The sequence below is a fragment of the Franconibacter helveticus LMG 23732 genome (assembly GCF_000463115.2).
GTDB classification, from domain to species: Bacteria; Pseudomonadota; Gammaproteobacteria; order Enterobacterales; family Enterobacteriaceae; genus Franconibacter; species Franconibacter helveticus.
Genome location: NZ_AWFX01000045.1, coordinates 401,824 through 459,494 on the forward strand (window position 1 = coordinate 401,824; position 57,671 = coordinate 459,494).

The 57,671-nt window shown below is 57.9% G+C and carries 49 protein-coding genes and 1 pseudogene (2 of these 50 only partly in view); 11 read left to right on the plus strand and 39 right to left on the minus strand.

Going from position 1 to position 57,671, the window contains the following annotated elements; all coding sequences use genetic code 11:
• The 7 genes from hisS to DW56_RS14340 form a co-directional block, all read right to left on the minus strand.
• On the minus strand, window positions 1-864 hold the 5' portion of the coding sequence (gene hisS / locus DW56_RS14310) for a histidine--tRNA ligase (protein WP_024555258.1). 411 nt of this gene lie to the left of the window's left edge; only the first 864 of its 1,275 coding nucleotides appear in the window; the start codon lies at window positions 862-864; the stop codon falls past the left edge of the window.
• Between the two features lie 112 nt (window positions 865-976).
• Window positions 977-2,095 (minus strand): flavodoxin-dependent (E)-4-hydroxy-3-methylbut-2-enyl-diphosphate synthase, encoded by a 1,119-nt coding sequence (gene ispG, locus DW56_RS14315; RefSeq protein ID WP_024555257.1) that lies wholly within the window; start codon window positions 2,093-2,095, stop codon window positions 977-979.
• Between the two features lie 26 nt (window positions 2,096-2,121).
• Window positions 2,122-3,147 (minus strand): cytoskeleton protein RodZ, encoded by a 1,026-nt coding sequence (gene rodZ, locus DW56_RS14320; protein ID WP_024555256.1) that lies wholly within the window; start codon window positions 3,145-3,147, stop codon window positions 2,122-2,124.
• Between the two features lie 398 nt (window positions 3,148-3,545).
• Window positions 3,546-4,712: a dual-specificity RNA methyltransferase RlmN gene (gene rlmN / locus DW56_RS14325; protein WP_024555255.1), complete on the minus strand. Its 1,167-nt coding sequence runs from the start codon at window positions 4,710-4,712 to the stop codon at window positions 3,546-3,548.
• A gap of 178 nt (window positions 4,713-4,890) precedes the next feature.
• Window positions 4,891-5,322: a nucleoside-diphosphate kinase gene (gene ndk / locus DW56_RS14330; RefSeq protein ID WP_024555254.1), complete on the minus strand. Its 432-nt coding sequence runs from the start codon at window positions 5,320-5,322 to the stop codon at window positions 4,891-4,893.
• Between the two features lie 166 nt (window positions 5,323-5,488).
• Window positions 5,489-7,795 (minus strand): peptidoglycan glycosyltransferase PbpC, encoded by a 2,307-nt coding sequence (pbpC, locus tag DW56_RS14335; protein WP_024555253.1) that lies wholly within the window; start codon window positions 7,793-7,795, stop codon window positions 5,489-5,491.
• A gap of 27 nt (window positions 7,796-7,822) precedes the next feature.
• On the minus strand, window positions 7,823-12,796 hold the full coding sequence (locus DW56_RS14340; RefSeq protein WP_024561967.1) for an alpha-2-macroglobulin family protein: 4,974 nt from the start codon (window positions 12,794-12,796) through the stop codon (window positions 7,823-7,825).
• 321 nt (window positions 12,797-13,117) lie between these two features.
• Here DW56_RS14340 and DW56_RS14345 point away from each other — a divergent pair, with 321 nt between their 5' ends.
• The 4 genes from DW56_RS14345 to DW56_RS14360 all read left to right on the plus strand — a co-directional run bounded on the left by DW56_RS14345 (window position 13,118) and on the right by DW56_RS14360 (window position 17,757).
• A complete protein-coding gene (locus DW56_RS14345; protein WP_024552631.1) occupies window positions 13,118-14,662 on the plus strand; it encodes a PTS transporter subunit EIIC in 1,545 nt (514 codons plus the stop codon).
• A gap of 12 nt (window positions 14,663-14,674) precedes the next feature.
• A complete protein-coding gene (locus DW56_RS14350) occupies window positions 14,675-16,039 on the plus strand; it encodes a 6-phospho-alpha-glucosidase (protein ID WP_024552630.1) in 1,365 nt (454 codons plus the stop codon).
• Window positions 16,040-16,132: 93 nt separating this feature from the next.
• Window positions 16,133-16,981 (plus strand): 3-mercaptopyruvate sulfurtransferase, encoded by an 849-nt coding sequence (gene sseA / locus DW56_RS14355; RefSeq protein WP_024552629.1) that lies wholly within the window; start codon window positions 16,133-16,135, stop codon window positions 16,979-16,981.
• Window positions 16,981-17,757 carry a MurR/RpiR family transcriptional regulator gene (locus DW56_RS14360; protein ID WP_024552628.1) on the plus strand — a complete coding sequence of 259 codons (777 nt, stop codon included), beginning with the start codon at window positions 16,981-16,983 and terminating at the stop codon, window positions 17,755-17,757. Before sseA ends, DW56_RS14360 begins: the two co-directional genes overlap by 1 nt.
• A gap of 32 nt (window positions 17,758-17,789) precedes the next feature.
• On the opposite strand, the gene DW56_RS14365 is transcribed toward DW56_RS14360, so the two are convergent.
• From DW56_RS14365 to trmJ, 12 genes are all read right to left on the minus strand, one after another.
• The gene (locus DW56_RS14365; RefSeq protein WP_024552627.1) at window positions 17,790-19,910 is read right to left on the minus strand and encodes a M48 family metallopeptidase; all 2,121 of its coding nucleotides are present in this window, start codon (window positions 19,908-19,910) and stop codon (window positions 17,790-17,792) included.
• Window positions 19,911-20,338: 428 nt separating this feature from the next.
• Window positions 20,339-21,115, minus strand: coding sequence for an enhanced serine sensitivity protein SseB (sseB, locus tag DW56_RS14370; RefSeq protein ID WP_024552626.1), 777 nt, complete (start codon window positions 21,113-21,115; stop codon window positions 20,339-20,341).
• A 176-nt stretch (window positions 21,116-21,291) separates the two neighbouring features.
• On the minus strand, window positions 21,292-22,581 hold the full coding sequence (gene pepB / locus DW56_RS14375) for an aminopeptidase PepB (RefSeq protein WP_024552625.1): 1,290 nt from the start codon (window positions 22,579-22,581) through the stop codon (window positions 21,292-21,294).
• Between the two features lie 67 nt (window positions 22,582-22,648).
• The gene (gene iscX, locus DW56_RS14380) at window positions 22,649-22,849 is read right to left on the minus strand and encodes a Fe-S cluster assembly protein IscX (RefSeq protein ID WP_024552624.1); all 201 of its coding nucleotides are present in this window, start codon (window positions 22,847-22,849) and stop codon (window positions 22,649-22,651) included.
• Window positions 22,850-22,861: 12 nt separating this feature from the next.
• Window positions 22,862-23,197, minus strand: coding sequence for an ISC system 2Fe-2S type ferredoxin (fdx, locus tag DW56_RS14385; protein WP_024552623.1), 336 nt, complete (start codon window positions 23,195-23,197; stop codon window positions 22,862-22,864).
• A gap of 1 nt (window position 23,198) precedes the next feature.
• Window positions 23,199-25,049 (minus strand): Fe-S protein assembly chaperone HscA, encoded by a 1,851-nt coding sequence (gene hscA / locus DW56_RS14390; protein ID WP_024562243.1) that lies wholly within the window; start codon window positions 25,047-25,049, stop codon window positions 23,199-23,201.
• A 15-nt stretch (window positions 25,050-25,064) separates the two neighbouring features.
• A complete protein-coding gene (gene hscB / locus DW56_RS14395) occupies window positions 25,065-25,580 on the minus strand; it encodes a co-chaperone HscB (RefSeq protein ID WP_024553772.1) in 516 nt (171 codons plus the stop codon).
• A gap of 80 nt (window positions 25,581-25,660) precedes the next feature.
• Complete coding sequence (gene iscA, locus DW56_RS14400) at window positions 25,661-25,984, minus strand: iron-sulfur cluster assembly protein IscA (protein ID WP_024553771.1); 324 nt, start codon at window positions 25,982-25,984, stop codon at window positions 25,661-25,663.
• Between the two features lie 13 nt (window positions 25,985-25,997).
• Window positions 25,998-26,381: a Fe-S cluster assembly scaffold IscU gene (gene iscU, locus DW56_RS14405; RefSeq protein WP_024553770.1), complete on the minus strand. Its 384-nt coding sequence runs from the start codon at window positions 26,379-26,381 to the stop codon at window positions 25,998-26,000.
• Between the two features lie 26 nt (window positions 26,382-26,407).
• Window positions 26,408-27,622 carry a cysteine desulfurase gene (gene iscS / locus DW56_RS14410; protein ID WP_024553769.1) on the minus strand — a complete coding sequence of 405 codons (1,215 nt, stop codon included), beginning with the start codon at window positions 27,620-27,622 and terminating at the stop codon, window positions 26,408-26,410.
• 120 nt (window positions 27,623-27,742) lie between these two features.
• The gene (iscR, locus tag DW56_RS14415) at window positions 27,743-28,231 is read right to left on the minus strand and encodes a Fe-S cluster assembly transcriptional regulator IscR (protein WP_024553768.1); all 489 of its coding nucleotides are present in this window, start codon (window positions 28,229-28,231) and stop codon (window positions 27,743-27,745) included.
• 127 nt (window positions 28,232-28,358) lie between these two features.
• Complete coding sequence (gene trmJ, locus DW56_RS14420; protein WP_024553767.1) at window positions 28,359-29,093, minus strand: tRNA (cytosine(32)/uridine(32)-2'-O)-methyltransferase TrmJ; 735 nt, start codon at window positions 29,091-29,093, stop codon at window positions 28,359-28,361.
• 121 nt (window positions 29,094-29,214) lie between these two features.
• On the opposite strand from trmJ, the gene suhB reads away from it, so the two are divergent.
• Window positions 29,215-30,018, plus strand: a complete 804-nt coding sequence (suhB, locus tag DW56_RS14425) for an inositol-1-monophosphatase (protein ID WP_024553766.1) — start codon at window positions 29,215-29,217, stop codon at window positions 30,016-30,018.
• A gap of 79 nt (window positions 30,019-30,097) precedes the next feature.
• On the opposite strand, the gene DW56_RS14430 is transcribed toward suhB, so the two are convergent.
• Window positions 30,098-31,075 carry a nickel/cobalt transporter gene (locus tag DW56_RS14430; RefSeq protein ID WP_024553765.1) on the minus strand — a complete coding sequence of 326 codons (978 nt, stop codon included), beginning with the start codon at window positions 31,073-31,075 and terminating at the stop codon, window positions 30,098-30,100.
• Entirely contained in the window at window positions 31,066-31,713 is a 648-nt protein-coding gene (locus tag DW56_RS14435; protein ID WP_024553764.1) for a DUF1007 family protein, read from the minus strand. Before DW56_RS14435 ends, DW56_RS14430 begins: the two co-directional genes overlap by 10 nt.
• A 124-nt stretch (window positions 31,714-31,837) precedes the next feature.
• Here DW56_RS14435 and csiE point away from each other — a divergent pair, with 124 nt between their 5' ends.
• Complete coding sequence (gene csiE / locus DW56_RS14440; RefSeq protein ID WP_024553763.1) at window positions 31,838-33,121, plus strand: stationary phase inducible protein CsiE; 1,284 nt, start codon at window positions 31,838-31,840, stop codon at window positions 33,119-33,121.
• Here the strand turns inward: csiE and DW56_RS14445 are convergent.
• Window positions 33,118-34,257, minus strand: coding sequence for a 3-phenylpropionate MFS transporter (locus tag DW56_RS14445; RefSeq protein WP_024553762.1), 1,140 nt, complete (start codon window positions 34,255-34,257; stop codon window positions 33,118-33,120). The genes csiE and DW56_RS14445 overlap by 4 nt on opposite strands.
• A gap of 203 nt (window positions 34,258-34,460) precedes the next feature.
• Between DW56_RS14445 and DW56_RS14450 the strand changes: the two genes are divergently transcribed.
• On the plus strand, window positions 34,461-35,081 hold the full coding sequence (locus DW56_RS14450) for a DUF2238 domain-containing protein (protein ID WP_024553761.1): 621 nt from the start codon (window positions 34,461-34,463) through the stop codon (window positions 35,079-35,081).
• 33 nt (window positions 35,082-35,114) lie between these two features.
• Here DW56_RS14450 and DW56_RS14455 read toward each other — a convergent pair whose 3' ends face one another.
• The 5 genes and pseudogenes from DW56_RS14455 to glyA form a co-directional block, all read right to left on the minus strand.
• Window positions 35,115-35,675 carry a DsbA family protein gene (locus tag DW56_RS14455; RefSeq protein WP_024553760.1) on the minus strand — a complete coding sequence of 187 codons (561 nt, stop codon included), beginning with the start codon at window positions 35,673-35,675 and terminating at the stop codon, window positions 35,115-35,117.
• Window positions 35,676-35,820: 145 nt separating this feature from the next.
• A pseudogene (locus DW56_RS14460) lies at window positions 35,821-37,471 on the minus strand (methyl-accepting chemotaxis protein).
• Between the two features lie 85 nt (window positions 37,472-37,556).
• Complete coding sequence (locus DW56_RS14465; RefSeq protein ID WP_024553759.1) at window positions 37,557-37,958, minus strand: carboxymuconolactone decarboxylase family protein; 402 nt, start codon at window positions 37,956-37,958, stop codon at window positions 37,557-37,559.
• Between the two features lie 57 nt (window positions 37,959-38,015).
• Window positions 38,016-38,378: a MerR family transcriptional regulator gene (locus DW56_RS14470; RefSeq protein WP_024562242.1), complete on the minus strand. Its 363-nt coding sequence runs from the start codon at window positions 38,376-38,378 to the stop codon at window positions 38,016-38,018.
• 60 nt (window positions 38,379-38,438) lie between these two features.
• The gene (gene glyA, locus DW56_RS14475; protein ID WP_024562241.1) at window positions 38,439-39,692 is read right to left on the minus strand and encodes a serine hydroxymethyltransferase; all 1,254 of its coding nucleotides are present in this window, start codon (window positions 39,690-39,692) and stop codon (window positions 38,439-38,441) included.
• Between the two features lie 325 nt (window positions 39,693-40,017).
• Between glyA and hmpA the strand changes: the two genes are divergently transcribed.
• On the plus strand, window positions 40,018-41,208 hold the full coding sequence (hmpA, locus tag DW56_RS14480) for an NO-inducible flavohemoprotein (RefSeq protein WP_024554907.1): 1,191 nt from the start codon (window positions 40,018-40,020) through the stop codon (window positions 41,206-41,208).
• 77 nt (window positions 41,209-41,285) lie between these two features.
• Here the strand turns inward: hmpA and glnB are convergent, their stop codons facing one another.
• The 5 genes from glnB to purL all read right to left on the minus strand — a co-directional run bounded on the left by glnB (window position 41,286) and on the right by purL (window position 49,719).
• Window positions 41,286-41,624, minus strand: a complete 339-nt coding sequence (gene glnB, locus DW56_RS14485; RefSeq protein ID WP_002438074.1) for a nitrogen regulatory protein P-II — start codon at window positions 41,622-41,624, stop codon at window positions 41,286-41,288.
• 97 nt (window positions 41,625-41,721) lie between these two features.
• Window positions 41,722-43,059 (minus strand): two-component system response regulator GlrR, encoded by a 1,338-nt coding sequence (gene glrR, locus DW56_RS14490; RefSeq protein WP_024554906.1) that lies wholly within the window; start codon window positions 43,057-43,059, stop codon window positions 41,722-41,724.
• A complete protein-coding gene (qseG, locus tag DW56_RS14495) occupies window positions 43,056-43,832 on the minus strand; it encodes a two-component system QseEF-associated lipoprotein QseG (protein ID WP_024554905.1) in 777 nt (258 codons plus the stop codon). The genes glrR and qseG overlap by 4 nt, the downstream gene beginning before the upstream one ends.
• Window positions 43,829-45,265, minus strand: coding sequence for a sensor histidine kinase (locus DW56_RS14500; RefSeq protein ID WP_024562240.1), 1,437 nt, complete (start codon window positions 45,263-45,265; stop codon window positions 43,829-43,831). The genes qseG and DW56_RS14500 overlap by 4 nt, the downstream gene beginning before the upstream one ends.
• A 566-nt stretch (window positions 45,266-45,831) precedes the next feature.
• Complete coding sequence (gene purL / locus DW56_RS14505) at window positions 45,832-49,719, minus strand: phosphoribosylformylglycinamidine synthase (RefSeq protein WP_024554903.1); 3,888 nt, start codon at window positions 49,717-49,719, stop codon at window positions 45,832-45,834.
• A 268-nt stretch (window positions 49,720-49,987) separates the two neighbouring features.
• On the opposite strand from purL, the gene mltF reads away from it, so the two are divergent.
• Entirely contained in the window at window positions 49,988-51,577 is a 1,590-nt protein-coding gene (mltF, locus tag DW56_RS14510) for a membrane-bound lytic murein transglycosylase MltF (protein ID WP_024554902.1), read from the plus strand.
• Here mltF and tadA read toward each other — a convergent pair.
• The 4 genes from tadA to murQ all read right to left on the minus strand — a co-directional run bounded on the left by tadA (window position 51,468) and on the right by murQ (window position 54,949).
• Complete coding sequence (gene tadA, locus DW56_RS21760; RefSeq protein ID WP_024562295.1) at window positions 51,468-51,971, minus strand: tRNA adenosine(34) deaminase TadA; 504 nt, start codon at window positions 51,969-51,971, stop codon at window positions 51,468-51,470. The genes mltF and tadA overlap by 110 nt on opposite strands.
• 65 nt (window positions 51,972-52,036) lie before the next feature.
• Window positions 52,037-52,672, minus strand: a complete 636-nt coding sequence (yfhb, locus tag DW56_RS14520) for a phosphatidylglycerophosphatase C (protein ID WP_024553720.1) — start codon at window positions 52,670-52,672, stop codon at window positions 52,037-52,039.
• A gap of 3 nt (window positions 52,673-52,675) precedes the next feature.
• Window positions 52,676-54,043 (minus strand): PTS transporter subunit EIIC, encoded by a 1,368-nt coding sequence (locus tag DW56_RS14525; protein WP_024553719.1) that lies wholly within the window; start codon window positions 54,041-54,043, stop codon window positions 52,676-52,678.
• Window positions 54,044-54,055: 12 nt separating this feature from the next.
• Complete coding sequence (gene murQ, locus DW56_RS14530) at window positions 54,056-54,949, minus strand: N-acetylmuramic acid 6-phosphate etherase (RefSeq protein ID WP_024553718.1); 894 nt, start codon at window positions 54,947-54,949, stop codon at window positions 54,056-54,058.
• A gap of 120 nt (window positions 54,950-55,069) precedes the next feature.
• Here murQ and DW56_RS14535 point away from each other — a divergent pair, with 120 nt between their 5' ends.
• Together DW56_RS14535 and DW56_RS14540 are read left to right on the plus strand one after the other, a co-directional pair.
• Complete coding sequence (locus tag DW56_RS14535; RefSeq protein ID WP_024553717.1) at window positions 55,070-55,918, plus strand: MurR/RpiR family transcriptional regulator; 849 nt, start codon at window positions 55,070-55,072, stop codon at window positions 55,916-55,918.
• 56 nt (window positions 55,919-55,974) lie between these two features.
• Window positions 55,975-56,235 (plus strand): YfhL family 4Fe-4S dicluster ferredoxin, encoded by a 261-nt coding sequence (locus DW56_RS14540; protein ID WP_024553716.1) that lies wholly within the window; start codon window positions 55,975-55,977, stop codon window positions 56,233-56,235.
• Here the strand turns inward: DW56_RS14540 and acpS are convergent.
• The 3 genes from acpS to recO all read right to left on the minus strand — a co-directional run.
• Entirely contained in the window at window positions 56,232-56,612 is a 381-nt protein-coding gene (gene acpS, locus DW56_RS14545) for a holo-ACP synthase (RefSeq protein WP_024553715.1), read from the minus strand. The genes DW56_RS14540 and acpS overlap by 4 nt on opposite strands.
• Window positions 56,612-57,343 carry a pyridoxine 5'-phosphate synthase gene (gene pdxJ, locus DW56_RS14550; protein WP_024553714.1) on the minus strand — a complete coding sequence of 244 codons (732 nt, stop codon included), beginning with the start codon at window positions 57,341-57,343 and terminating at the stop codon, window positions 56,612-56,614. Before pdxJ ends, acpS begins: the two co-directional genes overlap by 1 nt.
• A 75-nt stretch (window positions 57,344-57,418) precedes the next feature.
• On the minus strand, window positions 57,419-57,671 hold the final stretch of the coding sequence (gene recO / locus DW56_RS14555; RefSeq protein ID WP_024553713.1) for a DNA repair protein RecO. The gene runs 485 nt beyond the window's last position; 253 of the gene's 738 nt are visible here — the last part of the coding sequence; its start codon lies off the right edge, out of view; it ends in the stop codon at window positions 57,419-57,421.

Genomic DNA, 57,671 nt, shown 5'->3' on the forward strand with positions numbered 1-57,671 from the left:
GTAACGGCCGCCCGCGCAAACGGTGCCCTGCGAACCAAGACTGGTGGTCACCCATTCAAATACGGTGCGGTTGTAGTAATCCAGGCCGCGCACCAGACGCTGGTTAACGGTATACCCGATGCCCGCCGCATCCAGATAAGCGCACAGGCCAGCGAAATGCTCGCGGGACTCCTCATCCAGATAGTCGCCAAGCTTCGGCGCATCATTCAGCAGCGTCTGCACGTCCGGATTTTTAGAATCCAGCACGCGCAGCGGGTTGCTGTACATACGGCGCTTGCAGTCTTCGTCGAGCTTATCAACATGCTGTTCAAGGAAAGCCACCAGCGCGTCGCGATAGCTGGCGCGCGCGTCGAGCGAACCAATAGAATTGAGTTCCAGAGAAACGTGGTCGGCGATACCCAGCGCGCGCCACCAGCGGGCGGTCAGCATGATCAATTCCGCGTCGATATCGGGCCCTTGCAGGCCAAACACTTCCACGCCCAGCTGATGGAACTGGCGATAGCGGCCTTTTTGCGGGCGCTCGTGGCGGAACATGGGGCCGATATACCACAAGCGCTGTTCCTGATTGTACAGAAGACCGTGTTCAATACCGGCGCGCACGCAGCCCGCGGTGCCTTCAGGACGCAGGGTCAGGCTATCGCCGTTGCGGTCCTCAAAGGTGTACATCTCTTTTTCAACCACGTCGGTAACTTCACCGATAGCGCGTTTGAATAACGGGGTCTGCTCTACAATCGGCAAACGAATTTCGCTGTAACCGTAGCTGCCGAGCACCTGTTTGAGTGTGCTTTCAATGCGCTGCCAGATGGCGGTTTCGCCCGGCAGGTAATCGTTCATGCCGCGAATGGCTTGAATGTTTTTTGCCACGTTTATTCTCTTATTGAATACAAAAAATGAACCCGAATCAGGCCCGCTGCAAAATCGCGACGCGCCATGCGGGTTCAATCATACACGGGAAGCCAGACGCTTCCCAGTTGCCTTATTTTTCCAGCTGCTGAACGCTGATGCGCTGGCTCTCATCGAGCATAGCGGCTTTAGCGCGGATCTTCGCTTCAAGCTGGCTTATCATCTCTTCATTGTCGAGACGATCTTTGCGCACGCCTTCTTCATAAAAACCGCTCTTCTTATTGCCGCCGGTTACGCCAAGCGTGGAAACCAGCGCTTCGCCCGGTCCGTTCACCACACAGCCAATAATAGAAACATCCATTGGCGTAATGATATCTTCCAGGCGCTGCTCCAGCGCGTTCACGGTGCCGATAACGTCAAACTCCTGGCGCGAGCAGGTCGGGCAGGCGATGAAGTTAATGCCGCGGGAACGGATACGCAGGGATTTAAGAATATCGAAGCCGACTTTGATCTCTTCTACCGGATCGGCCGCAAGCGAGATGCGCAGCGTATCGCCGATCCCTTCAGAGAGCAGTAATCCAAGGCCGATCGCCGATTTCACAGCGCCTGCGCGGGCGCCGCCTGCTTCAGTGATCCCAAGATGTAAAGGCTGCTCGATCTGCTTAGCTAACAGGCGATAAGACTCTACGGCCAGGAACACATCAGAGGCTTTTACACTCACTTTGAACTGATCAAAGTTCAGGCGATCGAGATGATCGACATGACGCATGGCGGATTCCAGCAGGGCCTGCGGCGTGGGTTCGCCATATTTTTCCTGAAGATCCTTTTCCAGCGATCCGGCGTTGACGCCGATACGGATAGGAATATTTTTATCGCGCGCGCAGTCTACTACCGTGCGGATGCGCTCTTCATTGCCGATATTGCCGGGGTTGATACGCAGGCAATCCACACCATACTCCGCCACTTTCAGGGCGATACGGTAGTCGAAGTGAATATCAGCCACCAGCGGCACGCTGACCTGCTGCTTGATAAGCCTGAACGCCTCGGCGGCGTCCATCGTCGGGACCGATACGCGTACGATATCGGCGCCAACACGCTCAAGCGCTTTGATCTGATTGACCGTCGCCTCCACATCTGTGGTACGGGTATTGGTCATCGACTGAACGGCGATGGGGGCGCCATCGCCGACAGGCACATTGCCTACATAAATACGTTTGGACTTTCTGCGTTGAATCGGCGCTGCGTTATGCATGAAATTTCTCCCTCACTGCCCGTCTGTTACTGCGTTACTGATTGTTCGGCATTGAGGGTCAGACGAGCAACCTGGTTAGTTCTGATAAAACGGCTTAAATCAACAGGTTTTCCCTGATACTGAATCTGAACCGCGGATGGCGCGCCAATTTTCAGCTTGTAAGGCGCTTGGCCTGAAAGGTTGAGGTTAGCATCCTTACGTTGCAAACCGCTGAACAATTTCTTACCGGTTGCGTCAGTGACCTCAAGCCAGCAATCGGCGGTGAAGTTCATGACCAGCGCGTTAGCCTCTGCCGCAGGCGCGGTAACGGCCTGGTCTACCGGCAGTTGACCGTTCGCAGCCGCAGGCTGCTGCGCTGCGGTTGTGGTGTCAACATTCGCCTGGCTCGGCGATACGACCGCAGGCTGCTGCGGCTGTACCGGAACGGTAGCTGGGGTGTTATTTTGCGCGGTAGCGTCCGGCGCTGGCGCAGAAGAAGGGGTGGTTTCTGCCGGCAGGTCGGCAGGCGGCGTGGCCTGCGCTGTGGATTGATCCTGGGCGCCTGAAGCCTCGCCCGTATTCAGCGGAACGGCCTGACCGCCGCTGGCATTCAGCTCAGCGCTTGACTGGTCGGCCATAGTGGTAATCTCTTCCTGTTGCGCTTTGTGGTTTTGCCACCACCAGGCGCCAGTCAGGCCGACGACCACAAACAGGATGAGCCATGTGAAGCTCATCAGCCAGCCGTCACGTTTTTTGCGTCTTTTGCCCAGCGCGTAAGTCTGCATTGGCGCGACTTTCGCCGTTTTAACCGGTACCTGCTTCGCCATCATCGGCAGCAGTTCTTCTTCCGGAATATGCACCAGACGCGCATAAGAACGGATGTAGCCACGCAGGAAAGTCGATGCCAGATCGGCAGGCGCTTTATCCTCTTCGATATCGCGAACCGTCGACAGCTTCAGGCAAAGGCGTTCCGCCACTACCTGCTGGCTAAGTCCGAGTTGTTCACGGGCCAGACGAAGACGTTCGCCCGTGGTATGTGCTGCATTTTGTTCGTGAGTGGCTTCAGTATTCATTAGCTACAACTGCTGGTACTGTTTTAATTAAGAAACCAGGCACCGGCCGGCAACTCTACGGTTTCCTGTATTGCCCGCCCGTACCGCGAAAACTGCCTTTGCTCATTGAAGCCGTCGTGCTGCCAGTCTTAACGCAAGCCCAGGGCCTTTTCGCCGCTAAACTCGCCATCTTGTTAACGCACGCGCTTCTGGTCAGTTAACCATAGCCAGCTTTTTATGCCCTGTCTGTTTTATGAACAGATAACAGCCAGAATTGGCAAAGCTAAACTGTTGTTGCGACGCTACATACTGCCTCAAAGCGAGAAGAAACGCACCGTAATTATTTACAACTTACGCTTCTTTATTATGCAGACGACACGCCGCGATAATACTCCCCGGCGTGCCGCCATGACTGCCTGTCAGACTGCTTTAACAGCGATAGGTTCACCCTGCATACGCTTACGCATAGTGCGTTTAGTACGGTCAATCACATCGCCCGCCAGCTGGCCGCAAGCGGCGTCGATATCATCGCCGCGCGTTTTACGCACGATAGTGGTAAAACCATAGCTCATCAGCACCTTACAGAAGCGATCGATACGGCTGTTGGAGCTACGCCCATAAGGGGCGCCCGGGAAGGGGTTCCACGGAATAAGGTTGATTTTGCATGGCGTATCTTTCAGCAATTCTGCCAGTTGATGCGCATGTTCCGTCCCATCGTTAACGTGATCGAGCATGACATACTCGATGGTCACGCGGCCCTGGTTCGCATTGGATTTTTCCAGATAACGACGCACTGCCGCCAGGAAAGTCTCAATATTGTATTTTTTATTGATGGGGACGATTTCATCGCGAATTTCGTCGTTAGGCGCGTGCAGCGAAATAGCCAGCGCCACATCAATCATATCGCCAAGTTTGTCCAGCGCCGGGACCACGCCCGAAGTAGAGAGCGTTACGCGGCGTTTCGACAGGCCGAAGCCGAAATCATCCAGCATAATTTCCATGGCTGGCACCACGTTGGTGAGGTTAAGCAACGGCTCACCCATGCCCATCATCACAACGTTAGTGATAGGACGCTGACCGGTCACTTTCGCTGCGCCAATAATTTTTGCCGCGCGCCACACCTGGCCAATAATTTCCGAAACGCGCAGGTTACGGTTAAAACCCTGCTGCGCCGTAGAGCAAAATTTACACTCCAGCGCGCAACCAACCTGTGAAGAGACGCACAACGTAGCGCGATCGTCTTCCGGAATGTAAACCGTTTCCACGCGTTGATCGCCTACCGCGATAGCCCATTTAATGGTGCCGTCTGAGGAGCGCTGTTCTTCCACAACCTCCGGCGCGCGGATTTCCGCAACCTCTTTGAGCTTACCGCGCAACACCTTGTTGATGTCGGTCATCTCATCGAAGTCATCGCTGCAATAGTGATACATCCATTTCATTACCTGATCGGCGCGAAAAGGCTTTTCGCCAAGCGTCTTGAAGAATTCGCGCATTTGCTGACGATTCAGGTCGAGCAGGTTGATTTTTTCGGCTTTGGAAGCGGTGGAAACTGAGGCAAGCTCAGGTGTGACAATGTGTTCAGACATAATGTATTCCGGCCTCGTTATTACACGTTATGGCCCCTGGAGGGTTAAAAAGAGACGCCCCGGTGAGCAAACATGCTCGTCCGGGGCGCAGCATTGTACAAATTCTCTGGCACGTATGCCATCGCTTAAAGCGGCAGCGAAAAAATAAAGTTTCCGCGCCGCTTCGGTTGTACAGCGATTAGCGGGTACGCGGGCAGACTTCGCCTTCGCCGAAGAAGTAGGCGATTTCGCGAGCGGCGGATTCTACAGAATCGGAACCGTGGGTGCCGTTTTCAGTGAAGCTGTCAGCGTAGTCAGCGCGCAGGGTGCCTGCCAGCGCGTTAGCCGGGTTGGTTGCGCCCAGCAGGTCGCGGTGACGCTGTACCGCATTTTCGCTTTCCAGTACAGAAACCACGATCGGGCCGGAGGTCATAAATTCCACCAGGCCATCAAAGAACGGTTTACCTTCGTGCTCAGCATAGAAGCCGCGCGCCTGTTCAACGCTCAGGTGCAACATTTTGGTGCCTACGATTTTGAAACCTGCGGATTCAAAACGAGCAAAGATGCTGCCAATAACGTTTTTTGCTACGGCGTTCGGCTTGATGATGGAAAAAGTACGTTCAATTGCCATGATTACCTCTGTAAGTTGTTCTGTTTACCGGGCGGGCCGGAATGAAATTGGCGCCGATTATAATGAGCAATACCGGCCTTGCCTATGGTTCGGAGTAACATTTTTTTAAAATAATGTTACCTTTAGCAACAGTTCACCCTTAAAGCGCGTTTTTCATCATTTTGTCTTACTGCAAAGTAAAATGCGCCACCGCCGTTTGACCCGCCTCATCCAGCGCCACCAGCTGATATTCGCCATTTTTTTGCGGCGTTAGCGTTACGCTGCTGTTGCTCTCGTCAAGCAGCTCGCCATTTAAAAACCACCAACGCCTCCCCTGCCCGCCCTGGCTGAAAACACGCAGGGAGAGAGTCGTCTGGCCAGGCAAGCGTTTTACTATTGCGCCGTCGCGCACGCCGGAAATAAGCAGCGGCGCCACATCCTCCGCGTGCATAGGCGGGCAAACGGATGACGCTGGCGGCAGACGCGCTGCACGACGCTCCGCCGCCGGAAGCCAGGGTTCAAGAGGCAACGGCCACAGCAGCATGATTTTTTTTACCGCCTCCGGACAGTCTGCCGCCACACGCTCGCCTTTATGATCAAGCCAGACTGGACGCACAATACCCTGATTGCTCTCCTGCCCCTGCGCCAGCAGCGTTGGCGGTTCGCTGTTGTCCAGCAGCCAGGTGGCGAGCCGACGACGGCAGTTTGCATCACCCGGCGGCAATGACTGCCCGCCGGGCCAGCAGACCGTGCCCGACGTGACCGAAGCCGGACGCGGATCGACGGGCTGCGCGATGCGCTGGCTCTGCACGCCCGCCTGCAACAGATTATTTACTTGATTGAGGATGGGCACCGCGCTTGCAAAACCAAACTGCCCCGCAACGGGCGTGCCATCCGGTCGCCCCGTCCAGACGCCAATGACATATTGCGCTGTAACGCCGATAGCCCATGCATCGCGGTAGCCATAGCTGGTGCCGGTTTTCCATGCCAGCGGCACGGTCTGCGGCAACGAACCGTCCGGCAACGGCTGCGCTTCATTTGCGAGAATACGGCGAATAATCCACGCGGCGCCTGGCGACATAAGCGGCCGGTCAAGCAAAGGATCCTGCGCCGTCAGACGTAACTGGCCCGCGCGTCCATGGCGCGCAAAAGCGCTGTAGGCCGCGACCAGCTCATCAAGCCTTGCGCCTGCGCCGCCAAGAATAATTGCAAGATTGGGCTCAGCCGCCGGCGGAAAGCGCAGCTGTAGCCCGGCATTGCGAAGCTTTGCGGTAAAGCGCTTCGGTCCATAAGCTTCCAGTACCTGTACAGCGGGCAGGTTAAGCGAGCGCACCAGCGCTTCACTCATACTCACCGGACCGTTAAAACCGCTGTCGAAATTTCCGGGACGATAATCGCCAAAACGGCGCGGCACATCCTGTAATAAAGAGGCGGGGTGGATGATGCCTTCGTCCATCGCCAGCCCATAAATAAAGGGTTTAAGCACCGACCCGGGGGAGCGCACGGCAGTCACCATATCCACGTGCCCATAACGATTATCATCGTCAATATCCGCCGAACCTACCCAACCGCGCACCTTCATGCTTTGATGGTCTACCACCAGCATCGCCAGCGAACTGCGGGCCGGTAAGCGGCTTTTCAGAGTAAGCGCCAGCGCTTCAAGCTGACGCTGGAGCGAGGCGTCAAGAGTGGAAATGATTTTGAGGCCGGACTCGCGCTGCGCAAGGTGACGGGCAAAGAGCGGCGCCAGTTGCGGCATCTGGCGCGGCGCGAGCCATACCGGTTCTTCCAGCGATTCTTTCACCTGCTTTTCGCTCCAGACATGCTGTGAAGCCATTCTTCGCAGTACTTTATCGCGCGCGGCCTGCGCACGTTGCGGCCAGCGGTCAGGCCGCAGCCTGCTTGGCGCCTGAGGCAGCACTGCCAGCAGCGCCGCTTCGGAATAGCTCAACCGTGCGGGCGATTTTCCCAGATAAGCCCAACTTGCTGCGCCCACGCCCTGTAAAGTGCCGCCAAACGGGGCGCGGTTAAGATAGAGCGTAAGGATTTGCGCTTTCGAAAGATGCCACTCCAGCTGAAAAGCGCGCCATAGCTGGCGAAGCTTGCCGCCAGGCGTACGCGGATGCGGATCCAGCAGTCGCGCCACCTGCATGGTCAGCGTACTGCCGCCGGAAACAACATGGCCTGCCCGCAGGTCTTGCCAGGCAGCGCGCAGCACGGAAAAAGGGTTTACGCCAGGGTGTTTCCAGAACCAGCGATCTTCGTAATTCAGCAATGCTTCCAGATAACGGGGCGACACATCGTTTATTGCAACCGGATAACGCCAGATACCGTTCTCATCGGCGAAGCGCCATAGCGGCACGCCTGCTTCTGTGACCACCACCCGCGCAGGATGAACTTCCCGCAAGGGCAACGGCCAGAGCCTGTCCGCGCTCCATAACGCCAGTATCATCAGACAAGGCAGCGTCGCCAGCCATAACCAGCGACGCTGCATAATACGCCTTTTCACAACCACTCTCTTTTAGGGCGTAACACTGAGGATCTCGCCGCCTGCGCCGTTAGCGCGCCACTGAGGAATATACATTGACTCAACCTGCGGAGCAGGGATCGTGTAGCTGCCAGGCGTAACCGCGCGAGCAAGATAGACCAGCGTAACATGTTCCCCTTCATTGACCGGCAGCGCGGCGACAAAGCGATCGTCGCGGAACTCCATATGCTGAATATCAAGCTGCTGCATGCGGCTAATAAGATTATCCGCTTCACCGCCGCTGTTACTGAGGCTGGCGCTGGCATTGGCCAGGTTCTGGTTCTCCAGTTCAAGCCCGGCGGGGAGCAGATCGACCACCAGCGCGTCCGGCACCGTCTTATCTGCCCAGACATCCAGCCACACCATCACCAGCTCGCCGCTTTTCAGGCTCGACAGCGGTTTCAACTGGCCCTGGGTGTCGAGGAAATGACGCTCAATATGCAGCACGTTGCTCTCAGGCGCTGGCGCTTCCACTGGGTAACCGCTGCTGTCAAGGCGCAGCCAGAGCGGCGCGCCGCCGGTGTTGGTCACCTGAAGCGACGCCAGTTGCTCACCAGTTACCGCTATGGTCTGCGCATTGTCGCCTTGCAGGAACTGCCCTGGAAGCGTCGTTTGCGCTTGCCACGCCGCCGGCTGGCTTTGCAGGTTGCGCCCGGCAAGAAACAGCGCGTTGCTCTCCTGGGTGGAAAGCCAGCGCTGGCTGTAAGCCTCTTCAGAAAGCGTGGTGATAAGCTGATTTTGCGCCTGCGGTTGCAGTTTGTTTTCCTGAAGCAGCGCGAGCTTAAGCGCATCGTCACGAAGCGTGCTGCCATAATCGCCAAGCCAGCCCGCTTTTTCGCTGCGCCCGGTTTGCAACCCTGTCGCTATCGCCTCTTTAGCGCGAGGCGCATCACCCATAAGTTGTAACGCCACGCCAAGCTGCACCAGCGGCAGGCCGGAGCGCGCAGCCGCACGTTGTTCCCACAATTCGCGAAGCGCGCCAAGCGGCGCTTTCTGCTGGCGCGCTAATACCAGCCCGGCATAAGCCTGTACGGCAAATTTGCTGGCAGGGGTATTGTCGCTGTAACGCAGGGCCATCACGCCTGGATCCTGCAAGTAGCGCAGCAGGCGATTATTGGCTTTATTAAGCGCATCCGCAGAGACGCTATAGCCCTGTTCGCCCGCACGCACCAGGAAGTCGGTAACATAAGCGGTCGCCCAGTACTCTTCCGGCCCTTCCCTGTCCCACAACCCAAAACCGCCTTCTTCGCGCTGCATTTCCAGCAGTCGCGCAATGCCGACATCTACCGCAGCCCGACGCTGTTCGTCGCTTTCCCCCTTAATACCCAATGCCTTAAGCTGAGCGGCATTTGTATAAAGAGACGGGAATAAACCGCTGGTAGTCTGTTCAAGACAGCCGTACGGGTAAGCCTTAAGTTCATTGATATAACGCGCCACATTAAGCGGCGCCTGCCCGCTTAGCAGCAATTGTCCTTCAAGCGTGGCGGCATCCAGCCCATTCAAATGACGTGGGGCGGGCGACCAGACTTCGCCTGGCCCCAGGACGGCGCCGCTGTTAATCGTCCGGGCGGCAAACGCCGGCCGCACGCCTACTTTCCAGTTTTTTACCAACGGCGCGAAGCTTTCATTGGGCAGTGTAAGCCCGCTAATCCGGGCGCTAATTTCGCCATCGCCATACCCCTGCCCTGCGCGTACAGGAATAAACAGCGTCTGACGCACATTTGGAGCAAGCTGAAGCTGCTGGGTATTGCTGGTTTCAAGCTGTACCAGGCCGCTGGTGGTAAACTGCGCGGTCAGTTGCTGCGGTTTATCGGTAAGGTTGGTGACATCCAGCGCCAGACGGGAAACGTCTCCTCCTGCCATAAAGCGAGGCGTACTCAGCTCGGCAATCAACGGCGCGGCGACCACCACGTTATCTTCCGCGCTGCCGAAGCGGTCGTCGGTCCAGGCCTGCGCCATGACGCGCAGCTCGCCGTTAAAATCGCCAACGGGCAGCGTGATCGTGCCCTCACCGTTTGCATCAAGCTGCACAGGCTGCGCCTGCTGGGCGATAATGGTAACATGGTTGACCGGCGGCTTGCCGCCGCGGTTAAGCTCATCGCCGTCGCCGCCAAAGCGCAACGCGGCCAGCCGTCCCTGCCCTTCAATAACCTGGCCGTAGATATCGTAAATATCCGCGCCGTAGCGCTTCTGGCCGAAGAAAGCGCGCCATGGATCGGGCGTAACGTAATCGGTAATGCTAAGCACGCCGCTGTCTACCGCGGAAAGCAGCACATTAACCTGCGCAGGCAATTGACCGTTTTTCACGCTCGCTTTCACTTTTACCGTCAGCGGCTGATTCGGGCGCATTTTTTGCGGCGCTTCCAGGCTCAACGCCAGGCGGCGGCTCTCATCGCCAAGCGGCAGATGGAGCAGGCCGACAGCGCGTTTCGGCGTCGCAGAACGGGATTTATCACCAGGGCGAACCACCAGCGCGCTGAGGTAGAGATCGTGGCGCTGCCAGGCTTTATCAACCGGAATGGCGATATCCAGCCCCTTCTCCGGCACGTCTATTTCCTGCCACCACAGCGGGCCGTCGCTGGATTCCACCATCGCGTAGCCTTTGCCTGCGGCAGGGGCCGCGATGTGCAGATTAATAGTGTCGCCTGGCTGATAGGCAGGTTTGCCGATTTTTAGCGTCACGCGGTCCGGCCGGGGCGAGCCCGCGCTGCCTTCGCTATTGTCCTGCCAGCTGTACCCCGCCCAGAAGCGCACGCTGCTGATGGTGTCATCCGGCGCTTTGACTTCCAGACGATAAGAACCCCACTCTACGGGAAAACTGACCTTGCCGGTTTCATCTGCGGCGAGGTTAAGGGTTTGCTCCCCTTCGACGAGGTCTTTCTGGTCGAACTGCGATTGCCAGCCTTCATTTTCCGACCAGTTCCAGTAGTAGTCGCGACGCTCGCGAATCAGCCTTACCTGTAACCCCGACACCGCGTTTTTTACGCCCTGATTATCGGCATAGACAATGTCGAAAGCGGCATTGCCGTCTTCATCCACCATCGGCTGGTTGGTCGTGTCGCCGGTGCGGTAGTCATACACAGCTTTATCGCCGAACTGCGGACGGATACCCGGCATATTTTTAGCGGGCCACACCGCTTGCTCCACGCGGCGGGTCACCGGACGGCCGCCCGACTCCAGCAAACTTGCCTGTAAAATCACGCGTAGCGGCGAGCGGCTTTCGCTCCACTGGCTCGGAACCTCAACCTGGCCGTGCCCTTCGTCATCAAGCGTAAGCTGTACCTCATCCAGACTGCGCGAGAGGTTTTCTTCAGCAATATTGCCGAACTGGAAACCCGGCAGTTGCGCTACCGCATCGCGCAACGGGCGCACAAAAAGCTGTCCCTGCAAGCGGTTGCCGGAAGCGGGCGCGCCATAAAGGTAATGGCCTGCCACGGCGAAATTGACCGTATCGGCGGGCGCGATGGGCGCTTGTTGCGCCGTAATGTTCAACGCCAGCCGTTCCGGCATGAAATCTTCAACCTGAAAGCGCCAGTCGCGCGGCAGGTTGTCGCCGGTGTTGGCGCGGATATGCCAGCCTCCGGTCGGCGAGCGGCCATCAAGCGGCAATGTCAGCTGGTAGAGACCGTTTTTCGGCTCCCCTACCAGCGTGCGCGCTACCTGGCCATCCGGCTTCACCAGCTCGAATTTAACCGGCTGCGCAGGCAACGGCTTGCCGTCACCGTTGCGAAGCAACGCGTTGAGGATCACCGTTTCTCCCGGACGATAAAGATCGCGCGGGCCGAACATGAAAAATTGTTTGCTGTAGCCGGTATCGCCGCCAACCTGAAACTCAGCGAGATCCAGCGCCGGCAGATTGAGATCGAGCAGCGTAGTCTGCTCGCCAAGGCGCGTCAGCACCAGCGCCGCCTCTTTGTGATCCTCAAGCATGGCGTGGCCGTCGCCGTCGGTTTTCGCCTCGCCAAGCGTCTGGCCTTTGTCGTTCAGAAGGCGGACTTCCACGCCGCTCTGCGCTGCGCCGTTTTCAAGGCTCTGCGTAAAAATATCCAGCCGGTTATGGTAACGGTGAAGGGAAAGACCGATATCGCTCAGCGTAAAGAGCGTTGCGGCGTTGCTGTAGTTGTAATGGCCCGCCTGGTTCATAACGGCAAGATAGACGCCCGGTTGCTGCAACGGCTTGATATCCGTTAACGGCAGCAACAGTTTTTCCCGGGTGTTGCGCGCCGGATTGAGGTCGAAACGTCCGGTATAAACCAGGTCCGCCATTTTCAGCAGTTGGTCTGATTCCCAATTGGTAAGGGAGCTGCGGTATTCCCACTGGCTGACGAAAGAAGGCAGCGACTCTGTCTTCACCCGATAAAAGTTCACGTCGACGCTGTTAACGTTGAGCGCCATGACTGGCAACCCCTGCACTACTTTACCCGGCAGCAGCGAGCCGCGACTGGCGAAGCCGACGCCTGGCGCTATATCGCGTGTGGTAATCGTCTTTTCGTACGCGTTGCCGAAAGTGGCTTTATTTAGCGCCCTTAGCCCGCTGTCGATGCTCAGCACCAGTTCGCGGTTCGGCTCTAAATGGCGCAGGCGCAACTCTTTAAGGCTGGAGGAAAGCTCCCATGCGCCATCTACCTTGCCGCTTTTTTTATCCACCAGATGCACGAATTTTGAAAAGTCTTGCTCAGGGTCGAGCGGAACAGAAAAGGCGAGCGCCAGAGCGCTCGCCCCTTCAAGCTGCACTTCTGAAGCATCGGTTAAAGAAAGCGCTTTACCCGCGCTTTGCGCCGCCAGCTTTTGCAGAGACTCAGCGTCCGGCTTCGCAGGCGGCGTGGTGCGCGCCGCTGGCGATGCCGCGGCAGAGCTTTGCTGCGCGTTCGCCGGGCTTAACGCCGCATCATCGTTATTATCGCACCCTGCAAGCGCCAGCGCGGCCAGCCATGCCGCCGTCAGGGCGGCCAGACGTACTCGATTCATTTTTTATCCATGGCCGAAACGGCCACCAATTGGTTTCAGTACGGCAAGTATTATGCGCGACTTTGGCAATTACAAAAGCCACCATTTTTATTTATGGACAATCTCTCGCAAAGTAAATGTAAAGCGATGAAACCCGCAGGTTGCCGACAGGAAAACCCAATCTGTAACCGCGATCACAGCGCGAAACGTAACATGTTACCTTGGCAGTCATTTGTTTTTAAAACAAGAGGATAACTGGATAAGGACGAAAGCGGACTGTACCTTTGATGGCGTACCCTTCGCCATGGCGGTTTAGCCTAAAGATAATAAAGAGAGAGCTAAATGAAACGAGCCGTAAACGCCTTACAAAATTTCGGGAAGTCGCTCTACGGGCCGGTGCTGATTTTGCCTATCGTCGGCCTGTTTATCGCGTTTGGCAATGTGCTCGGCAACGGCAACCTTGCCGACTATTTACCCTTCCTTGGTCATCCCGCCATTCAGAATATCGGCCAGCTAATTGCGAAATCAGCGGTATCGGTGCTGGCAAACCTGGCGCTGGTGTTCGCCGTCGGCATTCCCATCGGCCTTGCGGCGCGCGATAAAGGCTACGCCGCGCTGATTGGCCTCGTCACCTTCGTGGTCTTTATTAACGCCATGAGCGTAACGCTCGCTATGCAGGGCGAACTGGCGCCAGCCGACCAGATGCGGGCAGCGGGCCAGAGCATGGTGCTGGGCGTACAGGTGCTGGAGATGGGCGTTTTCGCTGGCATCCTGACCGGCGCGCTCTCGGGTTATCTCTACAATCGTTATTCTGGCGTGCAGTTTTCCGGCGCGATGGCTATCTACTCCGGGCACTGTTTTGTCGCCATTATTATGCTGCCGGTATCAATGCTGCTTGGCGTGGTGATGAGCGAACTCTGGCCCTTCGCCCAGCACGGCATCAGCGCGATGGCGCTGGCTATCAAAGGCGCCGGGCCGTTTGGCGTGGCGGTTTACGGTTTCCTGGAGCGCATTCTTGTGCCGACAGGTCTGCATCACCTCGTCTATACCCCGTTTTTATATACCGAGCTTGGCGGCACTTCTGAGGTGTGCGGGTCGGTCTACCAGGGCGCGCGTAATATTTACTTCGCCGAAATGGCCTGCCCGAGCGTCACGCAGCTAAGCAGCACGGTAGTGTGGGATGCCCGCGGCATCAGCAAAATGTTCGGCCTGCCCGCCGCCGCGCTCGCCATGTATATGACGGCGAAACCGGAGCGCAAAGCAGCGGCGAAAGCGATTCTTATCCCGGCGGCGCTAACGTCCATGCTGGTGGGCGTGACCGAGCCTATCGAGTTTTCCTTCCTGTTTATCGCTCCGCTGCTGTTTGTGGTGCATGCGGTGCTGACCGGCATTGGCATGATGCTGTTTTACCTGCTCGGCGTTCACGCCATCGGCGCTAACGGCATTATCGATTTCATTCTTTATAACCTGCCGCTTGGCACCACCAAATCGAACTGGCCGATGTACATCCTGGTGGGCCTGATTATGGCGGCGCTTTACTTCGTGATTTTCCGCTTCCTTATCCGCCGCTTCGACATGAAAACGCCCGGTCGCGAGGAAGACGATCAGGAAACGCGTCTTTACAGCAAGCAAGAGTATCAGGCCAAAGGCGCTAACGAGGGCCTGGGCGAGGCGATTGTCGAAGGCTTAGGCGGCCGGGCCAATATCGAAGTGGTGGACAATTGTTATACCCGCCTGCGCGTTACGGTGCGAGACGTCGGCGTTATCAACGAACCCCGGCTCAAAGCTACGGGCGCGAAAGGGGTGATTAAGCAGGGCAATAACGTTCAGGTGGTCTACGGGCTGCATGTGAAAAAGATGCGCGAAGCAGTCGAAATGTTTCTCTGACAGGAGCTTATGATGTTGAAACCTCCCTTTATTTTATCCATCGCCGGCGGCGGCAGTACTTACACGCCAGGCATTGTGAAAAGCCTGATGGTGCGCTTAAGCGACTTTCCGCTTGCCGAGATCCGTCTGTACGACATCGACAGCGCGCGCCAGGAAACTATCGCGCCGGTGGTGGAAAAGGTTATTCGCGACCACAGCCAGCAGATCAAATTCACCGTCACAAATGACCCGGAAGTCGCCTTCAGCGGCGCGCACTTTGTTTTCGCCCAGATGCGCGTGGGCCAGTACAAAATGCGCGAGCAGGATGAAAAAATTCCGCTGCGCCACGGCGTGGTAGGCCAGGAAACCTGTGGTCCTGGCGGCCTGGCCTATGGCCTGCGCACCATTTTGCCGATGGTAGAGCTTATTGATCTTGTTGAGCGGTATGCCGATAAAAAGGCGTGGATTGTTAACTATTCCAACCCGGCGGCAATTGTCGCCGAAGGGGTGCGCCGTCTTCGCCCCAACGCCCGCGTGCTTAACATTTGCGATATGCCGGTGGCGGCGATGCGCAACATGGGCGCCATCCTCGGCGTCGATCGCCATAAGCTGGAGGTAGATTACTTCGGCCTGAACCATTTCGGCTGGTTTACCCGTGTGATGGTGGATGGCGAGGATCGCCTGCCGGAATTGCGTCGTCATATAGCGAAGTTCGGCCTGCTGACCGAAGATGCGGCGCAGACGGACCCGCAGCATTCCGATCCGTCCTGGGTGAAAACCTGGCGCAACATCAAGCCGATTATGGATCATTTCCCTGATTATCTGCCGAACCCGTATTTGCAGTACTACCTGATGCCAAATGAGATAGTCGAACATCAGGACCCGGACTATACGCGCGCCAATGAGGTAATGAACGGCCGCGAGAAAAAACTGTTCGCAGCGGCGCAGGAGTATAAGCGTACTGGCGTGTTGCCGGACGCGTTCCACGTGGGCGTTCACGGCGCGTTTATTGTTGATGTGGCCTGTTCGCTGGCCTTCGACCTGCGCCAGCGCCATCTGGTGATTGTTGAGAACAAAGGCGCTATCGCTAACCTTCCTTATGACGCGATGGTGGAAGTACCCGCTTATATTACCGCCGCCGGGCCAGAGCCGGTGCGCATGGGCGCGGTGCCGCTGTTCCACCAGACGCTGCTGATGCAACAACTGGCCTCTGAGCAACTGCTGGTGGAAGCCACCATTGAAGGCAGTTACGAAAAAGCGCTACAGGCGTTTACACTTAACCGTACTGTTCCCACGATGCAGCACGCCAGAGCGATTCTCGATGAAATGATTGAAGCGAACCGCGACTACTGGCCGACGCTGCAAAAAGCCTGGCGGAACGGGGAGGCGGCGCAATAACTTCGAGCCAGCTCGCGACATGAAAGCGGTGCGCTTGTGGTCCGGCCTGAAAGCGCTGACAATCCGTTTCTCAGCTTTGACACGGAGAAACCCATGTCCACCACTTTCTTTGTTGCGGGCGACTGGCTCGCAGAGCATATCGACGACCCGGAAATTCAGGTTCTGGACGCCCGCATGGCGCCTGCGGGCCAGGAGCATCTGCGTAACATGGCCGAAGAGTACCGCGCGGGGCATATTCCCGGCGCGGTCTTTTTTGATATTGAAGCGCTCTCTGACCACACCACTTCCCTTCCCCATATGATGCCGCGCCCGGAAACCTTCGCCGTGGCGATGCGTGAACTGGGCGTCAGCAGCGATAAACATCTGGTGGTTTACGACGAAGGCAACCTCTTTTCCGCTCCGCGCGCCTGGTGGATGCTGCGCGCGTTTGGCGTGCAGAACGTATCGATTCTGGCAGGCGGGCTGGCGGAGTGGCAGCGCGATGAATATCCGCTCGTCGCAGGCGATGTCAGCCTGCCGGAAGGCGAATTTGAGGTGAAATTCGACGACACGCTGATAAAACGCCTGCCGGAAGTGTTGCTGGCAAGCCATGAGAAAACCGCGCAGTTAGTGGACGCCCGCCCTGCGGCGCGCTTCAACGCTGAGGCGGACGAACCGCGCCCTGGCCTGAAGCGCGGCCACATTCCCGGCGCCTTAAACGTGCCCTGGACCGATCTGGTTATTAAAGGGCAACTCAAAACCACCGATGAATTGCAGGCGGTTTTCCGCCGCCAGGGAGTAGACCTGACGCAGCCCATTATCGCCAGCTGCGGCTCCGGCGTAACGGCGGCGGTCGTGATGCTGGCGCTCGCCACGCTGGGCGTGCAGGAGACGAAACTTTACGACGGCTCCTGGAGCGAATGGGGCGCGCGTAACGATCTGCCCATCGAACCGGCACAATAATGGACAGCCGCCTGGCGCCGCTGTTAACGCGCGGGGAGTCGCTGACCCGCGCCGAGTATCGCGTGCTTTCGCACCTGACCGCCCACCCGCTGCTGGTGGGCAACATTACGGTGCGCGAACTGGCGCAGGCGACTTTTGTCTCGACTGCCACGATTATGCGCCTGTGCCAGAAGCTCGGCTTTAGCGGCTACAGCGAACTTATCTGGCACTGCAAACAGCTGCTTGCCGCCTCGCCGCATATCGCTCGCGAAGCGCCAGGATCGCAAAACGAAGCCGCTCCGGCCATGTTCGAGCGTTTTTTGAGTAACTACCGCCGCACTTTTCAGTGGGTAACGCCGGAAAAAATGGCGCAATTTTCACAGTTGCTGCGCGAGAAGGAACATTTTTTTCTCTACGGCGCCGGGTTTTCCTGGCTCTTTGCTGAATACCTGACCAAAAAATTGCAGGTGCTGGGAAAAACGGCGTTTATTTCCGGTCCCGGCGACAGCCGGAATATCTTTCTCAGCAATGCCTCCCGCTACGAGGTGTTTATTGCGTTTTCCCGCAGCGGCGAGACCGAACAGGTGCTTGATAAAGCGCGTATTGCGCGCAATGTCGGCATGACGGTGGCAGCTTTTACCCGCGCCTCGCCCAACAGCCTTGCGGCGATGGCCGATCTCCATTTCGCGTTATATGACGAAGGGGTGCATTTCGCGGCGCAGGCAGACGCTATTACGTCGTTTGAATCGAACCTGATGCTGCTTATCGATCTGCTCTTGTTGCAGGCGATGGCGTAATGGCGCGGCGAAGTTGCCGCGCCGAAAGTCCATTATTTAAAGGTGTTGAGCGTCTCGCGGGCATGAATAGCATTCAGGTTGCGGATAAACAGCTCCAGCAGCGTCTCGGTGGAGTAGGCTTTTTTATCTTCTCCCCGCAGCTTGCCAATCCAGGTGAACATCAGCCGTTTTTTGCTGCGCTGCACCCGGGTGCGATTTTTCCACCAGCCGCCCACGGCGCGCGGCAGCTCATACCCTTCTTTGCAGATAAGCGTCACGGTGATGGTGTGGTTCATGTTCTGCACTTTGAAATCATCGATAGCATTAAGCGGAATGTCGTCCGTGAACTGGCGGCAGCGTAAAGTCTGCGGCGTCAGGGTCAGGAAAGGCGTATGGCGCTTACGCCACTGCTGCCAGAGCGACCAGCACGCCAGTAGCCCCAGCAGGCCCATCGCCGCGCCGCCCGCCAGCATTTTCACGTTTGGCTCGCCAGTATAGTTAAAGCTCAGTTGAGTAAGCAGGATAAACGACGCGACAAACAGGATCGCCGCTAAAAAGCCGCCGACTAAATAGACTTTATTGCCGGTATAGAGCGTAACAGATTCGCCCGCCTGCCCGACGACCTCCTCCAGTTCGCGACGAAACGCTTCACGATGCCGGGTGACTTTGCCATCAAGCTCATGGGTCATGTTTTGCGCCATCGCAGCGGCCTGCGGCAGAAGCGGCGTCAGGCTCTGCCAGGGGTTATCGGCGGCCGGGCGAGTCGCCTGCGCCAGCAGCGAGGCGTCCAGCGCGCAGCCCAGCGCTTCGATACGCTTGCGGCTTGGCGGATGGCTGTCGGTCGGGTGCGCCGTTTCGCTTTCCAGATACTGTTGCGGGTCGCTGAAGCCATTTTCACGCAGGTCGGCGACGACGTTTTCCACCAGGTTATCGCTCTGAAGCTTACCGTTGAAGAAAGCCTCAAAGACGCGGTTTTGCGCCTCGCTGATGGCGGAAATGCGCAGCAGCGAAGTGGCAAGCGCGCGCGCAGAGCTGGCGCGTGCGCCGATGGCGTCGGCTTCATGCTCGCGAATGCGGCTCCAGTGGCTCACCGTTTCGTGAAGCTGCTGAATGAACTGGATCCCGATGTGCAGCGACGGATAAAGAATGACGTGATCCAGCACCGGCGCATTGCGCTGGTTCAGCACCATGGTTTCAATGCTGTGGCTGATGCCCGCATAGAGCGGCGCGAAACGCAGGCTGTAGAGCGTATCCTGGCCGACAAAGTGGCCCAGCTCATGCCCTACTACGGCGCTCAGCTCCTCTTCATCCATGAGCGCCGCCCAGGTGAGCGGGAAGTAAAGCGTCTGCCCTTTCAGCAAGGGGCCGTCTTCCACTTGCACAGGATTAGCGGTGACGTAAAAGCCCTCCAGCAGGCCGACCACGATGTTGTCCGGAACGATAGCGCCGAGACGCTGCGCCAGCGCCTCCACCCATCGCCACAGCTCAGGCGCCTGCTCGCGGGTCAGGTTATGGCCCGCCACTTCATGCGGCTCCGGCTGGAACAGCGCAAAGCACTGCTTCAGGCTGCCAAGACTTTTATAGAGCACCCACAAAATGCCGAACAGGACCATCAGCGCAAAAAACATCACCTTGATGCCGCCCGCGTTCATTTTGAAGTGAGTGCCGAACCAGAGCGTTTCGTAAACCACCGCGCAGAAGAAGGCCAGCCCGCAAATGACAATCTGTGAAACCATCAGCCACGGCAACAGCTTGCGGCAGCGATCGAAGGCGCGAACTAAATCATCCTGAGAGCGTTTCGCCACCGTCACGCTGCGCCGACAAAGGGCGAGCGCCCCGGCATTCAGCACGAGGCACAGCAACGCCAGGCCTACCGCCAGGCCCGCCAGCTTGCTTTGCAGCTGCGCCAGCATAATTTCAGTGGCGTACTGGCTTTGCAGCTGTCGCTCGTTATTGATGAGTTCTCTCGCCGGGAGACGATAATTTTCGCCGTCGACGGAAAATTCCATCACCGCATTACTCTCTTTTTGCAGCGCCGTCGTCGCTTCCTGAATCAGGGCGTTTGAAAAGTCGACCCGCCCGGTAATGTCGCTTACGCGGTAATGTTGCCAGACGCCGTAGCAGGCAATCAGCAGCGGCACCAAAAAGAGATAGATCAGGCTCTTCCTGTTCATCGTAATATCCGTTTTCCTTGTTTAAGCCATAGAGCGAGAGCGTATTACCCTCGCTTTTAATCGCCGCCGCAGCGAGGCGGTTGCGGTGATGTCCACGGCCCTCTTGCGGGGCCGGTGGTTATTGCATAGCGTGAAGCTCTACCTTCCTGACGGGCGCATGCCATGCGGTATACAGAAAAAACGCGACAGGTATTAAAGCAAAACGCTTTTTATTCATCGCGGCGTTCCGGGTTTATTCCATTAAATAAAAACGCGCCCGCCCCCGCCGTTTCAGGCGGTGGATAACAAAATGAGCAACACAGGGGAGGCAAGCTTAGCAAAGAGAGGAATAACCGTGGCCTACCAGAATTTGTCTTGATTCAGAGAGAACGTGAAATAAGGGTAAAGCGCGGAAATAAAAAAGGCGGCACGATTATGCCGCCCTGCAATTAAATAATACGGTTTTGTTTAAAGTCGCGCAGGAAACTGCCCCAGCGGCGTTCATAAAACGGCGTGATATGAGCAATCATAAAATGACTGACGCCCTTTTCGCCCTCTTTGACCTGACAAAGGTCAACCGGCTCATCGCCCGGCAGCGTATCCATCGCCACGCTGCCAGCGGCGCGGATAACCGGCTCGATATCGCCTTCCGCTTCAATACCAATCAGCAGATTCGGCTGCTCATCCGCCTGTTCTTTTATGGAACAAAGAAAAGCGCGTTTTACCGTTTTCATCTCTTTGAAGAGCGTGGTGAGCGAATCTATCATCTGCGCCGGCGGCTCGGTCACTTCTGAGAGCAACAGCGAAGCGCCGCCTTCCAGCACCGTCTGGTTGCTTACCGCATCGCCTTCAGGGCTGATGAGATGGCTGATTTCCCGCGGCGTGAACTCTTTGCCGGTCGGCAGCTTCGCGTTCAAAAAGAGCGTTTCGCCAGGGGTCATTTCAAACAGCTGGCGCACCGGCATCATGACAAACGCCTGCTGGTGCGAGACCGCCTGCTGCATCGCCTCAAGGGAAGTAAAGAACGGAATAACGGACGTGCCATCCTCTTTTTCCCAGTGCTGTAAATCTACCGCGCTGTTGGCGTCGATAGCCTCGCCCTGCGCCGCTTCGCCCGGCACCCAGACGGTGGAGTCCAGCAGCACGCGGAAAAAGGCCGGACGGTGCGCAGGCTCGGTCGCCGCTTTTTCCAGCATGGTTTCAAGTTCGTTTTTGGTTTCAGACATAAGGTTACAGTCGTTTGTTTAATCAGGAAGGGAAGCAGGCCCCTCGCCCCGCCCTCTTCCCGCAAGGGAAAGGGGAAAACCCACTGAAAGGCGCTTTAGCGCAGGCGGGCAAAACCCACGCGCCAGAAGGCCTTTCACAGGGCGGGTGAGCGCAGCGCCACCCGCCGCCTCTGTTATTACGCGTCTGCGGTCAACAGGTTCGCCAGCGTCCGTACGCCGATGCCGGTGGCGCCCGCCGCCCACTGCTCTACCGCCGCTTTACGGTAAGTGGCGGAGCAATCGATGTGCAGCCAGCCTTGCTGATAGTTCTCAACAAAGTGCGACAGAAAGCCCGCCGCGGTGCTGGCGCCCGCCGGGTAAGCGCCGCCCGCCGTATTGTTCAGCTCAGCAAAATTCGAAGGCAGCTGATTGCGGTGGAATTCCGCCAGCGGCAAACGCCAGAAAGCTTCGTTTTCCGCTTTCGCGCTCTCAAGCAGGCGAGCAGCCAGCGCGTCGTCGAAGCTGAACAGCGCATGGTAATCATTGCCGAGCGCGGTTTTGGCCGCGCCAGTCAGCGTCGCGCAGTCGATGATAAGCTCCGGTTTCTGGGCGCAGGCGTCGATAAGGCCGTCTGCCAGCACCAGCCGACCTTCGGCATCGGTGTTCATCACTTCAACGGTTTTGCCGTTGCGGTAGGTAATGATATCGCCCAGGCGGAAAGCGTTGCCGCTTATCATGTTGTCGGCGCAGCAAAGAATGAGTTTTACGCGCTTGTTCAGGCCGCGGGTAATGGCAAACGCCAGCGAGCCGGTCACCAGCGCCGCGCCGCCCATGTCCGATTTCATCGAATCCATAAAGGCGGTTTGCTTGATGCTGTAGCCGCCGGAATCAAAGGTGATGCCTTTGCCGACAAGACAAGCGTAAACCGGCGCGCTCTTGTCCCCTGTCGGGTTGAAATCAAGCGTCAGCAGCACGGGCGGGCGCTCTGAGCCGCGTCCTACGGTATGCAGACCGAGATAGTTTTGCTCGCGCAGATCTTCGCCTTTGGTGATGCGATAAGAGACCTGCTCGCCGCCCACGTCGGCAAGCAGGTCGACCGCGCGCTGCGCCAGCTGTTCCGGCCCAACCTCTTCCGCCGGCGCGTTAATGACGTCGCGCACCCAGTCGATAATTTTCAGGCGGCTGTTCAGCTCTTGCTGTTGGGCATCGTCAAGCTTCGCCCAGTCGACAACGCGTTTGCCTTTAGGGCCGCGATAACCCATCCAGAAGGCCCAGCTTTTTTCCACATCCCAGCCTTCGCCTGCCAGCTCAACGTGCTTCAGCCCCTGGCCGTCGATTTTGCGCGCCGCGCGCTGGATAAGCGCCAGGTCATCCTTGCCGGTGAGATGCAGGGTAATGCCTTCGTTATTGATGCTGTAAGCGGCTTTCTCACCCCAGCGGGCGTCTGCGGGCGCCGTTGAGAGCGTAATTTTCATGGCTTCGGTCATCTTATTGTCCTTATATTCGGCTCATGGTGAAAACGTAAAAACGGGCCGCCAGAGGCAGCCCGTTTCTTTATTCTGCTTCGTCCAGCCAGACCAGCAGTATCGCTTCGAGGATTTTTTCGTTTGACGCGTTTGGGTCGTCATCGAACTCCTCAAGCTCGCAAATCCACTGATGCATATCGGTGAAGCGCACGGTTTTCGGATCGGTATCCGGGCGGCTGTCGTACAGCGCCTCGCCGATTTCGCGGCTGTCGGTCCATTTCAGTCCCATCGCTTCCCCCGATTAGTGTTCGCGAGCATGGTTAATAGTGTAACGCGGCATCTCGACCACCAGATCTTCGTCGGTTACGCGCGCCTGGCAGCTCAGGCGGCTTTCCGGCTCAAGCCCCCAGGCTTTATCCAGCATGTCGTCTTCGTCTTCGCTGCTTTCCGCAAGCGAATCAAAGCCTTCACGCACGATGCAGTGGCAGGTGGTGCAGGCGCACGATTTTTCGCAGGCGTGTTCAATGTCGATGCCGTTGCGCAGCGCAACGTCAAGAATGGTTTCACCGCTCTTCGCTTCCAGAACTGCGCCATCAGGACAGAGATCCTGATGAGGCAGAAAAACAATCTTTGGCATATTAAACCTCGTCCACGGAGTGGCCTTTCAGCGCCTGACGGATAGATTCATCCATACGGCGAGCGGCGAACTCCTGGGTTTGTTTGTCTGTATTTTTAATGGCTTGTTCAATGGCGTCGGCGTTGTCGCCAAGGGCGGCGGCGCGAAGCGCCGCAACCGCGTCGTCAACGGCCTGCCGTTCAGCGACGCTTAACAGCGCGGCATCGGTTTTCAGCGCCCCTTCCAGGCTTTCCAGCACGCGGGCGGCTTCCACTTTCTGCTCTGCCAGCATGCGCGCTTTCACGTCTTGCTCGGCATAGCTCATGGAATCCTGAATCATGGTGGCGATTTCGCCGTCGGTCAGCCCGTAAGAAGGTTTCACCTGGATAGACGCTTCCACGCCGGTGGATTTCTCCATGGCGGTCACGCTCAGCAGGCCATCAGCGTCCACCTGGAAGGTGACGCGAATATGCGCGCCGCCTGCCGGCATCGCCGGAATGCCGCGCAGCGTAAAGCGCGCCAGCGACCGGCAATCCTGCACCAGTTCGCGCTCGCCCTGCACGACGTGGATCGCCATCGCGGTTTGACCATCTTTAAAGGTGGTGAACTCCTGGGCGCGGGCGACAGGAATCGTGGTGTTGCGCGGAATGACCTTTTCTACCAGTCCGCCCATGGTCTCCAGACCAAGCGACAGCGGAATAACATCCAGCAGCAGCATTTCGCTGTCCGGCTTGTTGCCGACCAGAATATCCGCCTGGATTGCCGCGCCGATGGCGACCACTTTGTCAGGGTCAATGGAGGTAAGCGGCGTGCGGCCGAAAAACTCGCCTACGCGCTCGCGCACCAGCGGCACGCGGGTTGAGCCGCCGACCATGACCACTTCCAGCACTTCGCTTGCTTCCACGCCAGCGTCTTTCAGGGCGCGGCGACAAGCCAGCAGCGTGCGTTTAACCAGCGGCGCGATAAGCGCGTCAAACTGCTCGCGTGTGACGCTGCCTTTCCAGCCCGCAACCTCAACCTCTGCGGTTTCGGCGTCGCTCAGGGCGATTTTCGCCGCGATGGCGGCGTCAAGCAGCTGGCGTTGCAGGCGGTTGTCGGCACGATCCGTCAGCCCCGCCTGTTCGCGAATGCTGTCCGCAAGCAGGTGGTCGAAGTCGTCGCCGCCAAGGGCGGAGTCGCCGCCGGTCGCCAGCACTTCGAACACGCCGCGGCTTAAGCGCAGCACAGAAATATCAAAGGTGCCGCCGCCGAGATCGTAGACCGCAATCACCCCTTCCTGACCGGAATCCAGGCCATAGGCGATAGCCGCCGCGGTGGGTTCGTTCAGCAGGCGCAGCACGTGCAGCCCGGCAAGACGCGCGGCGTCTTTGGTGCCCTGGCGCTGTGCGTCGTCGAAATAAGCCGGAACGGTGATCACCACGCCATCCAGCTCGCCTGCCAGCGCTTCGCGCGCGCGTTCGGCCAGCGCTTTAAGGATATCGGCGGAAACGCGCACCGGGTTTAACTGGCCGGCAGGCGTATTGATCATCGGCAAGCCGTTTTCGCTGGCCGTTAAGTCGTAAGGCAGATGGGGATAGCGCGCCTGAATATCGGCGAGCGAGCGGCCCATCAGACGTTTTACAGAGCTGATGGTATTGGCCGGGTCGCTGGCGGCTTGCGCCCGCGCATCCCAGCCCACGGTGTGACCCTGTTGCTGGTAATGCACGACGGAGGGCAGCAGATGGCGGCCTTCGTGGTCCGCCAGGGTTTCGGTTTGCCCACTGCGAACCGTCGCCACCAGCGAGTTGGTGGTGCCAAGGTCGATGCCCGCCGCAAGCTTACGCTGATGCGGCGCGCTACTCATGCCCGGCTCACTGATTTGTAATAAGGCCATGTTGAGCTTCCAGAATTAAAAATCGAGCAGCTTTTCTTCGAGTTGTTCTGACTGGCTTTGCAGTTTATCGAGAAAACGGAGTTTGCGCACGGTGTCCGCCGCCTGCGTCCACGCTTCGCTATCCAGCTCCGCGACCATCTGCTGATGGCGGGTTTTGTACATCCCTTTCACGCGCTGAATAAACGCCTCGAGGCGATCGGTATCTTTCGCCTGCTCTATCTCATCCAGCTCTTCGCGCAGCTCCAGCTGCTCCATCAGAAACGCCGTATCGCGCACCGTGTGCTGCTCATTCGCAAGGTCGAAGCCATGAAGCGAAAGCAGGTATTCAGCGCGGGTTAGCGGATGGCGAAGCGTTTGCCAGGCCTGGTTGATGGTGGCGGATTGCGAGAGGGCCGCCAGTTGCTCGGCTTGCGGACGGCTGGCGTATTTATCGGGATGATACTGACGTTGCAGTTCCTGGTAGCGCGCCGCCAGTTGTTCACTGTCGAGCGCAAAGCCTGGCTGCAACCCAAAGAGGGTGAAGTAATCCATAACGGTCTCGGGGTCAGCGTAGTAAAGCAATGCCCCGCGCGCCCGGTCGGGCGGCGGGGTCATCAGGGCGGGTCGTGGTATCAGACGTTGAAACTTTCGCCGCAGCCGCACTCATCTTTTACGTTCGGGTTGGTAAATTTAAACCCTTCGTTAAGGCCTTCTTTTACGAAGTCCAGCTGAGTGCCGTTGAGGAATTGCAGGCTCTTGCCATCGATAACCACTTTTACGCCTTTGTCTTCGAACACCTGGTCTTCCGGCTGGGGTTCATCAACAAATTCCAGCACATAGGCCATACCAGAGCAGCCAGACGTGCGCACGCCAAGACGCAGACCAAACCCTTTGCCGCGATTGGCAAGAAAGGCATTCACACGTGCGGCGGCGGAATCGCTAAGGGTAATCGACATACTACAACCTCAATTATTTGGCTTGTTTACTTTTGTAATCCGCAATCGCGGCTTTAATGGCGTCTTCCGCAAGAATGGAGCAGTGAATTTTCACTGGCGGAAGCTCAAGCTCCTCGGCGATGTCGGTGTTCTTGATAGCCTGCGCTTCATCAAGGGACTTGCCCTTCACCCACTCGGTAATGAGGGAGCTGGAAGCGATAGCGGAACCGCAGCCGTAGGTTTTAAAGCGCGCGTCTTCAATGATGCCTTCATTGTTAACTTTGATTTGCAGCTTCATCACGTCGCCGCAAGCCGGCGCGCCGACCATGCCGCTGCCAACGCTTTCGTCGCTGTTGTCAAAAGAACCGACGTTGCGCGGATTCTCGTAGTGATCGATAACTTTTTCGCTGTATGCCATGTTTTATTTCTCCCGTCGGATACCGATTAATGATGCGCCCATTCGATGCTGTTCAGGTCCACGCCCTGCTTGAACATTTCCCACAGTGGAGAAAGATCGCGCAGACGGCCGATGGATTTACGAACCAGCTCGATGGTGTAATCAATTTCTTCTTCGGTAGTAAAACGACCTAAAGAGAAACGGATAGAGCTATGGGCCAGCTCGTCGTTCATCCCCAGCGCGCGCAGCACGTAGGATGGCTCCAGGCTCGCCGAAGTACAGGCGGAACCGGAAGAAACGGCCAGGTCTTTCAGCGCCATGATCAGCGACTCGCCTTCCACGTAGTTAAAGCTGACGTTCAGGATGGTCGGTACGCCCTGCTCGAGGTCGCCGTTCAGGTAAACTTCTTCGATATCTTTAATGCCGTTCCACAGACGGTTACGCAGACCGCGCAGGCGCGCCATCTCGGTATCCAGCTCTTCTTTGGCGATGCGGTACGCTTCGCCCATGCCGACGATCTGGTGAACAGGCAGGGTGCCGGAACGCATGCCGCGCTCGTGACCGCCGCCGTGCATCTGCGCTTCAATGCGGATACGCGGCTTACGACGAACGTAGAGCGCGCCGATGCCTTTCGGGCCATAGATTTTGTGGCCGGAGAAAGACATCAGGTCCACTTTCAGCTGGGTCAGATCGATAGGCAGTTTGCCCACGCTCTGAGTGGCGTCAACGTGGTAGATGATGCCGCGCGCGCGACACATTTCGCCGATAGTCGCGATATCCTGCACCACGCCTATTTCGTTGTTCACATGCATGATAGAAACCAGAATGGTGTCGTCACGCATTGCCGCTTCGAGCTCTTTGAGATCGATAATGCCGTTGCTCTGCGGGGCGAGGTAGGTGACTTCAAACCCTTCGCGCTCCAGCTGGCGGCAGGTATCCAGCACCGCTTTATGCTCGGTTTTGCTGGTAATGATGTGCTTGCCTTTTTTCTGATAGAAATTGGCCGCACCTTTAATAGCCAGGTTGTCAGATTCCGTCGCGCCAGAGGTGAAAACAATCTCACGCGGGTCTGCGCCCACCAGGTCGGCAATGTGGTTACGGGCGATATCAACCGCCTCTTCCGCCTGCCAGCCAAAGCGGTGAGAACGGGACGCCGGGTTACCGAACGTACCGTCCATCGTTAAAAACTGCATCATCTTCTCGGCGACGCGCGGGTCAACCGGCGTAGTCGCGGAGTAGTCGAGGTAAATCGGTAATTTCATTGCTCTTTGCTCCGTACATCTCAATATGTGAACCTGGCGGCTGGCATGATAATAGCCGACATCGACGGGGTGAACGCGCACCCCGGCCAGGTTCTGAATATCTGTCTTTTTTTAACTTAATTACGCGCGCAGTTTAACGTCGATGGCGTCCTGAGCGCGGGCCGGGCGATGGGCTTCGTTATGCTGACGGTCAGAGACATCCAGCACTTCCTGGTTGTTTACCAGTTCACCTAAGGTGATGTTATTCAGAAAACCGGTCAGACGGTCGCTGAGGTCGCGCCACAGCGCGTGGGTCAGGCATTTATCGCCGCCCTGGCAGCCGCCTTTACCCTGGCAACGCGTCGCGTCGACAGATTCGTCAACGGCGCTAATCACTTCGCCAACAGCGATGCTGCTTGCATCTTTACCCAGCAGGTAACCGCCGCCTGGGCCGCGCACGCTGGCCACCAGGCCATTTTTACGCAGACGGGAGAACAGCTGCTCCAGATAGGACAGGGAGATGCCCTGACGCTCGGAGATATCTGCCAACGGAACCGGGCCCGCTTCGGAGTTAAGTGCAACGTCCAGCATTGCGGTCACGGCATAGCGCCCTTTTGATGTCAGTCTCATGTCTTACTTAACCTCAAACACGCCCCTCGAAGCGGGGGATTATTGTCATATGGGGTGTTGCATAGCAGGCGCAAGTCTGACATTCCCGAGTAATTTGGTCAACTATTTACCCTGGTATTTTACTCAACTATTCCGGCTTCGTTTTATCGCCGCTTTCAATGGAGGCGAGAATGCCGCGCAGAATGTTAAGTTCCTGACTTTCCGGGCGTGCGCGGGTAAACAACCGGCGCAGCTTGTTCATCACCTGGCCGGGATGGTTGGCGCGAATAAAGCCGGTTTGCAGCAACACCTGCTCCAGATGGCCGTAAAAACGCTCCAGATCGTCAACCAGCGGATAAGGCGTTTCTTCGTGCTCCGCCGCCGCTTGCTCCTGGGTGGCAAGCCAGGCCATACGCACTTCATAAGCGATAACCTGCACCGCCATGGCGAGGTTCAGCGAGCTGTATTCCGGGTTCGCCGCGATAGCGACATGATAATGGCACTTTTGCAGCTCTTCGTTGGTCAACCCTACGCGCTCGCGGCCAAACACCAGCGCCACCGGCGCGTGCTGGCTTTCTGAAATGCTCTTAACGCCGCATTCGCGCGGGTCAAGCATCGGCCAGGGGAGCGTACGTGAGCGCGCGCTGGTGCCCACCACAAGGCTACAGCCGGAAAGCGCTTCATCCAGGGTGTCGACAATCGTGGCGTTGCCGATGACGTCGCTTGCCCCGGCGGCGAGCGCGATGGCCTGGGAGTCCGGCTTCACCAGCGGGTTAACCAGCCAGAGGTTGGTCAGGCCCATGGTTTTCATGGCGCGGGCGACCGAGCCCATATTGCCGGTGTGAGAGGTCTCCACCAGCACGATACGAATATTTTCCAGCATAGCGATTCAGCACGAATAAAGAATATTGGGACATCTTATCATAAACCTGAGACATAATCCGAACCCTCTGCTATACTCCGCGCCGTTTTCCCGTTCTTTAACATCCAGTGAGAGAAACCTGATGCATCCGATGCTCAACATCGCCGTGCGTGCTGCGCGCAAGGCCGGTAACTTTATCGCCAAAAACTACGAAACGCCGGACACCGTAGAGACCAGCCAGAAAGGCAGCAACGATTTCGTGACCAATATTGATAAAGGCGCAGAGCGCGTCATTATCGACACCATCCGCCAGTCCTATCCGCAACACACCATCATCACCGAAGAAAGCGGTGAACACGCTGGCACCGAGCAGGATATTCAATGGGTTATCGATCCGCTGGATGGCACCACCAACTTCGTTAAGCGTCTGCCGCATTTCGCGGTCTCCATCGCTGTGCGCATTAAAGGCCGCACCGAAGTCGCCGTGGTATATGACCCCATGCGCAACGAACTTTTCACCGCCGTACGCGGCCAGGGCGCACAGCTCAACGGCTACCGTCTGCGCGGCGGCAGCGCGCGTGACCTCGACGGCACCATTCTGGCGACCGGCTTCCCGTTCAAAGCCAAACAGCATGCGCCGGCTTACATGAACATTGTCACTAAACTCTTCACCCAGTGCGCCGACTTCCGCCGCACCGGTTCCGCCGCGCTGGACCTGGCTTACGTAGCCGCTGGCCGCGTTGACGGTTATTTTGAAATTGGCCTGAAGCCGTGGGATTTCGCTGGCGGCGAACTGCTGGTACGTGAAGCAGGCGGCCTGGTGTGCGATTTCACTGGCGGTCATAACTACATGACCACCGGAAACATCGTTGCGGGCAACCCGCGCGTGGTGAAAGCGATGCTGGCTGGCATGCGCGAAGAGCTGAGCGAAGCGCTGAAGCGTTAATTCGCTCGCTGACGGGGTAACCCGCGAAATAAAAGGCAGGCGCGCAAGCGGCCTGCCTTTTTTGTTGGGCGTAAGACGATTAAAACGGCCGCAGCCCCTGCCCTGCCGGCTGCGCGCTCATCCACATCACCAGCGCGGCGGCCACCAGCGCCACGCCGCCCGCCAGCGCAAGCGTCGCCCATCCCGTCTGGCGCCACAGCGGCGGCGTGCTTTTTCCGCCAAGCCTGACCGCCAGCTGGCGAAAGCTGTGTACGAACAACGCAATAGCCGAAATGGTCAGCGACGTCCCCGCCGCCATGGCCATCGCCGCCGCCATCCCCCAGCCAAACACGCCAATCACTTTGCTGAACAGCAGCACCATGATCGCGCCGGAACAGGGACGTATGCCCATAGAGAGCACCACCATCAGCCTGGCTCGCCAGTCGTCGGCGCGTGCAAGCTGGTGTTGCGAAGGCAGATGCTGATGCCCGCAACCGCAGGTCGCGCTGTGTACGGTGTGCGGGGTGAACGTTTTGAAAACCGGCTTACGCCACAGCCCGCGCAGCCTTTTCAGGGCGCGCCAGCAAAGCATAACGCCTAACAGCCCTACCAGCAGATAGCTCCCCTTCTCCAGCCAGTAGCTGCTCATGTGCAACTGCCGGGCCGGAAGCGCGAGCACGGTCAGCACCACAATCACCAGCGCTATCGCCACCAGCCCCTGCAAAAGCGAGGAGGCCAGCGTTAAGCCAAGGCTGCGTTTCAGGCGCGAAGGGTGCGTGGCAAGCCAGGTGGCGATAACGATTTTGCCGTGCCCCGGCCCCAGCGCATGTAAAACGCCATACAGAAAGCTGAAGGCCAGCAGCGAAAAGCCCGCCCGCGCGGGGTTTTGCGCCACCTGCTGCAATAAACCGCTCAGCTCGCGGTTAACGCCGCGCTGCCAGATTATGCTTTCTGCCATGACCTGCGGCCATGCGCGCCACAGCCAAAAACCGCCTGCCAGCGCCAGCAGTAAAAAAAGCGCCAGCGGCCAGAGGTGCGCCCAGCGCCGCCCGGCTCCCGTTGTTGCCATTACTGACATTGCAGCGTTACCTCCTGTGCAAACTGTTTGCCGAGCGCCATATCCTCCGGCGGCGCATCCGCTTTATCAAGCGACAGCGCAAAAGCCTCAACGGCGGCATCCGGCTTCGGTGTTTTTACCGCCAGCTTGCAGGCGCTGTTCAGTTCAGCCGGCAAACGCACATCACCGCTAGTCTCATAGCGCATATCGACAAAATAGGTCGGGTCGAAGGTAGAGAAGGTATAGCGCTGCCCGGCCAGCGGCTGAGGATGCGCCAGCGGTAAGGTGAAGTCGAGCACGGCCTGATGGCCTGCTCGGGAAAGCCCATAGGCGGAAGGCCGGGCGGCAAACTTCACTTTTTCACCGTTATGCCAGAATTCGGTGAAATAATGTTGCGTCAGCACGTTCGCCATGACCTCCGCCGCCAGCCGCTTCCAGACCGGTGAATCCGGCTTCGCTTCCCCGGCGTCATAAAGCAGATCCGCTGAAGTGATTTCATCCATAACCCAGCGCATTTGCAGCGCGGTCATCTGCCCCTGCTCAGCAATAATTTGCGTTTTCATAGTGATAAAACTGTGCGGATGCGCCTGAGCGGCCTCAGCGGAAAGTATTATCAGTACAGGCGTCGTTATGAATAAGCGGTGCTTTAATTTCTTCATGATCCCCTCTGGCGAAAAATTCTGTGAGCCAGCCAGAATTCCGCGATGAAAACTTCCGCTGTTCATAACAGCGAAAAATCCTTTAGCTATCCTTAGCAGTAAAATGACCCACTGGACTAAACGGATGATGACTCTTCTTGCTCCACCACCATCTGTGCTTTCCAGTCCGCAGCGCCGCTGCCAGGTACTCTTGATGCTTTACCTGCCGGGACAAACCGTGACGCCTGAAATTGTAGGTCGCGTCAACGGTGTGGATGGCGCCATCGCCCGCCAGGATATTGCCGAAACCAGCGACGAAATCCAGCGTTACCACCGGCTTAACATCATCACCCAGCAAGACGGCAGCTACCGGATAGAAGGCACCGCGTTAGATCGCAGGCTCTGTCTGCTGCACTGGCTGCGCCGCGCGCTTCGTCTGTGCCCGGATTTCATTCAGCATAACTTTACCCCGGCGCTGAAAAGCGAGCTTAAACAGCATGGCATTGCGACGGCGCTGTATGACGATACGAATTTACATGCGCTCGTCAACCTTTGCGCGCGCAGGCTAAACCGCCAGTTCGAGACGCGCGACCGGGAGTTTCTGCGCCTTTATTTGCAGTATTGTCTGGTTCAGCACCACTACGGGCAGACGCCGGAATTTTCAGAACCGCAACAGATGTGGACGCGCATGCGCGCCGAATACCTGGCGGCGCAGGAAATCGTACGCCACTGGCAGCGCCGCGTGGCGCAGGCGCCGCATATCAACGAACACTGTTTTCTGGCGCTGCTGTTTATGATGCTACGCACCCCCGACCCGCTGCGCGACTGCCATCCGCAGGACTTACGGCTGCGCCAGGCGATTACCGGCATGGTGGCCCGCTTTCGCGAGCTTTCCGGCATGGCGTTCAGCGATGAACAAGGCCTTGCGGACCAGCTTTATGTCCATCTCTGCCAGGCGCTGGATCGCAGCCTGTTCGGCATCGGCATCGATAACACCTTGCCGGAAGAGATTACACGGCTTTATCCGCGCCTGATGCGCACCACCCGCAGCGCCTTTTCAACATTTGAAGAAGAGTATGGCGTGACCTTTTCCGATGAAGAGGTTGGCCTGGTGGCGGTGATTTTTGGCGCCTGGCTGATGCAGGAAAGCGATTTGCAGGAAAAGCAGGTGCTGCTGCTGACCGGTAATAACGAAGCGCTGGAGATGGAGCTTGAGCAACAGCTGCGGGAACTGACGCTGCTGCCGCTCAATATCAAGCGGCTGACGATCCATGCGTTTCAGCAGGAGGGCGCGCCAAAAGAGGTGGCGCTGATTGTCACGCCTTACACCACCTCTTTGCCGCTCTTCTCGCCGCCGCTGATCCATGCCGCTGAGCTGCCGCTTGGCGATCACCAGCGCCAGCGCATTCGCGAACTTCTGGAAAATTAAGCGCGCGCTGCCACTTTCGGGCGCAGCACGAGAGCCGGCAGCGCTACCAGCGCCATGACCCAGAATACCCCGCCCTGCAAGTGCTGATAGAGGAAGCCTGCGAACATGGTCATGACGGCAATGCCGCCGCCCATCGCCACGGCAGAATAGACCGCCTGCAAACGAATGACCTCGCCGCCCTGACGCGCCGAAATATAACGCATTGCCGCCAGATGGCAGATGGTGAAGCTGCCGCAGTGCAGGATTTGCGCGACGATAAGCCACGGCAGCGCGGTGGTCCAGCCCATCAGCGACCAGCGAATAATGCCCAGCACGCCGGAGATAAGCAGCAGGTCGCGGGCGCTCATGCGGCTGAACAGCTTTTTGCTGAGCGCGAAGATAATAATTTCCGCCACCACGCCAAGCGACCACAAATAGCCCACGACAGACGCGGAATACCCTGCGCCTTGCCAGTAAATCGCGCTGAAGCCGTAATAAGCGGCGTGCGCCCCCTGCAACAACGAGACGCAGGCCAGAAAGCGCCAGCTTTCGCCAATCAGCTTGCGCCACGCCTGCCAGCCCGCCGCTTCCTGCACGCGCGCTTCGCCTTGCGGCATCACCGAAGGGCGCAGCAGCATGCCGATAAACATGGAAGCGATGCCGATCGTCAGCAGCGCCAGAATAGCCTGGGTGTCAAACAGGCTGACGAGCTTGCCGGTAAGCGCCGAGCCGATAACAAACGCCAGCGACCCCCACAGCCGCACGCGGCCATAATCCATGGTTATCTGCCGCTGCCAGGTACCGGCCAGCGCATCGGTGAGCGGCACCAGCGGGGAAAAGAAAAGGTTAAAGCCTACCATTACCAGCAACAGCCAGGCGGTGGCCTGGCCCAGCCAAAAGCCGACGGCGAAGAGCAGCGTCAGCATTGCCAGCAGCCGCAGGGCGAATACCAGCCGGGAGGGATCTTTCACCCGGGGAGCAAGCAGTAAGCTGCCCAGAAAACGGGCGATAAGGCCGGAGCCAAGCAGCAGGCCGATAGTTTCCGGCGGCAACCCTATCCCTTTCAGCCACAGGCTCCAGAAGGGCAAAAAGATGCCGTAGCTAAAGAAATAGGTGAAATAGCTAAGCGCAAGCCAGCGCGTTGAGTGCAAAACCATGAGTCCCTCCCATTGCGGAGGCGATAGTCTGGCGGGATATCTTTCCGCATGCAAGATGTAACAACGTTTTAACATTAACCGGGAGCGCGCGATGCTGAAAATCCGCTTCTGTTCGGCCGCACCTTGCGGCTTCCCTGTTTTACAGATTGTTTTTTAGCGCTATCAGCCGGATAGTGACGCTTTGTCTTTGTGAAGGAACACCAATGAAAACCCCTATCCGCGCTCTGCTGAGCGGCGCCGCTGCGCTTGCGTTGCTCATTATCATCACGGGCGTAGCCACTGCCGATAAGCTAACCTGGCTTATGGAAGTCATACCGGTGCTGATTGTCGTGCCGCTGCTGATAGTAAGCGCAAAGCGTTACCCGCTCACGCCGCTGCTTTACGGGCTTATCTTTTGCCACGCCGTTATTCTTATCGTCGGCGGAATGTATACCTATGCCAGAGTGCCCATCGGCTTCGATGTGCAGGCGTGGCTCAACCTCGATCGCAACCCCTATGACAAACTCGGCCACTTTTTCCAGGGTCTGGTGCCGGCGCTGGCAGCCCGGGAAATTTTGCAGCGCGGCGCGTATGTCCGGGGCCGAAAAATGCTGGCTTTTGTCGTGTGCTCTGTTGCGCTGGCAATCAGCGCCTTCTATGAACTGATTGAGTGGTGGGCTGCGCTGGCGCTGGGTCAGGGCGCGGAGGATTTTCTCGGCACGCAGGGGGATCCGTGGGATACGCAGTCCGATATGTTCAGCGCCCTGCTCGGCGCGCTGACCACCGTATTAGTACTGGCGCCATGGCACAACCGACAGCTTAAGCGGCTGCTCAGCGCGCGATAAAACAAAAACCCAGCGTTGCCGCTGGGTTTTTCTTCAGGCCAGAATACGCTCGGCCCAGACGCTGATGTCGTCGCCGCTGCCTAAGTCTGGCTGCACCAGACCGTTGACCATAAAAGTCGGCGACACATGAATGCCGTTCTGACGGGCATATTTGCAATGCCATTTAATCAGCTGCTGCAAATCGGCGCGGGCGAAAGGCGCATCGACGTTCACGCCGCTATAGCGCTCAATGCGCTCCATGATCTCATTCGGCGTCGCATCCATGTTCGGGCCGCTGCAATGGTCGGTAAACTCAAACTCTTCCCGGTGATCGCCCACCGCTTTCATCACTTTCCAGGCTGCCGCTTTGCCTTCCGGCAGCGTGGAGGCAGCCAGGATATAGCGCACAATCACACCGGAGAACATATGCCAGGGCTGCGATTGCAGGCGGATTTTCACCGTTACGTTCTCTTCCCCCACCCGCTCAAGCAGCGCGTCGAGTTTATTAAAGGCTTTGACGGAAAAGGGGCAGGTCGGCTCAAGGAAAACCTCAAATACGCGCGGCCCGTGGCCCCATTCCAGCGGTGCGGCTTGCAGTGTCGGTGTTGCGTTCATGCAGACTCCTGTTTTCAGTAAGACGAGGTTTGTTTGTCAGTACCTTAGCATGTAACTGACGGGTAAACCTGCCCACGTTGCCGCGCTTGCTGCTCGGGTCTCTGGTCGCCTAAAAAAACGCCCCGCGACAGGCAGGGTGTTTTTATCAGAAGGCGACCCAGTCGTCGGCGCTTTTCACGCCAGCCGCCGCAACGCGGGCAGGCTTCACGCTGACCGCTGGCGCGCTTTGCGCCGTTTTTTGCTCGCTGGCGGAGAGGCGGAATTTCCGCACCGCGTTTTGCAGCTCGTCGGTCTGGCGCTCCAGCGCGGCGGCGGCGGAAGAGACCTGCTCTACCAGCGAGGCGTTTTGCTGCGTGACGCCATCCATCTGGGTAATGGCCGTGCCAACCTGCGAGATGCCCTTGCTCTGCTCTTCTGAAGCCGAGGCTATCTGCTTCATGATGGCGCTGACGTTGTTTACCGCATTGAGGATTTCCGCCATCGTGCTGCCCGCGTCGTTCACCAGACGAGACCCTTCCTCTACGCGTTCTACGGAATCGGCAATCAGCGTTTCAATCTCTTTCGCCGCCCCCGCGCTGCGGCTGGCGAGGTTTCGCACTTCGCCTGCCACAACCGCGAAGCCACGCCCCTGCTCGCCCGCACGCGCCGCTTCCACCGCCGCGTTTAGCGCCAGAATGTTAGTCTGGAAAGCGATGCTGTTGATAACGCTGGTAATGTCGGCGATTTTCTTCGAACTGCCGGAAATGCCTTCCATCGTGCTGACCACGCTGTCGACAAGGCTGCCGCCTTTGCCGGCGGTTGCGGAGGCCGTTTGCGCCAGCTCGCTTGCCTGACGGGCATTATCCGCATTAAGTTTTACCGTGGCGGTGAGCTGCTCCATGCTGGCGGCGGTCTCTTCCAGCGCGGAGGCCTGCTCTTCAGTGCGCGAAGAGAGATCGTTGTTGCCTGCGGAAATTTCCGCCGCGCCAGATATTTTCGCTGCCGCTGCGAATAGCGCTGACCGCCTCGCGCAGGCTGTCCTGCATCGCCGTCAGCAGCGGCACCAGTTTGCCCACGCAGTTACGCCCCATCTCCTGTACCGGCTGGCTAAGATCGCCTTCGGCGATCAGGCGGAAGTGATTGCGGATGCGCTCAAGCGGTTTCACCAGCATAGCGACCAGATAGCGGTCGGTGAGCAACAGCAACAACAGACCGATAATAACCGCTACGATGATAATAATTTTGGTCGCCTGGGTGAGCGAATCCACCCGTATGCGGGTTTCATCCAGCTTCGCATCCGCCGTGGCGGTGAACTTTTCCGCCGCCGCGCCGAATGCCCGGCTTAACGGGGGCGTGACGTTATTCGCCTGGGTGCGATACTGCTCAAGCGTTCCTTCCCGCGCGAGCTTCATCTGCGGCGCTACCCCTTCGTCCAGCAGTTTCTGCCAGTCGTTGATGGTTTGCTGCGAAACCGCCGCGTCCATTGGGCCGGGAGAGAGGCGTTTGAAGTTGGCAAGCTGTTTCGCCATGCCGTCCAGCGCCTGCTGCGCCGACGCGAAAGCCTTCTCATCTGCCGCACCGCCAGCGGCTTTTGCCTCCATGACACGGGAAAGTCGCGTCACAAAGCGAAAATACTGATCGTTGCCTTTGCTGAGCACGCTCATCTGCGTAACCAGCTCGCGGTCAACTTCATTCCCCTTACCCAGTTGTGAAAGCGAATAAGCGCTGTAAAGCCCTACGCCCAGCCACAGCAGGCAGAACAGGCCCAGTACCGTCAACATGACCGAGCGTATCGAAAAATTTCTAAGCAAACCCATAATGAATTCCCTGCCTGAGAGGAGTGGGGGCCAAAGGCCTTTCATCCCGGTTATCGGCAGGGAGACGGGAACTTGTAACGATTTGTTATTGATTTGTGGTCTGATGTGTTGTCTGCCCGTGCGCCTCGAAAACCGTTTTGGCGGTAAACATGGCGTTCAGCGCCGCCGGAAACCCGGCATAAAGCGACATCTGAATAATCACTTCAACCAGTTCTTCCCGCGTGCAGCCTACGTTCAGCGCGGCGTGAAGATGTACCGCCAGCTGCGGCTGGGCGTGGCCAAGCGCGGTGAGCGCAGCGACGGTCGCAAGCTCCCGGCTCCTGATATCCAGCCCGGGACGGCTGTAGACATCGCCAAAACCGAACTCGATAACGTAGCGCCCCAGATCCGGGGCGATGTCAGCCAGCGCGGCAATGACGTTTTCGCCTGCCGCGCCGTCGATTTCCGTCAGGCGCGCCAGGCCTGTTTCATAGCGTGATGCAGTCATGTTGTTCTCCTCATCGTGTTGATAAGGACAACGGTAAACCTTCGAGTAAACTCCAGGTCAAGGGCTGTTTTTTATCAGCTCGCGGTCATACCAGGCCATTTTTTCTTGTAGCCGCTCAAGGTGATTACGCTGCTCCGCAAGCCGCTGCGCCAGCCTTTCGGCATGCTCCGCCAGCAAAGCCCGACGCGCAGCGGCGGTTTCGTTGCCCTGGCTTCGTAATGCGGCGTAGCGCTGGATCGCCTCCAGCGGCATATCGGTCGCCTTCAGACGCTGAATAAACGCCACCCAGTCGACATCGCTCTGGCGATAATCGCGATGGCCCGCCGCGCTGCGCTGCGGCGACAACAGCCCGAGCTTTTCATAATAACGCAGCGTATGCGCCGTCAGTCCGGTCATTTCGGCAAACGCCTGTATCCGCATAATGGCCTCCAGACAAACAAAAAAGGCCGCGCGAGGCGGCCTTAGGCAGTGTGATTACGCTTATGCGTAAACCGGGAAGCGTGCGCAGATATCCAGCACGTTCTGCTTGATGCGCTCAATGGTCGCTTCGTCGTTGATGTTGTCCAGCACGTCGCACATCCAGCCCGCCAGCTCCTGTACTTCCGCTTCTTTGAAGCCGCGACGCGTTACCGCCGGGGTGCCGACGCGGATGCCGGAAGTGACGAACGGGCTTTTCGGATCGTTCGGCACGCTGTTTTTGTTCACGGTGATGTTAGCGCGGCCGAGCGCGGCATCCGCTTCTTTGCCGGTCAGGTTTTTATCTACCAGATCCAGCAGGAACAGGTGGTTTTCAGTACCGCCGGACACCACTTTGTAGCCGCGATCCAGGAAGACCTGCACCATCGCTTTGGCGTTTTTCGCAACCTGCTGCTGATAGGTTTTGAACTCCGGCTCCATCGCTTCTTTCAGCGCCACGGCTTTACCGGCGATAACATGCATCAGCGGGCCGCCCTGGCCGCCCGGGAAGACAGCGGAGTTCAGTTTTTTGTACAGTTCTTCGCTGCCGCCTTTGGCGAGGATCAGGCCGCCGCGCGGGCCTGCCAGCGTTTTGTGCGTAGTGGTGGTCACCACGTGAGCATGCGGAACCGGGTTCGGGTAAACGCCTGCGGCGATAAGACCAGCGACGTGCGCCATGTCAACGAACAGGTAAGCGCCGATGCTGTCGGCGATTTCACGCATTTTCGCCCAGTCGACAATCCCGGAGTAAGCCGAGAAACCGCCGATGATCATTTTCGGCTTATGGGTCTGCGCTTGCTTTGCCAGATCGTCGTAATCGATCTTGCCCGTTTCGTCGATGCCGTAAGGCACGATGTTGTAAAGTTTGCCAGAGAAGTTAACCGGCGAGCCGTGAGTCAGGTGGCCGCCGTGCGCCAGGTTCATGCCCAGTACGGTGTCGCCCGGCTCCAGCAGCGAAGTGTAAACCGCGAAGTTGGCCTGCGAGCCGGAGTGCGGCTGCACGTTAGCGTAGTCTGCGCCGAAGAGCGCTTTCGCGCGGTCAATAGCCAGCTGCTCAACGATATCGACATATTCACAGCCGCCGTAGTAACGCTTGCCCGGGTAGCCTTCGGCATATTTGTTAGTCAGCTGAGAGCCCTGAGCCTGCATCACGCGCGGGCTGGTGTAGTTTTCGGAGGCGATCAGTTCAATGTGCTCTTCCTGACGTACTTTCTCTTGCTCCATCGCCTGCCAAAGTTCGGCATCATAATCGGCAATGTTCATTTCACGCTTTAACATCCGCATCTCCTGACTCAGCTAACGGTAAATTTACTGCATTTTTAAGGGCCCTTGCAGGCAACGCGCAACAGTGTAAACCGCCTGACCGGTATTGACAAAGATTTTTACGCAAACGTTTGGCTTGGCATGGCGCAAGGCTTTGCGCGCCGCTCGTCAAGCCAGTGAATCACGATTTCTTTTCAGCTTTGTGATGCAGATTTCTCATCTTTATGCGCCGTTTCAGCGGCACAGTGAAAAACCCTTTACAGGGCAAGGAGACTTTTTATAAGATGCATTTAAAATACAACTTATAGAAAACCGCTATTACTTTGTTAAGGAAGCCGCCATGCTTGATGCGCAAACCATCGCCGTTGTGAAATCCACCATTCCCCTTCTCGCCGCCACCGGCCCGAAACTCACCGCCCACTTTTATGACCGGATGTTTACCCATAACCCGGAACTGAAAGAGATTTTCAACATGAGCAATCAGCGCAATGGCGACCAGCGTGAAGCGCTGTTTAACGCCATCTGCGCCTATGCGGCTAACATTGAAAACCTGGCCGCGCTGCTGCCAGCGGTCGAAAAAATCGCGCAGAAGCACACCAGCTTTCAGATCAAACCCGAACAGTACAATATTGTGGGCAGCCATCTGCTCGCGACGCTTGATGAGATGTTCAGCCCGGGTCAGGAAGTGCTGGATGCCTGGGGCAAAGCTTATGGCGTGTTAGCGCAGGTCTTTATCCAGCGCGAAGCGCAAATTTATGAAGACAACGCGGCGAAAACAGGCGGCTGGGAAGGCACCCGCGCGTTTCGTATCGCCAGCAAAACGCCGCAAAGCGCGGTTGTGACAAGCTTTGAACTGGAGCCGACAGATGGCGGCCCGGTGGCGGATTACCTGCCAGGCCAGTACACCGCTGTCTGGATCAAGCCCGACGGTTTCGCGCATCAGGAAATTCGCCAGTATTCACTCACCCGCAAGCCAAACGGCAAAACGTATCGCATTGCGGTGAAACGCGAAGGGGAAGGCCTGGTTTCTAATTGGTTGCATCAGCATGCGCAGCCGGGCGATGTCGTACAGCTTGCCGCGCCGGCGGGCGATTTCTTTATGCAGGTTGAGCCTGCTACGCCAGTCACGCTGATTTCCGCAGGCGTCGGCCAGACGCCGATGCTGGCGATGCTGGACACCCTCTCACAGGCGAAGCACCCGGCGCAGGTTAACTGGTTTCACGCGGCGGAAAGCGGCGATGTACATGCTTTTACGGATGAAGTGGCGAGACTTGGCGCGCAGCTTCCGGCGTTTACAAGCCACATCTGGTATCGGGTGCCGACCGACGCCGATCGCAGCGCCGGGCGTTACAATAGCGAGGGGCTAATGACGCTTCGCGATCGTGAAGCGCATATTTCCGCGCCCGGCATGCAGTTTTACCTCTGCGGACCGGTGAAATTTATGCAGTTCGCCGCCGAACAGCTGGTGAGCCTGGGCGTGAGCAAAGAGAATATTCATTACGAGTGCTTCGGCCCGCATAAAGTGCTGTAAGGCATTAAAAACGCCCTCCCGCAGGTATAAAAAAAGCAGGTCATCGCGACCTGCTTTTTTTTACTTTACTTACGCGGTTAAATCGCCGCGTCGTCTTCTTCGCCGGTGCGGATACGCACAACGCGCGCCACGTCGAAAACGAAAATTTTGCCGTCGCCAATCTTGCCGGTCTGGGCGGTACGGATAATGGTATCCACGCAGGTATCAACGATATCGTCAGTGACCACAATTTCAATTTTCACTTTCGGCAGGAAATCCACCATATATTCGGCTCCACGATAGAGCTCGGTATGGCCCTTCTGGCGACCAAATCCTTTTACTTCAGTCACCGTCATCCCGGTAATGCCTACTTCCGCCAGCGCTTCGCGCACATCATCCAGTTTGAAGGGTTTAATAATCGCATCAATCTTTTTCATGGTGGATCCTTAACTCTTTCACGCCTGTCCGGCGCGGCTCAACTGCGTCATCGGTGGCTCAAATTACCACACCTTTGCCTCTTTTGGCGCGTGAAAACTACTCTTTGAAATCATTGGCGTCGAGTTCGTGGCGGGAGAGCAGTTTATAGAACTCAGTGCGGTTGCGCCCCGCCATCCTTGCCGCGTGGGTAACGTTGCCGCGCGTAATTTGCAGCAGCTTGCGCAGATAATTAAGCTCAAACTGGTTTCTCGCCTCCACAAAGGTGGGCAGTACCGTGTTTTCGCCTTCCAGCGCCTGCTCCACCAGCGCTTCGCTGATGACCGGGGCCGAGGTAAGCGCCACGCACTGCTCAATGACGTTAACCAGCTGGCGCACGTTGCCGGGCCAGCCTGCCGCCATCAGGCGTTTCATGGCATCGGTGGAAAAGCTGCGCACGAAGGGTTTATGCCGGTCCGCCGCCTGGCGCAGCAGATGGTTCGCCAGCAGCGGAATATCTTCAGCGCGCTCCTGCAACGTGGGAATTTTCAGCGTCACGACGTTCAGACGGTAAAAGAGATCTTCACGAAACTCGCCGCGCGCCATCGCTTTGGGCAAATCCCGATGGGTCGCCGAAATGATGCGCACGTCGATATCAATATCCCGGTTACTGCCGAGCGGCCGCACTTTGCGCTCCTGCAAGACGCGCAGAAGTTTTACCTGCAAAGGGATCGGCATATCGCCAATCTCATCAAGAAACAGCGTGCCGCCTTCCGCCGCCTGAAAAAGCCCTTCCCGGCTGCTGACCGCGCCGGTGAAAGCGCCCCGGGCATGGCCAAACAGTTCAGACTCCAGCAGTTGCTCGGGCAACGCGCCGCAGTTAATGGCGATAAAAGCGTTTTTGCCCCGGCTGCTGGCACTGTGAATCGCCTGCGCCAGCACCTCTTTGCCGGTGCCGCTTTGTCCGTTGATAAGCACGCTGACATCTGACTGCGCCACCATCCGCGCCTGCTCCAGCAGACGCAGCATGGCCGGGCTGCGGGTTACGATGGTATCGCTCCAGGGGGCGTCTGTGGCAATCACCGTATGGGCGAGCGCGTCGTCTATCGCTTTATAGAGCGCGTCTTTATCTACCGGCTTGGTGAGAAAGCTGAAAACGCCGCGCTGGGTGGCGGCCACCGCATCGGGAATAGAACCGTGGGCGGTGAGAATAATGACCGGCATGCCTGGCTGGAGCTTCTGGATTTCGGCGAAAAGCTGCATGCCGTCCATCTCGTCCATCCGCAGGTCGCTTATGACCAGATCGATTTTTTCGCGCGCCAGCAGGCGTAGCCCCTCCTGCCCGCTCTCGGCGGTTGAGACGGCAAACCCTTCGCTGGCAAGACGCAGCCCAAGCAGCTTAAGCAGCGCCGGGTCGTCGTCCACCAGCAATAAACGAGCCGATTTATGTGCGGTCATGGTTTCGCCTCCTCCTTTGCGGGTGCGCTTTCTTTATTGACGGCGCTTCCTTCCTGAGATTTTACGCTATCGGCGGGGTGTTCCGGGTCCTGCAAGTAGCCGCCTGCGCTTTTGCGCGTGGAGAGCTGGCGTTCGATATCCGTCAGGTTCTCCAGCTTGCGGGTAGTCAGATTAAGCTGCGTGTGCAGGCGCTGCTGCTGTTCACGCAGCGTATCAAGCTCAAGATCGGTCGATTGCTGAAGTTTACTGTACCGGCTACGCTCGCTCGCAAGCTGGAGCTGGGCCGCCTGTCCGTCGCGCCAGACCTGATAAAGCGGCCGGACATGCGCAGGGATCTGCGGCGCCATTTCCTCAAGACGCGTAAAAAAGTCCCGCCGTTCAACCGGCGTGATTTTAGCGTTCGCCAGCAGGATGCCGCGCTTGAACGTTTCCTGCCAGTTATCGCCCGGCCAGGCGCGGGCTTCAGCGCGGGCTTCCGCCGGACCAAGCCGCCCGGCGCACTCTATGCCACGCAGCCAGTAGAGCGGATTAGCCTCAATATGCGGACCGCTGAGCCGCCAGATATCGGCGCAGTCGGTTGCGAAGAAGTCGGCCAATTGCTGTTCCGGCAGCGCGGGTTGTTGATTCTGACTCACAGTGCTGTGAACTGGCCCCTGCGCGCACCCAGCCAGAAAAAGCGGCGCGAGCGCAAAAGCAGCCAGAGCGCGGAAAAAACCGCGTTGTAAAGGACGTGGCCGCAGGCTACGCCATGAGCTAACCGAAAATAATGTCATTGTTTTAAGCTTTCCGGGTCAAAGACAGGCAATTCAATACGGAAGCAAACATCCGCGTTGTTATCGTCTACCAGACGAATTTCGCCGTGCATCCGGCGAATACCATCCCGGGCAATACTCAGGCCCAGGCCACTGCCTTTTACCGCCCCTTTTCGTTGATGGCTTCCCTGATAAAAAGGTTCGAAAATCAGCTCCCGCTCCGCCTGCGGGATTGGCGTACCGCTGTTCGCGACTTCTATACGTATTTTTTGCCCAACCTGACGGCTGCGCAAATAAATGTTACCGGATTCATTACCATAGTGCACCGCGTTGGAGTAGAGATTATCAAGCACGCTCAGCAGCAACGTCGGCTCCGCCAGACATTCTCCCGCTTCAAGATTCACCCCGGTATGCATCATTTTAGCCCGCGCCGGCAAACTGTGAGCAGAGATAACCATCTCAATAAGCGGCGCCAGCTCCACTTTTTCAAGCTCTACGGCTCCAGTCGCCAGCTTGCGGTTGTAGTCAAGCAGTTGCTCAATGAGGGTTTGCAGGTTGCGGCTGCTGGTATCAAGAATAGCGACAACCTCTTTTTGCTCTGTCGTCAGCGGCCCCACTACCTGGTCGGCCAGCAGCTCAGTGCCTTCGCGCATGCTGGCAAGCGGGGTTTTCAGTTCATGGGAAATATGGCGTAAAAACTGATGCCGCTGGGATTCGAGCCAGGCGAGACGCTCGCTTAGCCAGACAATTCGCTGCCCTACAGAACGCAGCTCGCGCGGGCCTTTAAATAACCCGGCGCTGCCTGGCGTGCGTCCCTCTCCCAGGCGGTTGATCATGCGTTCAATGCTTTTTACCGGGCCGATAATCATGCGGGTGAAAAGCACCACCAGCGCCAGGCTTACCAGAAACAGACTCAGCGCCAGCCAGCCGAAAAATTGTCCGCGTTCCGCAATAACCTGCTGCAACTGTTGGCCGCGTAAAAAAATCGTGCTGCGGGTGGTTTGCACCATGGCGGTATTGGCTTCGGCGAACGCTTTCAGACGCGCGGCGGCTTGCTCGTCCGGCCCGCTGTTGATGCAGTGTAACTGCGTCAACCCGCTAAGGCTTTCGCGCAGCGTCTGATAAAGCGTAGCGGCGGGAATGGCGGCGGCCTGCACGTCAAGCATCTGGACATAGCGACGACGCTGGTCCTGATAAACCCGCGCAAGCGTAGCGTCGTCCAGTACGCAGTACTGGCGATAGCTGCGCTCCATCTCCAGCGCGGCGTTGGTCATCGCTTCGCTACGACGGGCGTCGATGAGGGTTGAGCGGTTAACTAACGCCGCCTGAGCGCTTAATGCGTTAAGGCTTTGCCAGGCTTGCCAGGCAAGGATCAACAGCGGCACCAGCACCAGCACAAAGGCCATGATGACCAGTTGGCGCAGCGAGCGGGGAAAAACGGGCCAGCGTTTCAACAGCATTTCTCCATCGAGAATAATGCACTGATGCTAGCCGAGACAGGCGACGCATGAAAGCGCCACAGAAACAACAAAGGCAGGGTTTTAACCCTGCCTTTGCTCTGGAATGAGGCGGTGCCTTACTCAACGTTTCGCCCTGGGCCTGAAATAGCAGCGCTATGATCAGAAGTTGGACGGCAGGCACCTGTAAGTGCGTCATTCGAAGTTTATGTAGCGCTCGCTTTGAGAAAACCAAAGGGGCTGACATAAGAAGGTGAATGAGCCACTGAGTTAAATTATGCATGCATTGTGCCAACTAAGCGATAACAATATTAAATCATTGTATATAAATAAGTTTTATTTTAAGAGGCAGATCTCAATTCAGTAACATTTTTTCAAGCATTGTCGCCATAAGGAGACATCAAGAAGCCTTTAAAAATTAGATATTATATTTCAATAACTTAAATGTCTCCTTTTGGCGACACTCCATTGTGCCGTTTGTTGCTGATTACCGACACCTGAATACTCTTCAGGCGCCTGCAAAAAAAGGGCCTCTGCCGAGACCCTTTTCCTGCGAGGCAAGGTTAGCCAAGCTGCTTACGCGCATTGCGGAAAATACGCATCCACGGGCTGTCTTCGCCCCAGTTGGTCGGGTGCCAGGAGTTCGCCACGGTGCGGAAAACGCGCTCCGGGTGCGGCATCATAATCGTTACGCGACCGCTTTCGCTGGTCACCGCCGTGATGCCGTTCGGCGAGCCGTTCGGGTTGGCCGGGTAGTTTTCGGTTACAGCGCCAAAGTTGTCGATATAGCGCAGCGCCACCAGGCCTTTGCTTTCCAGCTGGGCAAGGTGCGTTTCGTCACGTACTTCCACACGCCCTTCGCCATGAGAAACCGCGATCGGCATATGCGAACCCACCATGCCGTCCAGCAACAGCGATGGGCTGGCAGTCACTTCCACCAGGCTAAAGCGCGCCTCAAAGCGGTCTGAAGCATTGCGCACGAAACGCGGCCACAGCTCGCTGCCCGGGATCAGCTCGCGCAGATTAGACATCATCTGACAGCCGTTGCAGACCCCCAGCGCCAGCGTTTGCGGGCGGTGGAAGAAGGTGGCGAATTCGTCGCGCACGCGCTCGTTGAAGAGAATCGACTTCGCCCAGCCTTCGCCCGCGCCCAGCACGTCGCCATAAGAGAAACCGCCGCAAGCGACCAGCGCCTGGAAGTCGTCCAGACCGCGGCGGCCCGCCAGCAGGTCGCTCATATGAACGTCAATGGCGTCAAAACCGGCGCGATGAAATGCCGCCGCCATTTCGACATGCGAGTTAACGCCCTGCTCGCGCAGCACCGCGACTTTCGGACGCGCGCCGGTTGCGATAAACGGCGCGGCGACGTCGGCGGCGATATCAAACGTCAGCTTCACGTTAAGGCCCGGATCGCTGTCTTTGGCTTTCGCTTCATGCTCCTGATCGGCGCAGGCCGGGTTGTCGCGCAGACGCTGCATCTGCCAGGTGGTTTCCGCCCACCACAGGCGCAGCGTGGTGCGGCTTTCGCTGAAGACCGTGCTGTTGCCTGCGGTCAGCGTGAAGCGATCGCCTGCCACCGCTTTGCCCAGATAATGCACGCAACCGCCAAGGCCATGATCGTTAAGCACGCGCTCGACCTGCTCGCGATCGTCCGCCGCGACCTGGATCACCGCGCCCAGCTCTTCGTTAAAGAGCGCCGCCAGACGATCTTCGCCAAGGGAGGCGATGTCCGCTTCAACGCCGCAGTGACCGGCAAAGGCCATTTCCGCAAGCGTCACCAGCAGGCCGCCGTCGGAGCGGTCGTGGTAAGCCAGCAGGCGACGCTGCGCCACCAGCGCCTGGATAGCGTCATAGAAACCTTTAAGCTGCGCCACGTCGCGCACATCGGCAGGTTTGTCGCCAAGCTGGCGATATACCTGCGCAAGCGCCGTGGCGCCGAGCGCGTTTTCGCCTTTGCCCAGATCGATAAGCAGCAGCGCGTTATCGGTCGTGCAAAGTTGCGGCGTAACCGTGCGGCGCACATCCTCCACGCGAGCAAACGCAGTAATGACCAGCGAGAGCGGCGACGTCATTTCGCGCTGTTCGTTGCCCTGCTGCCAGCGGGTTTTCATCGACATCGAGTCTTTGCCCACCGGAATGGTCAGGCCAAGCTGCGGGCAGAGTTCTTCGCCCACCGCTTTCACCGCTTCATACAACCCGGCGTCTTCGCCAGGGTGGCCCGCCGCCGCCATCCAGTTAGCAGAAAGTTTCACGCGTTTGATGTCGCCGATTTGCGTGGCGGCGATATTGGTCAGCGCTTCGCCGACTGCCAGCCGGGCGGAAGCGGCGAAATCGAGCAGCGCTACCGGCGCGCGTTCGCCCATCGCCATGGCTTCGCCGTAGTAGCTGTCGAGGCTCGCAGTGGTAACCGCGCAGTTCGCTACCGGCACCTGCCACGGGCCGACCATCTGGTCGCGCGCCACCATGCCGGTCACGGTACGGTCGCCGATGGTGACCAGAAAGGTTTTTTCCGCCACGGTCGGCAGGTGCAGCACGCGCTTCACCGCCTCTTCAAGCGTGATATCAGCGCGATCCAGCGTCTGGCCTTTCGCCTGCATACGCTCAACGTCGCGGGTCATCTTCGGCGTCTTGCCAAGCAGCACATCAAGCGGCATGTCGATAGGCTGATTGTCGAAGTGGCTGTCGCTCAGCGTCAGGTGCTGCTCTTCGGTCGCTTCGCCAATTACTGCGTAAGGCGCGCGTTCGCGGCGGCAAAGCTCATCAAACAGCGCAAGCTGTTCCGGCGCTACCGCCAGCACATAACGTTCCTGGGATTCGTTACACCAGACTTCCAGCGGGCTCATGCCCGGTTCGTCGTTTAAAATGTCGCGCAGCTCGAAACGGCCGCCGCGACCGCCATCGCTCACCAGCTCAGGCATGGCGTTGGAAAGCCCGCCCGCGCCGACATCATGGATAAAGAGAATGGGATTGGCGTCTCCAAGCTGCCAGCAGCGGTCGATAACCTCCTGGCAACGGCGTTCCATTTCCGGGTTGTCGCGCTGCACGGAGGCGAAATCCAGATCCGCGTCCGACTGGCCGGACGCCATCGATGAAGCCGCGCCGCCGCCAAGGCCGATGTTCATCGCCGGGCCGCCGAGCACAATCAGCTTCGCGCCAGGCGGAATTTCGCCTTTTTTCACATGCTCGCCGCGAATGTTGCCAATACCGCCCGCCAGCATGATCGGTTTGTGATAGCCGCGCAGCTCTTCGCCGTTGTGGCTGTTTACTTTCTCTTCATAGGTACGGAAATAACCGTTAAGCGCCGGACGGCCAAACTCGTTGTTGAATGCCGCGCCGCCGAGCGGCCCTTCGGTCATGATGTCGAGCGCGGTAACAATACGATCCGGCTTGCCGAAGTCTTCTTCCCACGGCTGCTCGAAGCCCGGAATGCGCAGGTTAGAAACCGAGAACCCCACCAGACCCGCTTTCGGCTTCGCCCCGCGCCCGGTGGCGCCTTCGTCGCGAATTTCACCGCCGGAACCGGTGGCGGCGCCCGGCCATGGGGAGATGGCGGTCGGGTGGTTATGGGTTTCCACTTTCATCAGGATATGCGCTTTTTCCTGATGGTAGTCATAACGCCCTTTCTCGTGGTCGGCAAAGAAACGCCCTACCGCAGAGCCTTCCATTACCGCCGCGTTGTCTTTATAGGCGGAAAGCACAAATTCCGGCGTTTTCTCAAAGGTGTTTTTGATCATTTTGAACAGCGATTTCGGTTGCTGTTCGCCATCGATAACCCAGTCGGCATTAAAGATTTTATGACGGCAGTGCTCAGAGTTTGCCTGAGCGAACATGTAAAGCTCGATATCGTTCGGGTTGCGTTCAAGTTTCGTGAAAGCATCGAACAGGTAATCAATTTCATCTTCCGCCAGCGCGAGGCCGAGGCGCAGGTTGGCCTCCACCAGCGCGTCGCGCCCCTGCCCCATCAGATCGACGCTCTGCACCGGCGCGGGTTCATGATGCGAGAAGAGCGCCTGCGCCGCTTCCAGCGAGTCAAAAACGGTTTCCATCATGCGGTCATGCAGTTCATCGGCAACTCGTTGCCACTGCGCCGCGGTCAGAGTGGGCGCGTCCACATACCAGGCCACGCCGCGCTCCAGGCGCCTGACCTGCGCCAGCGCGCAGTTATGCGCGATATCGGTCGCTTTGGAAGACCAGGGCGAGATGGTGCCCGGACGAGGCGTCACCAGAATAAGGCGGCCTGTCGGGGCGTGGCTGCTGAGGCTCGGGCCATATTGCAGCAACTGTGCAAGGCGAGCGCGCTCATCGGCGCTGAGCGGCGCGTCGAGGTCAGCAAAATGGACATACTCGGCGTAAATGTCGCTTACCGGAAGGTGTGCATCTTTGAAACGGGCCAGCAGTTTGTTAATACGAAATGCCGACAGAGCGGGCGAACCACGCAGAATTTCCATCATCAAGTCTCTCGTCTTCGAAGCGCCAGAGGGCACTTCAGTGGGCGCAAGGGGGAAAACGGGCGTCATTATAGAGAATACCCGGCCGTGACGAAACCGTTTGCGTAGAAATAAAATCAGGCTTTTTTCCCATTGATTGCCAGGCCGTATCGCTCTAATTAGTTGCTATGCTTCGCTTTGTTACGCAAAATGCCGCTCAGTGTTCACCCCTGATAAGCGGTTTAATAACGACTTTTAGCTGAGACCTGAGGCTGCGCAGAGAATTAACTAATTGAAAAAATTAAAGATTAATTATCTGCTCATCGGCATCGTCACTTTGCTGCTGGCAGTGGCGTTATGGCCATCCATCCCCTGGTTCGGTAAAACCGATAACCGCATCGCGGCGATACAGTCGCGGGGCGTACTGCGCGTAAGCACAATGGTCACTCCGCTGACGTATAACCGTCAGGACGATAAAACCTGGGGGCTGGATTACGAACTGGCCAGCGCGTTCGCCGACTATCTTGGCGTCAGGCTTGAGATAACCGTGCGCCAGAACATTAACCAGCTTTTTGACGATCTCGACAGCCAGCGTGCCGATCTCCTCGCCGCCGGGCTGGTCTCAAACAGCCAGCGCAGCCAGAACTATCAGGCGGGTCCTGCTTATTACTCGGTTTCTCAGCAATTAGTTTATCGCATCGGCCAGCCGCGTCCGCGCAGCCTTGCAAGCCTTAGCGAAGCGCAGTTGACTCTCGCGCCCGGTCACGTAGCGGCAGACGACCTGCTCAATCTGAAAGCCAGCAAATACCCGGAGTTAAGCTGGAAGGTGGACGAAAAACGCAACAGCGGCGAGCTTTTGCAGCAGGTAGTTGAAGGCAAGCTCAATTACACGATCGCCGACTCGGTCGCCATTAGCCTGTTTCAGCGCGTGCATCCGCAGCTTGCCGTCGCCCTTGATGTCACCGACGAGCAACCCGTAACCTGGTTTAGCCAGCGCAGCAGTGATAACACCCTTTCCGCCGCCCTGCTCGATTTCTTTAATCGTATTAATGAAGACGGCACGCTGGCGCGTCTTGAAGAGAAATATCTGGGCCATGGCGAAGGGTTCGACTATGTCGATACCCGCACTTTCCTGCGGGCCGTGGATAACGTTTTGCCGGAGTTGCAGCCGCTGTTTGAAAAATACGCCGGCGAGATTGACTGGCGTTTGCTGGCGGCGGTCTCCTGGCAGGAATCGCACTGGGATACCCAGGCGACCTCGCCAACCGGCGTGCGCGGGTTAATGATGCTTACCCGCACCACGGCGCAGAGCCTGGGCCTGACTGACCGTCTGGATGCGGAACAAAGCATCAGCGGCGGCGCGCGCTATTTGCAGGAGATGATGGCGAAAGTGCCGCAGAGCGTGCCGGAAGAAGAGCGGATCTGGTTTGCGCTTACCGCCTATAACATCGGTTACGCCCATATGCTGGACGCCCGGGCACTCACGGCGAAGCTGAAAGGCAACCCGGATAGCTGGGCTGATGTAAAGCAGCGGCTGCCTTTGCTTAGCCAGAAACCCTGGTACAGCAAAACGACTTACGGCTACGCGCGCGGTCATGAGGCTTACGCTTATGTGGAAAATATTCGCAAGTACCAGATAAGCCTGATGGGTTATTTACAGGAAAAAGAGAAACTGGCGGCGAAAGCGCAGGCGGAAGCGAAATCGAAGGATAAAGCGCAGCCTGAGCAGGCGATGACGCCCGCCTCTCTTGCCGCTACGCCGCTATCCGCCTTTACTCCGCCTTACGGGCAGCTTCCTTTAACGCCTTTTTTTCGCGTCGACGCTGGCGGAAAAAATCACTCAGCAGAGCGGAACATTCTGGCGCAAGCACCCCTTCAATAATCTGCACCTGATGATTCATGCCCGGATGGCCTGTGACATCCATTAGCGACCCTACCGCGCCGGTTTTGGCGTCGCGTGCGCCAAACACCAGCGTGCCTATGCGCCCATGCACCATCGCCCCTGCGCACATGACGCAAGGCTCCAGCGTGACATAGAGCGTGGTATCCAGCAGGCGATAGTTTTGCAGCACCAGGCCGCCCTGGCGCAGGGCCATAATCTCGGCGTGAGCCGTCGGATCGTGTCGGCCAATAGGGCGGTTCCACCCTTCGCCTATCGCCTGATTATTGTGTACCAGCACAGCGCCTACCGGCACTTCGCCCTCCTCCCATGCGCGTTTTGCAAGCGTCAGGGCGTGGCGCATCCAGTATTCATGAGTTAATTCGCTGTCTGACACAGGGTTCTCCGGGGATATAAGGCGGGCGGCATTATACACACCGTTTCCGGGTTGCGAAACGCGCCTTATTCCAGCTGCTGAAGCTGTCCTTGCGGAGTGACACGCCAGCGGTGCTGGCAAAAGTAAAGCAGCGGGTTGTCCTGTTTGCTGTCGCTGTAGCCGCTGTAAAGGCGCAGCGGCGTGCCGATTTGCTGCTCCAGTTGGGCCACTTTCTCATGGCCCAGGCAGCGCAGGGTCAGCACCCAGCCGCCGTAGCCGCGGTTCATCTGGCTGGCGATGACGTTAACGCGTGGCAGCCAGGGCGTATCGAAATAGACCAGTTGCACCAGCGTTTGCGGCGAGCCGGTGATAAGCCAGACGTCGGCGTCGGTGCTGGAGAGGTATCCGGTGAGGCGCTCATGTACAACCGGAAAGGCGGTAACGTGCCCGCGAAACCAGGCGGCAAACTCTTTTTCGAGCTGCCTCAGGCGCGCCTCGCTATGACCAAAGGTACAGCCCCAAAGCAGCAGGCTCATCGGCCAACGCGCGGCGCGGCCTTTTATCAGCAGCGCCAGGCCGATAACGGGCAGAAGGGGGATCACCAACAGCAGATTAAGCGGCTGGCGACGCAGCAGGTAGCGAAGAAAGGTACCGAACATATCCTGCTGATGCAGCGTACCGTCCAGATCGAAAAAAACTACCCGACGCTCGTTAGTGGTCAAACTTTACTCCTCTGGATCGTCAAAGCCCATCAACCAGGTAAACAGAAAACCCGCGATTACCGCTACAAGATAGCCTAACAGATAGAGCATGACTTTTCCGGTCACGATAGTTAATGCCAGCGGCAGGCCGGAAATGCCGAAGGTTATCACGGTCGCTACTTTAAAGTAGCTGATAAGCGCGCCGCCCACCGCGCCGCCGAGACAGGCGGCGACAAACGGCTTGCCGAGCGGCAGCGTCACGCCGAAAATCAGCGGCTCGCCAATGCCGAGCAAGCCCACCGGCAGCGCGCCCTTAATCACCTTCTTCAGGCGCGCGTTGCGGGTTTTTAACAGGATGGCGATAGCCGCGCCAATCTGCCCCACTCCCGCCATGGCGAGAATAGGAAACAGCGCGTTATAGCCATGCGCCTGCACCAGCTCGACGTGAATCGGCACCAGCCCCTGGTGTAGCCCGGTGAGCACAAGCGGCAGAAAGGTACCCGCCAGCACAGCGCCCACCAGCAGTCCGCCATGGTCAATGGCGAGCGAGGCGCCGTGAGCGATAGCTTCTGCTATCCAGCCTCCCAGCGGTTGCAACGCCACGATAGCGAGCGTGCCGGTCACAAGCGTTGTGATAAGAGGGTTAAGGATTAGCTCCAGCGAGCCTGGCAGCCACGCGCGCAGCCGTTTTTCAATCCAGCACATGAGCGCCACGACCAGCAGCACGGCGATAACTCCGCCGCGTCCTGGCTGAAGCGCCTCGCCAAAGAGGGTAATTTGTGAAAGTTGCGGGCTTGAGAGAATGCCGGCCATTACGCCGCCCATCGCTACCGAGCCGCCAAAAACCTTCGCCGTGTTGACCCCCACCAAAATATTCATAATGGCAAAAACGGCGCTGCCGAAAATCGCCAGCAGGCCCAGCACATTGGGGTAATGCGTGGCAACGTCGCCGACGATATCCGGACGCTTAAGAATATTAATGATGCCGGTAATCAGACCGGAGGCGATAAAAGCGGGAATAAGCGGGATAAAAACGTTGGCAAGCTTGCGCAGCGCGTCGCTCATTGGCGCCTTATAGCGCGCTTTTGCCTGCGCTTTGGTCTTTTCGACGTCGTCAAACGCTGCGCCTGAGGTGTCTGCCGACGACATTTGCGAACGCATGGCGTCCACCACCTGCGCGGCGCGCCCGGGGCCGACAACCAGCTGGTGCTGCTCGCCCTGCCTGACGTAGCCGCTGACGCCGGGCAGCGCCTTCAGGCGGGCAATATCCAGCTTTTCATCGTCGCGCACCTCCATGCGCACGCGCGTCATGCAGTTTTCCAGCCGCAGGATATTTCCCTGCCCACCTGCGCCCAGCAGAATGTCGCTGGCAAGCGTCGCCGTTTTATCCATCGCTCATTCCTCTTATTGTTGTAAAGCGGCCCGCAGAAAACCGCCGTGCGCCGCCAGCCGTTGCTGAGCCGCTTGCGCATCCAGACCCGTCAACACCATCAGAATGGCGGGCTTGACCTCATAGCCGGTCTGTTCCAGCACCGCCTGCGCCTCCTCGCGCGCTACGCCTGTCGCCTCCATCACCATCCGGCAGGCGCGGTCCACCAGCTTCACGTTGGTCGCTTTCATATCCACCATCAGGTTTTGATAAACCTTGCCGAATTTCACCATCGCGCCGGTGGAAATCATGTTAAGCACCAGCTTTTGCGCCGTGCCGGACTTAAGCCGCGTGGAGCCGGTAAGCGCCTCTGGCCCGACAACCGGCGAAATAGCGATATCCGCCTCGCGGGCAATGGGCGAATCGGGGTTGCAGGAGACCGCGACGGTTTTACACCCCACGGCGCGCGCGTATTGCAGGCCGCCGATGACATAAGGCGTACGCCCGGAAGCGGCCAGCCCCACGACCAGATCCTGCGCGGTCAGTTGAAGCGATTTCAGGTCGTTTGCGCCAAGCTGCGGGTTGTCTTCCGCTCCTTCCACTGCTTTTAACAGCGCGCCAGGCCCACCGGCAATCAGCCCTACCACCAGGCCATGCGGCACGCCAAAAGTTGGAGGACATTCTGAGGCATCCAGCACGCCAAGCCGTCCGCTGGTGCCAGCGCCCATGTAGATGATGCGCCCGCCCGCTTTTAACGCGCCCGCTGCGGCTTCCACCGCCTGCGCGACTGCCGGCAGCGTGGCTTTTACCGCCTGCGCCACCAGCGCATCCTGCTCGTTAAAGCGCTCGACCATCTCAAGCGTGGAGAGCGCGTCGAGATCCATGGTTTGGGGGTTACGGCTTTCAGAAACCAGCGAGCCGAGATTCATATTGCACCTCTGAATATTTAATTCATAATAATTGCCTTATAATGGAATATAAAATTCAAACAGGCGAGTAAAATTCCCCGCCGCTTTAGAGCGGATCACATTCGTCTTCGGAGTGACCTGATGAACTGTCTCATTTATATCCGTCAGCGCTATCCTGAGCTTGCGCAGAGCGACCGCAGGCTGGCGGACTATTTGCTGGCGCAGCCAGACCATGCCCGGCATTTAAGCTCACAGCAGCTGGCGGCCGAGGCGGGCGTCAGCCAGTCCAGCGTGGTCAAATTCGCGCAAAAGCTGGGTTACAAAGGTTTTCCGGCGATGAAGCTCGCCATCAGCGAAGCGCTGGCGACCAGCCCTAACCCGCATTCCATACCGGTGCATAATGAAATTCTTGGCGACGATCCGCTGCGGGTCGTGGGTGAAAAGCTCATTAAAGATAACGTGGCGGCCATGCATGCCTCGCTTGATATCAACCCGGAAGAGAAGCTGCTTGAGAGCGTTACGCTGCTGCGCAATGCCAGACGCGTGCTGTTGACCGGTATTGGCGCATCCGGGCTGGTGGCAAAGAACTTTTCCTGGAAGCTAATGAAGATAGGCCTGAACGCCGCCGCCGAGCAGGATATGCATGCGCTGCTGGCCAGCGTGCAGGCGCTGGAAGAAGGCGATTTATTTGTTGCTGTCTCTTATTCCGGCGCGCGACGCGAGATAAACCTGGCCGCCGATGAAGCGCTGCGCGTGGGCGCGAAGGTGCTGGCGATCACAGGCTTCAGCCCGAACGCATTACAGCAGCGCGCGACGCACTGCCTTTATACCATTGCTGAAGAACAGGCGACCCGCAGCGCCGCCATTTCATCCACCTCGGCGCAGACAATGCTCGCCGACTTACTTTTTATGGCGCTGGTGCAGCAAGATCTGGAAAAAGCGCCGGACCGTATTCGCCACAGCGAGGCGCTGGTGAAAAAACTGGTCTGAACAGGGAATGAGCGTATAATGCCCGCCCTGTTTGTGTTGTTTCTGAGAATTTCCCAATGGCGCTATTTATCACCAAAAAATGCATTAATTGCGACATGTGCGAGCCGGAATGCCCGAACGAGGCGATTTCGATGGGGGATGCGATTTATGAAATTAACACTGACCGCTGTACGGAATGCGTAGGCCATTACGATACGCCGACCTGCCAGAAAGTGTGCCCGATCCCTAATACCATCGTTAAAGATCCGGCACACATCGAAAACAACGAGCAGCTGTGGGACAAATTCGTCCTGCTGCATCACGCCGATAAAATCTAGCTTTCGATAATCACCGTCGCGCAGGCGTAGTGGCGCTCGTCGGCAAGCGTTACGTGTACTGACGTCACGCCCATTTTTTCCGCGAGCCGCCCGGCTTCATCCCACAGTCTCAGCCTCGGTTTGCCCAGCTCGTCGTTGAAAACCTCAAACTGGTTAAAAGCGAGCCCGTTGCGAATGCCGGTGCCAAAGGCTTTCGCCGCCGCCTCTTTCACCGCGAAGCGTTTGGCGAGAAAGCGCACCGGTTGCTGGTGCGCCTGGTATTGCGCCCATTCATTGGCGCTGAGCACCCGCTTCGCCAGCCGATCGCCGGAACGGGAGATCACCGCTTCAATGCGCTCAATCTCCACGATGTCGGTACCGAGGCCAAGAATAGCCATCAGCGACGCGCTTCCAGCATCAGGCGCTTCATTTCCGCGACCGCCTCTTTCAGCCCGCTCATCACTGCGCGGCCAATAATAGCGTGGCCAATGTTCAGCTCATGCATCTCTGGCAGCGCGGCAATAGCCTGGACATTGTGATAGGTCAGGCCGTGACCAGCATTGACTTTCAGCCCCTTGCCTGCCGCATAGGCGGCGGCGCTGGCGATACGTTCCAGCTCTTTCGCGCGGGTGGCGTCGTCTTGCGCGTCTGCATAGCAACCGGTGTGGATCTCAATGTAAGGCGCCCCGACAGCGACGGCGGCGTCAATCTGCGCGTTATCGGCATCGATAAAAAGCGAGACCAGGATCCCGGCGTCAGCAAGACGTTTGCAGGCGTCACGCATTTTGTCGAGCTGCCCTGCTACATCCAGACCGCCTTCAGTGGTCACTTCCTGACGCTTCTCCGGCACCAGGCAGCAAAAATGCGGTTTGGTATCGCAGGCGATAGCGATCATCTCTTCGGTGACGGCCATCTCAAGGTTCATACGGGTATGGAGGGTCTGGCGCAGGAGGCGTACGTCGCGGTCGGTAATATGGCGACGGTCTTCACGCAGGTGAACGGTAATGCCGTCCGCCCCCGCCTGCTCGGCGATAAACGCCGCCTGAACCGGGTCCGGGTACGCCGTGCCGCGGGCATTACGCAGCGTGGCAATGTGATCGATATTGACGCCTAACAACAGTTCAGCCATGACTATCCTCGTAAAACGACAAATTGTGCAGGGCAGTGTACACCCGACAGCGAAAAGCTGGCTACGGCTGCGGGCTTAAGGCTTATCTGGCGGCGGCGTAACCGGTCGTTTTTTCGGCATAAACTGGCGAAACAGCTCACGGCTTTTCAGCGGTTTGCCGCCAAGGTAGGGTTTAAGCGCCATGCGGGTAAAGCGTTTAGCGGCGCGCAGGGTGTCTGTATCCGGAAACTCGCGGCTGGCCAGCGCCTTAAGCTGTCGCCCCGTAAACGTGTTATGGTCAATGACAACGCTTGCGATAAAGCCTTTCTCTTCGCGGTAACGGTAGGTC

Bases quoted from the DNA above. Each gene is read 5' to 3' on its own strand.
- iscR (WP_024553768.1), bottom strand. From the start codon at position 28,231: ATGAGACTGACATCAAAAGGGCGCTATGCCGTGACCGCAATGCTGGAC.
- DW56_RS14540 (WP_024553716.1), top strand. From the start codon at position 55,975: ATGGCGCTATTTATCACCAAAAAATGCATTAATTGCGACATGTGCGAG.
- DW56_RS14340 (WP_024561967.1), bottom strand. From the start codon at position 12,796: ATGAATCGAGTACGTCTGGCCGCCCTGACGGCGGCATGGCTGGCCGCG.
- DW56_RS14350 (WP_024552630.1), top strand. From the start codon at position 14,675: ATGTTGAAACCTCCCTTTATTTTATCCATCGCCGGCGGCGGCAGTACT.
- glyA (WP_024562241.1), bottom strand. From the start codon at position 39,692: ATGTTAAAGCGTGAAATGAACATTGCCGATTATGATGCCGAACTTTGG.
- DW56_RS14445 (WP_024553762.1), bottom strand. From the start codon at position 34,257: ATGGTTTTGCACTCAACGCGCTGGCTTGCGCTTAGCTATTTCACCTAT.
- iscS (WP_024553769.1), bottom strand. From the start codon at position 27,622: ATGAAATTACCGATTTACCTCGACTACTCCGCGACTACGCCGGTTGAC.
- purL (WP_024554903.1), bottom strand. From the start codon at position 49,719: ATGATGGAAATTCTGCGTGGTTCGCCCGCTCTGTCGGCATTTCGTATT.
- DW56_RS14525 (WP_024553719.1), bottom strand. From the start codon at position 54,043: ATGGATAAAACGGCGACGCTTGCCAGCGACATTCTGCTGGGCGCAGGT.
- qseG (WP_024554905.1), bottom strand. From the start codon at position 43,832: ATGACATTATTTTCGGTTAGCTCATGGCGTAGCCTGCGGCCACGTCCT.
- DW56_RS14430 (WP_024553765.1), bottom strand. From the start codon at position 31,075: ATGTCAGTAATGGCAACAACGGGAGCCGGGCGGCGCTGGGCGCACCTC.
- DW56_RS14465 (WP_024553759.1), bottom strand. From the start codon at position 37,958: ATGACTGCATCACGCTATGAAACAGGCCTGGCGCGCCTGACGGAAATC.
- ndk (WP_024555254.1), bottom strand. From the start codon at position 5,322: ATGGCAATTGAACGTACTTTTTCCATCATCAAGCCGAACGCCGTAGCA.
- iscU (WP_024553770.1), bottom strand. From the start codon at position 26,381: ATGGCATACAGCGAAAAAGTTATCGATCACTACGAGAATCCGCGCAAC.
- hscA (WP_024562243.1), bottom strand. From the start codon at position 25,049: ATGGCCTTATTACAAATCAGTGAGCCGGGCATGAGTAGCGCGCCGCAT.
- pbpC (WP_024555253.1), bottom strand. From the start codon at position 7,795: ATGCAGCGTCGCTGGTTATGGCTGGCGACGCTGCCTTGTCTGATGATA.
- iscA (WP_024553771.1), bottom strand. From the start codon at position 25,984: ATGTCGATTACCCTTAGCGATTCCGCCGCCGCACGTGTGAATGCCTTT.
- sseA (WP_024552629.1), top strand. From the start codon at position 16,133: ATGTCCACCACTTTCTTTGTTGCGGGCGACTGGCTCGCAGAGCATATC.
- DW56_RS14345 (WP_024552631.1), top strand. From the start codon at position 13,118: ATGAAACGAGCCGTAAACGCCTTACAAAATTTCGGGAAGTCGCTCTAC.
- DW56_RS14360 (WP_024552628.1), top strand. From the start codon at position 16,981: ATGGACAGCCGCCTGGCGCCGCTGTTAACGCGCGGGGAGTCGCTGACC.
- fdx (WP_024552623.1), bottom strand. From the start codon at position 23,197: ATGCCAAAGATTGTTTTTCTGCCTCATCAGGATCTCTGTCCTGATGGC.
- glrR (WP_024554906.1), bottom strand. From the start codon at position 43,059: ATGACCGCACATAAATCGGCTCGTTTATTGCTGGTGGACGACGACCCG.
- acpS (WP_024553715.1), bottom strand. From the start codon at position 56,612: ATGGCTATTCTTGGCCTCGGTACCGACATCGTGGAGATTGAGCGCATT.
- murQ (WP_024553718.1), bottom strand. From the start codon at position 54,949: ATGAATCTCGGCTCGCTGGTTTCTGAAAGCCGTAACCCCCAAACCATG.
- ispG (WP_024555257.1), bottom strand. From the start codon at position 2,095: ATGCATAACGCAGCGCCGATTCAACGCAGAAAGTCCAAACGTATTTAT.
- glnB (WP_002438074.1), bottom strand. From the start codon at position 41,624: ATGAAAAAGATTGATGCGATTATTAAACCCTTCAAACTGGATGATGTG.
- sseB (WP_024552626.1), bottom strand. From the start codon at position 21,115: ATGTCTGAAACCAAAAACGAACTTGAAACCATGCTGGAAAAAGCGGCG.
- trmJ (WP_024553767.1), bottom strand. From the start codon at position 29,093: ATGCTGGAAAATATTCGTATCGTGCTGGTGGAGACCTCTCACACCGGC.
- DW56_RS14535 (WP_024553717.1), top strand. From the start codon at position 55,070: ATGAACTGTCTCATTTATATCCGTCAGCGCTATCCTGAGCTTGCGCAG.
- DW56_RS14450 (WP_024553761.1), top strand. From the start codon at position 34,461: ATGAAAACCCCTATCCGCGCTCTGCTGAGCGGCGCCGCTGCGCTTGCG.
- DW56_RS14470 (WP_024562242.1), bottom strand. From the start codon at position 38,378: ATGCGGATACAGGCGTTTGCCGAAATGACCGGACTGACGGCGCATACG.
- rodZ (WP_024555256.1), bottom strand. From the start codon at position 3,147: ATGAATACTGAAGCCACTCACGAACAAAATGCAGCACATACCACGGGC.
- iscX (WP_024552624.1), bottom strand. From the start codon at position 22,849: ATGGGACTGAAATGGACCGACAGCCGCGAAATCGGCGAGGCGCTGTAC.
- suhB (WP_024553766.1), top strand. From the start codon at position 29,215: ATGCATCCGATGCTCAACATCGCCGTGCGTGCTGCGCGCAAGGCCGGT.
- csiE (WP_024553763.1), top strand. From the start codon at position 31,838: ATGATGACTCTTCTTGCTCCACCACCATCTGTGCTTTCCAGTCCGCAG.
- rlmN (WP_024555255.1), bottom strand. From the start codon at position 4,712: ATGTCTGAACACATTGTCACACCTGAGCTTGCCTCAGTTTCCACCGCT.
- hscB (WP_024553772.1), bottom strand. From the start codon at position 25,580: ATGGATTACTTCACCCTCTTTGGGTTGCAGCCAGGCTTTGCGCTCGAC.
- pepB (WP_024552625.1), bottom strand. From the start codon at position 22,581: ATGACCGAAGCCATGAAAATTACGCTCTCAACGGCGCCCGCAGACGCC.
- hmpA (WP_024554907.1), top strand. From the start codon at position 40,018: ATGCTTGATGCGCAAACCATCGCCGTTGTGAAATCCACCATTCCCCTT.
- DW56_RS14435 (WP_024553764.1), bottom strand. From the start codon at position 31,713: ATGAAGAAATTAAAGCACCGCTTATTCATAACGACGCCTGTACTGATA.
- DW56_RS14365 (WP_024552627.1), bottom strand. From the start codon at position 19,910: ATGAACAGGAAGAGCCTGATCTATCTCTTTTTGGTGCCGCTGCTGATT.
- pdxJ (WP_024553714.1), bottom strand. From the start codon at position 57,343: ATGGCTGAACTGTTGTTAGGCGTCAATATCGATCACATTGCCACGCTG.
- DW56_RS14455 (WP_024553760.1), bottom strand. From the start codon at position 35,675: ATGAACGCAACACCGACACTGCAAGCCGCACCGCTGGAATGGGGCCAC.